This window comes from Streptomyces sp. NPDC052042 (genome assembly GCF_044548345.1).
Classification (GTDB): Bacteria; Actinomycetota; Actinomycetes; order Streptomycetales; family Streptomycetaceae; genus Streptomyces.
In genome coordinates, this window is the sequence record NZ_JBIUBU010000012.1 from 1 (window position 1) to 57,671 (window position 57,671).

General features: G+C 72.5%; 43 protein-coding genes (1 of these 43 running past the window's edge). 17 read left to right on the forward strand and 26 right to left on the reverse strand.

All coding sequences use genetic code 11. From position 1 onward, the window contains the following. Positions 1-241, reverse strand: a 241-nt coding sequence (locus tag ACIHCL_RS20455) for an electron transfer flavoprotein subunit beta/FixA family protein (RefSeq protein ID WP_399863730.1), incomplete at its 3' end; no start/stop codon positions are given. A gap of 564 nt (positions 242-805) precedes the next feature. Then, the gene (locus tag ACIHCL_RS20460) at positions 806-1,126 is read right to left on the reverse strand and encodes a TlpA family protein disulfide reductase (protein WP_399863731.1); all 321 of its coding nucleotides are present in this window, start codon (positions 1,124-1,126) and stop codon (positions 806-808) included. Between the two features lie 213 nt (positions 1,127-1,339). Here ACIHCL_RS20460 and ACIHCL_RS20465 point away from each other — a divergent pair, with 213 nt between their 5' ends. Next, positions 1,340-2,062 (forward strand): lysophospholipid acyltransferase family protein, encoded by a 723-nt coding sequence (locus tag ACIHCL_RS20465; protein ID WP_399863732.1) that lies wholly within the window; start codon positions 1,340-1,342, stop codon positions 2,060-2,062. A 296-nt stretch (positions 2,063-2,358) separates the two neighbouring features. Here the strand turns inward: ACIHCL_RS20465 and ACIHCL_RS20470 are convergent, their stop codons facing one another. The 3 genes from ACIHCL_RS20470 to ACIHCL_RS20480 are packed head-to-tail and all read right to left on the reverse strand — an operon-like array spanning position 2,359 to position 5,608. Beyond that, the gene (locus ACIHCL_RS20470) at positions 2,359-3,438 is read right to left on the reverse strand and encodes a threonine aldolase family protein (protein WP_399863734.1); all 1,080 of its coding nucleotides are present in this window, start codon (positions 3,436-3,438) and stop codon (positions 2,359-2,361) included. Then, on the reverse strand, positions 3,417-4,184 hold the full coding sequence (locus ACIHCL_RS20475) for an SDR family NAD(P)-dependent oxidoreductase (RefSeq protein WP_399863735.1): 768 nt from the start codon (positions 4,182-4,184) through the stop codon (positions 3,417-3,419). The genes ACIHCL_RS20470 and ACIHCL_RS20475 overlap by 22 nt, the downstream gene beginning before the upstream one ends. A gap of 26 nt (positions 4,185-4,210) precedes the next feature. After that, on the reverse strand, positions 4,211-5,608 hold the full coding sequence (locus tag ACIHCL_RS20480; RefSeq protein WP_399863736.1) for a DUF6421 family protein: 1,398 nt from the start codon (positions 5,606-5,608) through the stop codon (positions 4,211-4,213). Positions 5,609-6,004: 396 nt separating this feature from the next. Between ACIHCL_RS20480 and ACIHCL_RS20485 the strand changes: the two genes are divergently transcribed. Continuing rightward, complete coding sequence (locus ACIHCL_RS20485) at positions 6,005-6,688, forward strand: glycerophosphodiester phosphodiesterase (RefSeq protein ID WP_399863737.1); 684 nt, start codon at positions 6,005-6,007, stop codon at positions 6,686-6,688. Here the strand turns inward: ACIHCL_RS20485 and ACIHCL_RS20490 are convergent, their stop codons facing one another. From ACIHCL_RS20490 to ACIHCL_RS20555, 14 genes are all read right to left on the reverse strand, one after another. After that, positions 6,689-7,252 (reverse strand): GNAT family N-acetyltransferase, encoded by a 564-nt coding sequence (locus ACIHCL_RS20490; RefSeq protein ID WP_399863738.1) that lies wholly within the window; start codon positions 7,250-7,252, stop codon positions 6,689-6,691. A gap of 174 nt (positions 7,253-7,426) precedes the next feature. After that, positions 7,427-14,797: a MupA/Atu3671 family FMN-dependent luciferase-like monooxygenase gene (locus tag ACIHCL_RS20495; protein ID WP_399863739.1), complete on the reverse strand. Its 7,371-nt coding sequence runs from the start codon at positions 14,795-14,797 to the stop codon at positions 7,427-7,429. After that, positions 14,794-18,069 (reverse strand): type I polyketide synthase, encoded by a 3,276-nt coding sequence (locus ACIHCL_RS20500; protein WP_399863740.1) that lies wholly within the window; start codon positions 18,067-18,069, stop codon positions 14,794-14,796. Before ACIHCL_RS20500 ends, ACIHCL_RS20495 begins: the two co-directional genes overlap by 4 nt. After that, the gene (locus ACIHCL_RS20505) at positions 18,066-19,337 is read right to left on the reverse strand and encodes an MFS transporter (RefSeq protein ID WP_399863741.1); all 1,272 of its coding nucleotides are present in this window, start codon (positions 19,335-19,337) and stop codon (positions 18,066-18,068) included. The genes ACIHCL_RS20500 and ACIHCL_RS20505 overlap by 4 nt, the downstream gene beginning before the upstream one ends. A gap of 191 nt (positions 19,338-19,528) precedes the next feature. Next, entirely contained in the window at positions 19,529-20,164 is a 636-nt protein-coding gene (locus tag ACIHCL_RS20510) for a class I SAM-dependent methyltransferase (RefSeq protein ID WP_399863742.1), read from the reverse strand. A gap of 85 nt (positions 20,165-20,249) precedes the next feature. Next, the gene (locus ACIHCL_RS20515; RefSeq protein ID WP_399863744.1) at positions 20,250-22,502 is read right to left on the reverse strand and encodes a hypothetical protein; all 2,253 of its coding nucleotides are present in this window, start codon (positions 22,500-22,502) and stop codon (positions 20,250-20,252) included. 72 nt (positions 22,503-22,574) lie between these two features. Beyond that, entirely contained in the window at positions 22,575-23,186 is a 612-nt protein-coding gene (locus ACIHCL_RS20520; protein WP_399863746.1) for a GNAT family N-acetyltransferase, read from the reverse strand. Positions 23,187-23,608: 422 nt separating this feature from the next. Beyond that, the gene (gene hisN / locus ACIHCL_RS20525) at positions 23,609-24,406 is read right to left on the reverse strand and encodes a histidinol-phosphatase (RefSeq protein ID WP_399863747.1); all 798 of its coding nucleotides are present in this window, start codon (positions 24,404-24,406) and stop codon (positions 23,609-23,611) included. A gap of 118 nt (positions 24,407-24,524) precedes the next feature. After that, positions 24,525-25,214 carry a methyltransferase gene (locus ACIHCL_RS20530; RefSeq protein WP_399863748.1) on the reverse strand — a complete coding sequence of 230 codons (690 nt, stop codon included), beginning with the start codon at positions 25,212-25,214 and terminating at the stop codon, positions 24,525-24,527. 57 nt (positions 25,215-25,271) lie between these two features. After that, entirely contained in the window at positions 25,272-26,561 is a 1,290-nt protein-coding gene (locus ACIHCL_RS20535; RefSeq protein ID WP_399863749.1) for a DegT/DnrJ/EryC1/StrS family aminotransferase, read from the reverse strand. A 90-nt stretch (positions 26,562-26,651) separates the two neighbouring features. Beyond that, positions 26,652-27,734, reverse strand: a complete 1,083-nt coding sequence (locus tag ACIHCL_RS20540; RefSeq protein WP_399863750.1) for a Gfo/Idh/MocA family protein — start codon at positions 27,732-27,734, stop codon at positions 26,652-26,654. A gap of 92 nt (positions 27,735-27,826) precedes the next feature. Continuing rightward, positions 27,827-28,297, reverse strand: coding sequence for an NUDIX domain-containing protein (locus ACIHCL_RS20545; RefSeq protein WP_399863751.1), 471 nt, complete (start codon positions 28,295-28,297; stop codon positions 27,827-27,829). Beyond that, on the reverse strand, positions 28,297-29,706 hold the full coding sequence (locus ACIHCL_RS20550; protein WP_399863753.1) for a M28 family peptidase: 1,410 nt from the start codon (positions 29,704-29,706) through the stop codon (positions 28,297-28,299). The genes ACIHCL_RS20545 and ACIHCL_RS20550 overlap by 1 nt, the downstream gene beginning before the upstream one ends. Positions 29,707-30,529: 823 nt before the next feature. Continuing rightward, positions 30,530-31,948, reverse strand: a complete 1,419-nt coding sequence (locus ACIHCL_RS20555) for a PLP-dependent aminotransferase family protein (RefSeq protein WP_399863755.1) — start codon at positions 31,946-31,948, stop codon at positions 30,530-30,532. 104 nt (positions 31,949-32,052) lie between these two features. Between ACIHCL_RS20555 and ACIHCL_RS20560 the strand changes: the two genes are divergently transcribed. The 7 genes from ACIHCL_RS20560 to ACIHCL_RS20590 all read left to right on the forward strand — a co-directional run bounded on the left by ACIHCL_RS20560 (position 32,053) and on the right by ACIHCL_RS20590 (position 37,753). Further along, the gene (locus ACIHCL_RS20560; protein ID WP_399863756.1) at positions 32,053-33,312 is read left to right on the forward strand and encodes a Tm-1-like ATP-binding domain-containing protein; all 1,260 of its coding nucleotides are present in this window, start codon (positions 32,053-32,055) and stop codon (positions 33,310-33,312) included. Positions 33,313-33,455: 143 nt separating this feature from the next. Further along, the gene (locus ACIHCL_RS20565) at positions 33,456-34,280 is read left to right on the forward strand and encodes a phosphoenolpyruvate hydrolase family protein (RefSeq protein ID WP_399863758.1); all 825 of its coding nucleotides are present in this window, start codon (positions 33,456-33,458) and stop codon (positions 34,278-34,280) included. Positions 34,281-34,443: 163 nt separating this feature from the next. Continuing rightward, positions 34,444-35,034 (forward strand): DUF5134 domain-containing protein, encoded by a 591-nt coding sequence (locus tag ACIHCL_RS20570; RefSeq protein ID WP_399863759.1) that lies wholly within the window; start codon positions 34,444-34,446, stop codon positions 35,032-35,034. Between the two features lie 82 nt (positions 35,035-35,116). Continuing rightward, positions 35,117-36,052 (forward strand): M56 family metallopeptidase, encoded by a 936-nt coding sequence (locus tag ACIHCL_RS20575; RefSeq protein ID WP_399863760.1) that lies wholly within the window; start codon positions 35,117-35,119, stop codon positions 36,050-36,052. Positions 36,053-36,084: 32 nt separating this feature from the next. Then, positions 36,085-36,783: a phosphatase PAP2 family protein gene (locus ACIHCL_RS20580; RefSeq protein ID WP_399863761.1), complete on the forward strand. Its 699-nt coding sequence runs from the start codon at positions 36,085-36,087 to the stop codon at positions 36,781-36,783. Between the two features lie 19 nt (positions 36,784-36,802). After that, a complete protein-coding gene (locus ACIHCL_RS20585; RefSeq protein WP_399863762.1) occupies positions 36,803-37,528 on the forward strand; it encodes an HAD family hydrolase in 726 nt (241 codons plus the stop codon). Between the two features lie 45 nt (positions 37,529-37,573). Beyond that, the gene (locus tag ACIHCL_RS20590) at positions 37,574-37,753 is read left to right on the forward strand and encodes a hypothetical protein (RefSeq protein WP_399863763.1); all 180 of its coding nucleotides are present in this window, start codon (positions 37,574-37,576) and stop codon (positions 37,751-37,753) included. A 148-nt stretch (positions 37,754-37,901) separates the two neighbouring features. On the opposite strand, the gene ACIHCL_RS20595 is transcribed toward ACIHCL_RS20590, so the two are convergent. Then, positions 37,902-38,354: a hypothetical protein gene (locus tag ACIHCL_RS20595; RefSeq protein ID WP_399863764.1), complete on the reverse strand. Its 453-nt coding sequence runs from the start codon at positions 38,352-38,354 to the stop codon at positions 37,902-37,904. 144 nt (positions 38,355-38,498) lie between these two features. Here ACIHCL_RS20595 and ACIHCL_RS20600 point away from each other — a divergent pair, with 144 nt between their 5' ends. Continuing rightward, a complete protein-coding gene (locus ACIHCL_RS20600; protein ID WP_399863766.1) occupies positions 38,499-39,014 on the forward strand; it encodes a GNAT family N-acetyltransferase in 516 nt (171 codons plus the stop codon). 233 nt (positions 39,015-39,247) lie between these two features. Further along, a complete protein-coding gene (locus ACIHCL_RS20605) occupies positions 39,248-40,336 on the forward strand; it encodes a WD40/YVTN/BNR-like repeat-containing protein (protein WP_399863767.1) in 1,089 nt (362 codons plus the stop codon). A gap of 99 nt (positions 40,337-40,435) precedes the next feature. Here the strand turns inward: ACIHCL_RS20605 and ACIHCL_RS20610 are convergent, their stop codons facing one another. Beyond that, the gene (locus ACIHCL_RS20610) at positions 40,436-41,113 is read right to left on the reverse strand and encodes a uracil-DNA glycosylase (protein ID WP_399863769.1); all 678 of its coding nucleotides are present in this window, start codon (positions 41,111-41,113) and stop codon (positions 40,436-40,438) included. 297 nt (positions 41,114-41,410) lie between these two features. On the opposite strand from ACIHCL_RS20610, the gene ACIHCL_RS20615 reads away from it, so the two are divergent. Both ACIHCL_RS20615 and ACIHCL_RS20620 read left to right on the forward strand, forming a co-directional pair. Next, entirely contained in the window at positions 41,411-42,592 is a 1,182-nt protein-coding gene (locus tag ACIHCL_RS20615; protein ID WP_399863770.1) for an N-acetylglucosamine kinase, read from the forward strand. 11 nt (positions 42,593-42,603) lie between these two features. Further along, complete coding sequence (locus tag ACIHCL_RS20620) at positions 42,604-43,524, forward strand: sirohydrochlorin chelatase (protein ID WP_399863771.1); 921 nt, start codon at positions 42,604-42,606, stop codon at positions 43,522-43,524. 100 nt (positions 43,525-43,624) lie between these two features. Here ACIHCL_RS20620 and ACIHCL_RS20625 read toward each other — a convergent pair whose 3' ends face one another. The 4 genes from ACIHCL_RS20625 to ACIHCL_RS20640 form a co-directional block, all read right to left on the reverse strand. Continuing rightward, entirely contained in the window at positions 43,625-44,743 is a 1,119-nt protein-coding gene (locus tag ACIHCL_RS20625) for a lactonase family protein (protein WP_399863772.1), read from the reverse strand. A 94-nt stretch (positions 44,744-44,837) separates the two neighbouring features. Then, complete coding sequence (locus ACIHCL_RS20630) at positions 44,838-46,343, reverse strand: FUSC family protein (protein ID WP_399863966.1); 1,506 nt, start codon at positions 46,341-46,343, stop codon at positions 44,838-44,840. 248 nt (positions 46,344-46,591) lie between these two features. Continuing rightward, on the reverse strand, positions 46,592-47,935 hold the full coding sequence (locus ACIHCL_RS20635; RefSeq protein ID WP_399863773.1) for an acyltransferase: 1,344 nt from the start codon (positions 47,933-47,935) through the stop codon (positions 46,592-46,594). Beyond that, complete coding sequence (locus ACIHCL_RS20640; RefSeq protein WP_399863774.1) at positions 47,928-48,917, reverse strand: alpha/beta hydrolase; 990 nt, start codon at positions 48,915-48,917, stop codon at positions 47,928-47,930. Before ACIHCL_RS20640 ends, ACIHCL_RS20635 begins: the two co-directional genes overlap by 8 nt. Before the next feature lie 237 nt (positions 48,918-49,154). On the opposite strand from ACIHCL_RS20640, the gene ACIHCL_RS20645 reads away from it, so the two are divergent. From ACIHCL_RS20645 to ACIHCL_RS20655, 3 genes are all read left to right on the forward strand, one after another. After that, a complete protein-coding gene (locus ACIHCL_RS20645) occupies positions 49,155-49,670 on the forward strand; it encodes an Lrp/AsnC family transcriptional regulator (RefSeq protein WP_399863775.1) in 516 nt (171 codons plus the stop codon). Between the two features lie 416 nt (positions 49,671-50,086). Continuing rightward, positions 50,087-51,268: a serine/threonine-protein kinase gene (locus tag ACIHCL_RS20650; protein ID WP_399863967.1), complete on the forward strand. Its 1,182-nt coding sequence runs from the start codon at positions 50,087-50,089 to the stop codon at positions 51,266-51,268. A gap of 438 nt (positions 51,269-51,706) precedes the next feature. Next, on the forward strand, positions 51,707-55,210 hold the full coding sequence (locus ACIHCL_RS20655; RefSeq protein WP_399863776.1) for a M28 family peptidase: 3,504 nt from the start codon (positions 51,707-51,709) through the stop codon (positions 55,208-55,210). Positions 55,211-55,265: 55 nt separating this feature from the next. Here ACIHCL_RS20655 and ACIHCL_RS20660 read toward each other — a convergent pair whose 3' ends face one another. Next, positions 55,266-56,711 carry a helix-turn-helix domain-containing protein gene (locus ACIHCL_RS20660; RefSeq protein WP_399863777.1) on the reverse strand — a complete coding sequence of 482 codons (1,446 nt, stop codon included), beginning with the start codon at positions 56,709-56,711 and terminating at the stop codon, positions 55,266-55,268. A gap of 585 nt (positions 56,712-57,296) precedes the next feature. Between ACIHCL_RS20660 and ACIHCL_RS20665 the strand changes: the two genes are divergently transcribed. Next, a protein-coding gene (locus tag ACIHCL_RS20665; protein ID WP_399863778.1) for a geranylgeranyl reductase family protein crosses the window boundary here: on the forward strand, positions 57,297-57,671 show its 5' end (the start). It continues 957 nt past the right edge of the window; the window shows 375 of its 1,332 coding nt (coding positions 1-375); it begins with the start codon at positions 57,297-57,299; its stop codon lies off the right edge, out of view.

Genomic DNA, 57,671 nt, shown 5'->3' on the forward strand with positions numbered 1-57,671 from the left:
CACCCATCGACAACGCCTTGCGCAACGCATCCCGGGCATCCTCCGGACCCACCGTCAACACCGTGACCTCGGCCTCATCAGCCTCATCCGCGATCTGCAGCGCCTGCTCCACCGCGTACTCGTCCAACTCCGACAACAGACCGTCCACATCCTCACGATCCACCGTCAAGTCATCCGAGAAACGCCGGTCACCCGTCGCATCCGGCACATACTTCACACAGACAACGATCCTCAAGCTCACGCCGGCTCTCCTACCTGCATCGTCTCTTCCGGGCTGCCTTGTTGCACGCAGCATAGGCGCCTGATGGTGCGGTTTCCGGTCGGAGCGATCCACGCTCCGAAGGAAATATTACTAGCCAGTACAGCCAGCGGGGTGCCGATGAGCAAGCGCTTGGAATGTGATCTGGCCGACGTACGACGGCCATGTGCCGTCAGAGGTCTCCCAGACCCTCGGCGCGTCGGAACGGCCCTGGGGGCAGAGGGGCAGGTGCCCGGCACCGGCCAGGGCTGCGCGATCACGATCCGACGGTCCCCTTCCGGGACCCGGGCCACCGCACGACACACCGGCCACGCCGTACTCCGCCAAGCACCACCACCGCCTCGGTCCGCTGCTCCGATCGGTGGACGGGCCGAAGCGATCGGCGCAGCGGCAGCGAAGGCGGGCGGTCGGCAGGAGGAAGCAGCGGGCGAGATCCACGCGGACCCGGCCGCGGTGAGGGGCCGCCGCGGGCGTGGTGTCAGTCCGACGAAGGATGACGGGCCTGGTCAGGTGTGTTCCGCACCAGAGGGGAGGTGCCACGGTCCGTCATATCGCCCGGCCCAGCGCCGCGACGACATCGACGGTGCGCGGCTGCCCGACGGCCCGGCTGACGATCCGCCCGGCCGCGTCGAGGACCAGCACGGTCGGTGTTCTGCTGATCCCCAGCTCACGTACGAGTGTGAGATGCGCCTCCGCGTCGATCTCGACGTGGGCGACGCCGTCCACCATGCGCGCCACCTCGACGAGGACCCGACGCGTGGCCCGGCAGGGCTGGCAGAACGCGGTGGAGAACTGCACCAGCGTCGCCTTTTCCCCCAATTCCGCGCCGAGTCGGGCCGCGTCCAGCACACTCCCGTCCACCCGCACCCTCCCGTCGTCGCGCCTCTCGGGAGGTCAGCGCCGCCGGGCGCCGGAACATTCCCCACCAGCGGCACGTGACGAGAATCTCGCCGCCCGCGTCCGCGAGGACTGGCCACCGCGTCGCGCATGGGGCACGATCGGCCCGATGCCGCAAACCTACGGCAGCGTAACTCCCGCCGGGAGAACCCTCTCAGGCGCTGAAGAAGGGTCTCCCCAGAGATGGCAGAACTCGTCTATCGACCGGTCATCGGCGCCGCGCGCACATTGTTCAAGGCGCTGGACCTGAAGATCGACACTCGGGGTTCGGAGCACATCCCGAGGACGGGTGGCGCCGTACTGGTCAGCAATCACATCAGTTACCTGGACTTCGTCTTCACCGGTCTCGCCGCGCTGCCGCAGAAGCGCCTGGTCCGCTTCATGGCGAAGGAGTCGGTCTTCCGGCACAAGATCTCCGGGCCTCTGATGCGCGGGATGAAGCACATCCCCGTCGACCGCAAGCAGGGCGAGGATGCCTACGCCCACGCGCTCGCGTCACTGCGCTCCGGTGAGGTCGTCGGTGTGTTCCCCGAGGCCACCATCTCGGAGTCGTTCACGCTGAAGGGTTTCAAGTCGGGGGCCGCCCGGCTGGCCCAGGAGGCCGGCGTTCCGTTGATCCCGACCGCGGTGTGGGGAACGCAGCGGCTGTGGACCAAGGGGCGTCCGCGCAACCTCAAGCGCAACCACGTACCCGTGACGATCCGGGTGGGCGAGGCCGTGGAGGCGCCCGCCGACCAGTACGCGGGAGCGATCACCCGGCGGCTGCGGGAGCGGGTGCAGGAGCTGCTCGAAGCGGCCCAGCGCGCCTACCCGGTGCGCCCGAAGGACGCGGGCGACACCTGGTGGATCCCCGCACATCTCGGGGGCACGGCTCCGACGCCGGCCGAGGTGCGCGCGCGGGGCTGACGCCACCGGCCCTCGGCCGTCGCCGAAACGTCACTCCGGGGTGTGGTCGCGTCGGCGACCGCACCCGGGACGATCCCTGGGACACCGCACCGCCGATGCGTCCGAGGGCGAGGGCAGAGCTCCGCGGGAAGCGTGCGCCACGGCTGCGGACGGTCCTCGGCGGACCGGAGGCCGCCCGTCGCCGCCGGTGCGGCGCCGTATGGAGCAGGCGGGCGCGGGTCCGCGGCCGACCGGAGCCCACCGGCTTTCCGATCGACCGCGTACCTATGCGCAGCGCCCCGCTTCCTGAGCGGGTGTCACCTGGCCATCTCTTCCTTCAGCGCGAGGACGAAGGCGTCGACGTCCTCCTCCGTCGTGTCGAAGGCGCACATCCACCGCACATCCCCGGCGGCCTCGTCCCAGAAGTAGAAGCGGAAGCGCTTCTGCAGCCGCTCGCTCACCTCGTGCGGCAGCCGGGCGAAGACGGCGTTGGCCTGGACGGGATGGAGGATCTCCACTCCGTCCACCCCGCGCACGCCCTCCGCGAGCCGCTGGGCCATGGTGTTGGCGTGCCGGGCGTTGCGCAGCCAGAGGTCCCCGGCGAGCAGCGCCTCCAACTGCACGGAGACGAAACGCATCTTGGAGGCGAGCTGCATCGACAGCTTGCGCAGATGCTTCATGGCCCGGACGGCGTCCGGGTTGAGGACGACCACGGCCTCACCGAACAGCGCCCCATTCTTGGTGCCGCCGAACGAGAGGACGTCGACGCCGACGGTGTTGGTGAACGTACGCATCGGCACGTCCAGCGAGGCCGCGGCGTTGGCTATCCGGGCCCCGTCCAGGTGGACCTTCATTCCGTGGGCGTGGGCGTGGGCGCAGATGGCGCGGATCTCGTCGGGTGTGTAGACCGTGCCCAGCTCGGTGTTCTGGGTGATCGAGACGACCTGCGGCATGGCGCGGTGCTCGTCGTCCCAGCCGTACGCCTGCCGGTCGATGAGCTCGGGCGTGAGCTTGCCGTCCGGGGTGGGGACGGTGAGCAGCTTGAGGCCGCCCACGCGCTCCGGGGCGCCGCCCTCGTCGACGTTGATGTGCGCGGTCTCGGCGCAGATGACGGCGCCCCAGCGGTCGGTCATCGCCTGGAGGGAGACGACGTTGGCGCCCGTTCCGTTGAAGACCGGGAAGGCTTCGGCGGTGGGGCCGAAGTGGCTGTGCATGACACGCTGGAGATGCCCGGTGTACTCGTCCTCGCCGTAGGCGATCTGGTGGCCGCCGTTGGCGAGGGCGAGAGCCGCGAGTACCTCCGGGTGCGCGCCCGCGTAGTTGTCGCTGGCGAAGCCGCGTACCCGCGGGTCGTGATGGCGTCGCGCGTCGGTCCTTACGGTTGCGGGGTCAGCCACAGGCGCTTTCCGTTCACTTCCGGGGCGGGCTGGTCCCAGACGCCGACGATGGCATCGGCCAGGTCCTTGACATCGGTGAAGCCCGCGAATTTCGCATTCGGGCGCTCGGCGCGCATCGCGTCGTGCACCAGTGCCTTCACCACCAGGATCGCAGCCGCCGATCGGGGCCCTTCCTCGCCCCCCTCCTTGCGGAACGCGTCCGCGAGGGCGAGCGTCCACGCCTCCGCAGCCGCCTTCGACGCGGCGTAGGCCGCGTTTCCCGCGGTCGGCCTGCTCGCACCGGCCGCGCTGATCAGCACATAGCGTCCCCGGTCGCTGCGCCGCAGTCCGTCGTGGAAGGCCAGCGAGGTGTGCTGGACCGTGCGGATCAGCAGCTTCTCCAGGAGGTTCCAGTCGGCGAGGTCGGTCTCGGCGAAGCCGGCGCTGCCGCGCCAGCCGCCGACGAGGTGGACCAGGCCGTCGATCCGCCCGAAGTCCTTCTCTGTCTTGTGCGCCCAGTCGCGGGTGGCGGCGAGGTCCAGCAGATCCACCGTGTCACCGGTGACGGTGGCCCCGCCGTGGGCGTAGCTCGCGGCGTCGACCGCCTCGGCCAGGCGGGCCGCGTCCGCGTCGGAGGCCACCACGATCGCACCGGCCTCCGCGAGCCGCAGCAGCGTGGCCCGGCCGGCCGGGCCGGCGGCTCCGGCGACCGCGACCACGGCACCTTCGAGGGCGCCGCCCCCGTTGCCCCTGCCGTTTCCGTTCATGGCCACCGCCTCCTCAGCCCCGGCGCTCACGCGGCTGCCCGATCGGCATCCGCGGCGGTGATCCCCTTGGTCGAGGCGATCACGTTCTTCAGCTTCTTGGAGAGCGCCTCATAGAACATGCTCAGGGGAAACTCGTCCGGAAGCACCTCGTCGACGAGCTTACGCGGCGGCAATGACAGGTCCAGTGCGTCGGGGCCCTTGGCCCAGCGCGAGCCGGGATGCGGGGCGAGGTAGGTGGAGACGAGTTCGTACGCGGCGAACCAGTGCACGAGCTTGGGGCGGTCGATGCCGTCGCGGTAGAGCTTCTCGATCTCGGCGCAGAGCTGGTTGGTGATCTGCGGGGCGCGTTCCCAGTCGATCCGCAGCGTGTTGTCGGTCCAGCGGATCACGTCGTGCCGGTGGAGGTAGGCGAAGAGCAGCTGTCCGCCGAGGCCGTCGTAGTTGCGGACGCGCTCACCGGTGACGGGGAAGCGGAACATCCGGTCGAACAGCACGGCGTACTGCACGTCGCGGCCCTGCGGAACGCCGTCGGCCTCCAGTCGCACGGCCTCCTTGAAGGCGGTGAGGTCGCAGCGCAGCTCCTCCAGCCCGTACATCCAGAACGGCTGCCGCTGCTTGATCATGAAGGGGTCGAAGGGCAGGTCCCCGTGGCTGTGCGTGCGGTCGTGGATCATGTCCCAGAGCACGAAGGCCTGCTCGCAACGCTGCTGGTCCGCGACCATCGCGCGGATGTCGTCGGGCAGCTCCACGCCGAGGATGCCGACGGCGGCCTCGGTGACCCTGCGGAAACGCGCGGCCTCGCGGTCGCAGAAGATCCCGCCCCAGCTGAAGCGTTCGGGGGCCTCGCGCACGGCGACGGTCTCGGGGAAGAGCACCGCGGAGTTGGTGTCGTAGCCCGAGGTGAAGTCCTCGAAGGTGATGCCGCAGAAGAGCGGGTTGTCGTAGCGGGTGGCCTCGAGCTCGGCCAGCCACTCGGGCCAGACCATCCGCAGCACGACCGCTTCGAGGTTGCGGTCCGGGTTTCCGTTCTGGGTGTACATGGCGAAGACGACCAGGTGCTGGACCCCGTCTGCGCGTCCCTCGGCGGGGTGGAAGGCGAGCAGCGAGTCGAGGAAGTCCGGCACGCCGAAGCCGTCGGCGGCCCAGCGGCGCAGGTCGGCGACGAGGGCGCGGTGGTAGGCGGCGTCGTGCGGGAGCAGCGCGGAGAGCTCCTCGACCGCGGAGATCACGCGGTCCAGCGTCGCCTCGGCGGTCGCGCGGGACGGTGCGCCCTCCGCGTCGAAGTCGATGGAGCCGTCCTTCGACTGCCAGGGGCGGATCTCCTCCACGGCGTTCTTCAGGAGGGGCCAGGCGGGGTGCTCGACCACGGGCCGGTCCACAGCTATGCCTCCTGCGACAGGGTCGCGCACAAGAATTTCCGTCATAACACTTCCTCCACAGGAGAACCTCGCGTCAGGCAACCGTATCCATCCACGGTTCCTCCGGACAAGTGGACCTCAGTAAATTATCCTGCCCACCCCCTCCACCACCGCGATTCCTCCTGCACAAGACCAGGGACGGAGCACTTCCGCCGGAAGCGGACACTCCGGCGGCCGTCTCTGCGCTCCGTCGCGCTCACGTACGCGAGCGCGGTCAGGGGCGCGCCCGGTGCGCCCACGCACGGGGAACGCGGTTCTCCGGGACCCGGGCCGCGCTCCCCCGCCCTCGGCCGGCGTCCTCTCCGATCCGGCGGGCCGGACCGCCGGGGCACCGTGACACCGGGGCACCTCGCGGGTAGGAGCCGCGTACGGGGGAAACACCGTCTACGGAAGCGAGTCGCCTTGTCTTTCCTCACCATCGGTCATCGCGGAGTGATGGGCGTCGAGCCCGAGAACACTCTGCGGTCGTTCGTCCACGCGGAGCGGGCCGGGATGGACGCGATCGAACTGGACCTCCATCTGAGCAAGGACGGCGCGCTGGCCGTCATGCATGACGCCGATGTGGACCGCACGACGGACGGCAGCGGCCCGATCGCCGCGAAGACCCTCGCCGAGCTGCGTGAGCTCGATGCCGGACAGGGCGAGCGGGTGCCGGTCTTCGAAGAGGTCCTCGACGCCGTGCGCTCCCCTCTTCAGGCGGAGATCAAGGACACGGCGGCGGCCCGCGCGCTGGCCGAGGTGATGCTGCGGCGCGGCCTCGTCGAACGGGTCGAGGTCTCGTCGTTCCACGACGAGGCGGTCGCCGAGATCGCCCGGCTGGTACCGGGCGTACGGACCGTGCTCATCGCGAGCCACTGGCGCGGTGACGTGGTGGAGCGGGCGAAGGCGACGGGTGCGGCGACGCTGGCGCTGAACATCCGCCGCCTCACCCTGGAGGTGGTCGAGCGGGCGCACGCCGAAGGACTGAAGGTCATCGGCTGGGTGGTGAACACCCAGGACCATCTGCGGCTGGTACGCGCCCTGCGGCTGGACGGCGCCACCACGGACTATCCGGAGATCCGCCGCACCGGCCGTTACACCGCCTGATCAGCACTCCGGCCGGACGAGGTCCTTGACCAGGAGCTCGAACGCGAGGTCGTCGCGCTGCGGTATGCCGAAGCGTTCGTCGCCGTACGGGAACGGACTCAGCCGCCCCGTACGGCGGTAGCCCCGCCGCTCGTACCAGGCGATGAGTTCCTCCCGCACCGAGATGACGGTCATATGCATCTCGGCCACCCCCCAGCCCTCCCGGACGGTGCGCTCGGCCTCGGCGATGACCGCCTTGCCGAGACCGCCGCCCTGGAGGTCCGGGCGGACCGCGAACATCCCGAAGTAGGCGGCGCCGCCGCGGTTCTCGAGCTGGCAGCAGGCGACGAGCTCGCCGCCGCGCTCCACCACGAGCAGGCGGCTGTCGCCGGACTCGACGACCCGGCGGACGCCGTCGGGATCGGTCCGCTGCCCCTTGAGGATGTCCGCCTCGGTGGTCCACCCGGCCCTGCTGGAGTCCCCCCGGTAAGCCGATTCGACCAGCGCCACGAGTGCGGGCACATCGGCGCCGACCGCGTCGCGGAACGTCAGCCGTCCCGGTTCCTGGGCTGGGGCCATGCTCATGACGGCGGATCTCCGTTCCTCGGCTGCGCGCGTGCCGCAGCAGCGTATCCCGGCACCGCGCGGCCCCGGAGCCCGCCGCACGGTCGCGGCAGGTCCCGAGCCGGCCGTCGGCGACGCTGGACCGGGGATCGCCCCTGGCCGAGACCACGGGCGGGAGGCCCGGTCTCCCGCCGTTCAGTCGCCGAGGGCCTGGCGGACCTCCTTCCGCAGAAGCTCGACGTAGTCGCGGGCCCACCCTTCGACCGTCGCGCGGTCCCACAGGTCGGCCGAGTACTCCACGAGGCCCGCGAGTACGTCCCCGGTCGGTACGAGCGCGAGGAGGAGTTCCGTCCGGGCCGCGGCGGGGGCGAGGTCCTCGACGGCCGTGGTCAGCCCGGGCAGTTCGATGTCGGTCCTCAGCGAGCTCTGATAGGCGAAGCCGACGGCCAGCTGGTCCGGCATGGCGATGCCTTTCCGCTCCAGCATCACCGGGGCCATCCGGCGGGCCGGCATGACCTGGTCGATGCACTCCGCCGTGGTGCGGGCGACCTGGTCCGTGAGGGCGGCGAAGGGGCCCGCCCCGCCATCGCGTACCAGGAGCGCGAACCCCGTGACCGTACAGGCGACGAGCGACTCGAACGCACGGCGCTCACGGTTGGCGTAGGAGATGTTGAACAGCACGTCCGGCTGCCCGGATTTCTGCGACAGCATCCGGCCCAGGGCCGCCGCCGTCACCGCGAAGGGGGTCGTGCCCCGCTCCCTGGCCAGTCGCTCCACGGCGCCGCGCACCTCGCCCGGCACGGTGAACGTCACGACCCCGCCCCGCCCGCTCGGGGTCGTCGGCCGCGGCCGGTCCAGCGGCAGGCCGATCCCGAAGGGCACACCGTCCAGCAGGCGCAGCCAGAACCGCAGTTTCCGCTCGTCGGCCCCCGGCTCGGAGTGGTCGCGCTGCCACAACGCGTACGCGACGGGCTGGTACGGCGCGGACGGCAGGGCATGGGGGGAGCCCGTCACGGCCGAGCCGTAGAGCGCGGCCAGTTCCTTCAGGATCAGGCTGACGGACCATCCGTCGCACGCGGAGTGGTGCAGGGCGAACAGCAGCGCCCAGGAGTTCTCGCCGGTGCGCAGCAGACGCAGGGCCAGCGGGATTCCGCCGACGGGGTCGAGCGGCGTCTCGGCGACCTCGGCACCGGCCCGCTCCACGGCGGTTTCCCGCTCCCGGGGTGGCCGGGCGGTGAGGTCCTCGACGGGCAGGTCGACCGGCCGGGGCCGGAGCACCTCCTGGTGCCAGCCGTCGCCACTCTCGACGAGGCGGGTCCGCAGGCCCTCGTGCCGCTCCACGAGCCGGGTCAGAGCGGTGCGCAGCGCCGCCACGTCCAGGGCCCCGGAGAAGGTGATCCGCATGACGACGTTGAAGACCTGCGGGAGAGGATGACGGGCGTGCACCGAGGCGAAGCGGGTCTGCTGCTCGGTGGCGGGCGCCCGGCGTTCGACGGCGACGGTTCCGGCGCCGGTCGCGGACGGTCCGCTTCCCCCTGCCTCGGCGGTCACATGGTCCGTCATGGCCCGCAGCGTCGGCTCCTGGTAGAAGCGCACCATCGGGTACTCGGCGCCGAATTCCTCCCGGGTCCGGTTGACCAGTCGCATCGCGGTGATCGAGTGGCCGCCGAGGCCGAAGAACGAGGCGTCCGCCGCAATGCCGCCCGCGTCGATGGCGAGCTCGGCCGCCCAGAGCTCCCGTACGCGCCACTCGATCTCCGCACGGGGGCTGCGTTCGAGGGGGGCGCCGAGGCCGGTCCGCCTTCCCCCACCGGCCGCACCCGGCTCCCGGTGGGGTGCGGCGGTGACGAGGCCGGGCGGCGGCAGCTCCGAGCGGTCCAGCTTGCCGTTGCCCGTCATGGGCAGCTCGGCAAGGACGCACCAGGCGCGCGGCACGAGGTACTCCGGCAGCACGGCGGACAGTTCGTCAGCCATGAGCTCGGCGAAGGCCAGCCGGTCGTCGGCGGTGTCGCCGACCGGGTCGGCGGGGACGGTGTAGGCGGCGAGATACGCCTCGCCCCGTTCGTCGCGGCGTGCCAGCACGGCCGCCTCCCGCACGCCGTCCAGGCCGTTGAGCACGAGGGAGACTTCCTCGGGTTCCACCCTGAAGCCGCGGATCTTCACCTGGTCGTCGGTCCTTCCGCGAAACTCCAGCCTGCCGTCCGCGGTCCAGCGCACCAGGTCGCCCGTGCGATACAGGCGGGCGTCCGGGCCCCCGTCCGGGTCCGGCAGGAAGCGCTCCCCGGTCGGATCGGGCCGGTGCAGATAGCCCAGCGCCACGCCGGGGCCGCCGACGTACAGCTCCCCCACGGTGCCGACCGGCGCCGGGCTGCCCGACTCGTCGGCCACGCGCAGGCGCACATTGTCGGCCGGCCGGCCGATCGCGATCGCCTCGGCGGCCCCGCCGGAGCCCTCGGCCCGAGGCAACACCGTCTCCGTGGTGCACAGCACGGTGGCCTCGGTCGGCCCGTACACGTTCACCGTCTCGTACGGCGCCTCCGGCCGCGGCCGGGTGCGCAGGACATCGCCGCCCAGCAGCAGATGGCGCAGCGGCGGCTGGTCGCCGGGCCCGAGCCGCAGCACCGCCTCGCCCAGCGCCGTGGGCAGGATGGAGAAGGTGACCCCCTGTCCGGCGTACCACCGGGCCAGGGCGAGCGGATCCCTGCGGACCGTCTCGTCGGCGACCGTGACCGAGGCACCCGCGGTCAGTGCCGGCCAGATCTCCAGGAGGGAGGCGTCGAAACTCTGGCTGCAGACGACGGCGCTGCGGTCGGCCGCGGTGAAGGCGAAGCGCCGGTGGTGCCATCGGCACAGGTCGACGACGCCGCGGTGCGGGACGGCGACGCCCTTGGGGGCACCGGTGCTGCCGGAGGTGTAGATGACGCAGCACAGGGACGCACGGCCGGTGGCGGACGAGGCGAGAGGGGTGCCCCGGGGTACGGCGTCGGGTGTCACGAGGGTCACTGCGCCGGGCAGCGCCAGTGCCGCCGCCTCGGCCTGCGTGGACACCACCGTCCGGGCTCCGGACTCGGCGATCACCTGCTGGGCGCGCGCCCGGCCCAGGGAGGGGTCGAGCGGCACATACCCGCATCCCGCCTTGAGCACCGCGAGCATGGCCACGACCAGGTCGGCGGAGCGCGGCAGCCACAGGGCCACCGTGTCGGTGGCGCCGCCCCGTACCTGCCGCTCCTTCAGGGCCGCGGCCAACCGCTCGGCGTGCGCGTCGAGCTCACCGTAGGTCAGCACCGTGTCGCCGCTGATCACGGCGGTGCGGTCCGGGGCCGTGGCGGCTTGCCGGGCGACCAGTTCGTGGACGCCGGCGTCCGGCAGGGCATGGGACGGGCCGCGCTGCCAGGACTCCGGTACGGGGTCCCCGTCGGCGGCCGTCGCGGCGAGCCGGGACAGCGGGGCCTGCGGTGTGGCGACGGCCGCCGCGAGCAGGTTGCGGAAGGCGGTGAAGAATCCTTCGACGGTCTCCGCGTCGAACAGGTCGGTGTTGTATTCGAGGTGGCAGCGGATGCCCTGCGCCTGGTCGGTGAAGTAGATCGTCAGATCCGTGAGGGCCTTGTCCGGGCCTGCGTCCAGCGGGGTGGCCTCGATGCCGGGCAGTTCGAAGCGGAACGGTTCGGTGCGCTGGAACTCCGCGAGCACCTGGAACACCGGGGTACGGTCCGCCCTCCGTGGCGGGGCGAGTGCGCGCACCACCGTCTCGAACGGCACACCGGCGTGGTCGTACGCGTCGAGCGCGACGGTACGCACCCGGTCCAGCAGGGCGCCGAACGCGGGGTCGCCGGTGAGGTCGAAGCGCAGCGCGAGGGTGTTGACGAAGAACCCGAGCAGGTTCTCGGCCCACTGCGGCCGGTCGGAGACCGGGGTGCCGATGACGATGTCCTCCTGCCCGGTGACCCGGTGCAGCATCGCCGCGTACCCGGCGAGGAGGGTCATGAACAGGGTGCTCCGGTGCAGGCGGCTCAGGTCCCGCAGCCGTCGGGACAGCTCCGGGTCGAGGGTGCGGAAGACCGCCCGGCCGTTGGAGGTCATCGTCGTGGGCCGCGGCCGGTCGGTGGGCAAGTCCAGTACGGGCAGCTCTCCGCCGAGGGTGCGCAGCCAGTGGGCCAGGTCCTCGGCGGTCCCGGGACCGTCCAGGGCGGCCGCCGTCTCTCCGACGTAGTCGGCGTAGCTCCGGGTCAGCCGGGGCAGCGCGGGAGCGGTGCCGTCGCGTTCGGCGCGGTAGAGGGCGGACAGATCGCGGGCCAGGACGGTGGCGGAGGCCGCGTCGACCACGATGTGGTGGAGGGAGAGGACGAGGACGTGCTCCTTGCCGGCGGTCCTGACCAGCCGCGTGACGAACAGCGGTCCGGCCGTCAGATCGAAGCGGCGGGTGCTCTCCGCCGCCAGGACCTCCCGGAGCACGTCCTGCGGACCGCGGGCACCGTCCACGATCTCGAAGTCCGGCTCGGCCGGCGCCCGGATCACCTGCCGCGGCCCGTCCCCGGTCTCCCGGAAGACGGTGCGCAGCCCCTCGTGGCGGGCGACGAGGCCGCGCAGGGCGCCGCGCAGAGCGGGCACGTCGAGCGGGCCGTCAAGGCGGATCGCCTTGACCTCGTTGTAGGCGGTACGGCCCGGGAGCAGCTGCTCGACGAACCAGATCCTCTCCTGTCCCTGCGACAGCGGGGCGTCACCGGGCGTGCCACAGGGCACGGGTTCCGGGGCGGCCAGTGCACAGGCGGCAGCGGCCGGGCCAGCGGTCCCCCGGACTTCCTCCGGCGCCTGCGGGTACCGGCGGCGCAGCTCGGCGATGTGGGGAAGACCCGCGCGCAACTCGTCCGGGGCGACACCGAAGTCGACCAGCGCGACGATCTCGTCGGCGCCGGCGGCGAGCACCTCGTCCACCACGGGACCGACGCTGTCCACCGTGCCGATCAGGGACCGCTGGTCGCAGTAGCGGCCGTAGGCGCGACGGAAGACCGTTTCCAGGTCGTCCTCGCTGAGGGCGGAAAGATCGACGCTGTGCCCGAGGCTGTTGGTGACGCCGCTGAACAGTGACAGGGAGGCACGCATGTAGCGGGACAGCGGTCCGTACGCCTCGGTCCGCGCGGTGTCGTGGTCGGCCGCCAGGTAGGTGTGCAGCAGAACGGCCACCCGGCCGGCGTCCGGATCCAGGCCGTGCCGGGCCCGGGCGCGGCGGTAGCGGGCGATGTTCTCCCGGAGCTGTCCGACGCTCTGCGTCATCAGATTGGTGACGACGCCCAGGTCGTGGCGGGCGGCGAGCTCGTAGGAGGCCGGATTGCCGACCACCGCGGTGTACATGGGCGGGGCGTCCTGCACGGGCCGGGGGAAGAGCCGCACCTCGCCCTCGCCGTCACCGGTGGTCCGCCGCAGCGCGTCACCGCGCCAGAAGGCCCGTAACTGTTCCAGTTGTTCGTACATCACCTCCCTGTGCCGGCCGTAGCGGTCGGGGAAGAAGACGAAGTCGTTGGCGTTCCAGCCGCTGGCGACACCGATGCCGACGCGTCCGCCGGAGAGGTTGTCGACCATCGACCACTCCTCCGCGACACGGATCGGGTCGTGGAGCGGCAGCACGACGGAGCCGGCGTTGAGCCGGACGCGTTCGGTCTCGCGGGACAGCGCGGCGGCGAGCACCGCCGGGTTGGGGAAGAGCCCGCCGAAGGAGTGGAAGTGCCGCTCCGGCAGCCACAGGGCGTGGAGGCCGTTCCGGTCGGCGAAACGGGCGGTCTCCATGAGGAGTTCGTACTTGCCGTGCCGGAACCCGGTGGAGTCCTGCGGGTAGTCGCCGAAGAAGTAGACGCTGAACGCGGGGGTGCGGCGGGCGGCCCCGATCGCGGGTGCCGGGCGGAACCCGGTGGCCGCGGCGGGGTTCCAGGCCGCGGTGTCCGCCGAGGCGGGTGCGGGCGCGGGTGCTGTGGTTGACGTGGTGGGTGCGGTGGCCGGTGCGGCGGGCTTCGGGGACGCGGTCACCGTGGCCGCCGGCCGGCCACCGGGAAAGAAGCCGGCCGACCTCAGCTCGCGCAGCGAACCCCGCACGGCATCCGCGATGAACTCGAGGTCGCCGTCCGTATGAGCGGTGGACAGGAAGAAGTTGCGCCACTCCCAGACGTGGACGCCACGCAGCATCAGGTGGTGGTACAGGAGCTCCATGTCGGCACGGTGATCGAAGCGGAACTGGGAGCCGAAGTGGCTCATCCGCAAGGGGAACTCCTCGGCCTCGAAGAAGCCGTTGAGTGTCGCGGCTAGTTCGGCGGTCCGGGCGTTCAGCCGCTCCTGCAGGCGCGGGCTGTGTTCCTTGAGGTGCGTCAGAACGGCGCGTGCGGCGACCATCGACACCGGGTGCTGGATGTACGTCCCGCCGAAGAAGGTGGTGTCGGCGGGCGGGTAGCTGTCGTCGCCGTACGCCCAGTAGCCGCCGTCGACGCCGTCCATGATGTCGGCGCGGCCCGCTATGGCCCCGATGGGGAAGCCGCCGCCGAGCAACTTGCCGTAGGTGGCGAGGTCCGGTGCGACTCCGTACAGCTCCTGTGCCCCGCGCAGTGCGGGGCGGAAGCCGGTCAGCATCTCGTCGAACATCAGCACGATGCCGTGGCGGTGGGTCAGTTCGCGCAGCTTCCGTACGAACTCGACGGGCTGCAACGAGGGATGCCTGCTCTGCACCGGTTCGACCACGACCGCGGCGATCTCCGCGGCGTGCCGCTCGATCGCGTCGAGGGCCGTGTCGCTGCCGTAGTCGAGCACCAGCAGTTCCGCGACGGCACTGCCCGGGATGCCGCGGGAGACGGGTACGGTCACCCGCTTTGCCCCGGAGCCCGAGGAACGGCCGAGAACGGTGTCGGCATGTCCGTGGTAGGCCCCGGTGAAGGTGACGATCCTGTCGCGGCCCGTGGCGGCACGGGCCAGGCGGATGGCCGCGGAGTTCGCCTCGGTACCGGAGCCGGCGAAGGCCACCCGCTCCATGCCGGTCAGCCCGGCCAGCAACTCGGCGGCCTCGCCGGTCTCCACGCTGCGGGGGCCGAGCTGGACACCGCGTGACAGGTGCTCTCGTACGGCCTCGCTGACGAAGTCCGGCTCGTGGCCGAAGAGCAGCACGCCGAAACCCATGGTGATGTCGACGTACTCGTTGCCGTCGACGTCCTCCAGCCGCGCCCCGCTCGCCCGGCGGCCCGCGATCGGGTACAGCATCTCCTTGGTCGCGCTGCGGAAGCCGACGACGGCACGGCTGTCGGCCAGGACACGGCGGTAGCGCTGGGCGATCCGTCTGGAGGTCGCGGTCCTGGCGGTGTAGCGGCGTACGAGGTCGTCCAGATGCTGCTGCTGGGAGCGCGGGGAGGCGTCCTGGACCATGCCGGAGGTGCGTGCGAGGGCCACCCGGGGACCATGTGTGCGCGGCGGCTCGGCGGGCTGCTCCGCGGAGGGTGCCGCGGCGCCCATCTGCGTGGCGATGCGCCGCGAGAGTTCGGCCATGGCCGCCAGGTCCCGGTCCAGCGCCGCGGAGAGGCCCTCCAGCCCGGTCATTCGGCCGCCTCGCCGTCGAGCCGGTGCGTCGCCGAAGCGTTCTGGAGCGAGAGCAGTTGGGACAGCTGCGACATCATCTGGAGCTGTATCCGGGATATGTCCTGGAGTCTGCGGGCGAGGTCCTCCAACTCCTGGCGGGTGGCGTACCCGGACGTGGGGGCCGGGGCGGGAGCGGCAGGCGAAGGTTCCGGAGCGGACGGGGGCCGCGGGACCACGGGCTCTCGCCCGTGGGAGGGCTGCGGGGCGATGTGCTTCGGTTCCCGGGCCCGCCCCGGTACGGACTCCGGCGGCGCCGGCTCCATGCCGGGCCGCCGGGCGGCGATCAGCTCGGCGAGCCGGCGCGGTGTGCCCGTCTCCTCGAACAGCTCCCGCATCGTCACCTTGACGTGGTGCTCCTGCTCCAGCTCGCGCAGCACGCTGATCATCTGCAAGGAGTCGGCGCCGAGGTCGAAGAAGGGCGTCTCGCCGGAGACCGCCGACGGATCGTGGCTGAGGTGCCGGGCGGTCGACTCGACGATGCTCCGGAGTACCCGCTCGCTCACTGCCTCGTGCTGTGTCATTCCGACTCCCTCTCTCGCTGCTGTCCTGGTCGGCAGGGCCGTGGGCAGCGGCCCTGTCCAGTGGTCCTCGTGCTGGAACCGGTAGCCCGGCAGGGGGATCCTCCTGCCCCGGCAGCCGGCCAGAAACACGCGCCAGTCGACGTCCGCCCCCGCGCAGTGCAGTGCGGCCGCCGCACCCCAGAGCGCGTCGAGCCCGGTGCCGCGCCGCAGGGACGGCACGGGCCGCGCACCCGCCCGCGCCCTCCGCGCCAGGGCGCTGAGGGTGGTGTGCGGTCCGATCTCCAGCAGCACGTCGGCCCGGTGTCCGCCGATGCCGCGCAGCGCCTCGTCGAAGCGGACCGCCTCACGGGTCTGCCGGACGAAGTAGCCGGCGTCCACGGCCCACCCGGGGGAGCGGGTCAGGCCGTCCAGTCCGCTCACGAACGGGATGCGCAGGGGGCAAAAGGCCATCTCGTCCAGGACCGCCCGGAACTCTCCCAGCATGGGCTCCATCAGAGTGGTGTGAAAGGCGCGGTCCACCGGCAGCGGCTCGCCCGGTACACCGCGCTCGGCCAGCAGCGCGCGCAGCCGGTCCACGGCCTCGGCGGACCCGGCGAGCACCTGGGCGCGCTCCCCGTTGGTCACGGACAGCTCCAGGCCGGGCACCTCGGCGGCCAGGGCCAGGGCGGCCTCCCGGCCGAGGGCCACCGCGACCATTCCGCCGGGCGGGCAGAGCCGCTGCATCAGCCGGCCGCGAGCGGCGGTGAGACGGAGACCGTCGTCGAGCGAGAAGGCTCCGGCCGCGTACAGCGCCGCGTACTCCCCGGCGCTGTGCCCGGTCACCGTGACCGGGGCGATGCCCGCGTCGCCCCACAGCCGGACGAGGGCGCACTGCAGCACGAACAGGGCGGGCTGCGCGGTGTCGGTGGGCCACGGCCCGTTCGTCCCCGGGCCGTGGCCGAGCAGGCCGGCACGCAGGGAGCCGCCGGTGAGGTCGCGGTACCGGCGCTCAGCGGTGTCGAGCACCTCGCGTACGACGGGAAAGCGCTCGTACAGGGCCGCGGCCATGCCGGGGTAGTGGCCGGCCTGCCCGGTGAACTGGAACGCCATCCTGGGAGCGCCTTCCCGCGGCGGCGTTCCCGTCGTCACCGCGGCCGGGTCCGTGCCGGTCAGCCATGCGTCGAGGGCGGCGGCCAGGTCGGCCGGGGCAGCGCCCCGGGCGGCGAGCCGGTGCCGGCCGTGAGCGCGGCCGAGGGCGGCGGTGGTGACGAGGTCCGCCTGCGGCGTACCGGGCCGCTCCCGCAGCCGGTCGCGCAGGGCGCGGGCGTTCTCCGTCAGGGCCCCGGCGCTGCTCCCGGAGACCAGGAGCACGCCCGGCGGGGCGGCGGTGCCGGAGCCGGGCAGGGGTTCGGGGGCCTGTTCCAGGACGAGGTGGACGTTGGTGCCGCCGACACCGAGGGACGTCAGCCCCGCGCGGCGCGGGGTGCCGTTCTCGGGCCAGGGAAGGACGGTCCGGGGTATGTAGAACGGGCTGCGGTCCAGGTCGAGGACGGGGTTGGGACGGCTGAAGTTCGCCATCGGCGGGACGACGCCGTGCTTGAGGACCAGGAGGGTCTTGACCAGCCCGGCCAGTCCGGAAGCCACGTCGAGATGGCCGATGTTGGCCTTGACCGAGCCGAGGGCGCAGTAGCCGGTCCGGTCGGTGTCCTCGCGGAACGCGGCGGAGGCGGCGTCGAACTCGATCGGGTCGCCCTTGCAGGTGCCGGTACCGTGGGTCTCCAGGTAGCCGATGGTCTCCGCCCCGACGCCCGCACGCTCCAGGGCCCGGCGGATGGCCGTGCGCTGGCCCCGCGTGCTGGGCGCGGTGAACGCCTTCTTGTCGGCGCCGTCGTTGCAGACGCCCCAGCCGCGGATCACACCGTGGATGGTGTCGCCGTCGGTGGCGGCCCGCTCCAGCCGCTTCAGCACGACGGCCACCACTCCCGTACCACCCACCGTGCCGTCGGCGGCGGCGTCGAAGGCCCGCAGACGGCCCGACCTGGAGAGGATCGAGCCCTTGACATGGCGGTAGCCCAGCACCTGGGGCACGTGGACGGCGGTCGCGCCGGCCAGGGCGATGTCGCAGTCGCCCATGAGCAGTGACTGCGCGGCGAGTTGCACGCCGACCAGGGAGCTGGAACAGGCCGTCTGCACGCTGACGGCCGGGCCGGTGAGACCGAGCCGGTACGCAGCACGGGTGGCCGTGAAATCGGTGTGGTTGCCGATCGTGATCTGCAACCTGGTCGGCCAGTCGTCGACGGCCCGGTCGGGCAGGACGTTGTTGAGCAGGTAGTTCTGCAGGGAGTACAGGTGGAAGCCCGTACTGGCGTAGACGCCCACGCGGCTGCCGTCCCGCTCGACCGGGTATCCGGCGTTCTCCAGGGCATGCTGGGCGCACTCCAGGAACATGCGCTGCTGGGGGTCGGTGAGCTGGGCCTCGCGGGCGCTCATCCCGAAGTGCCGGGCATCGAATCCGGCGATGCCGTCCAGCACACCGGACGCGCCGACGAAGTCCGCCGCCCGGTACTGCTCGGCAGGGACACCGGCGGCGGCCAGCTCTTCCTTCGTGAACCGGGTGACGCGGTCGGTGCCGTCGCGGATGACGCGCCAGAACTCCTCGGGGGTGTCGGCGCCCGGCAGCCGGAAGGCCATGCCGATCACGGCGATACGGGGGTCGGGGTCGTGCCTCGTCATCGGCTGTGCCCCTCCGCCGCCGTCGGTCTGTCCCCACCGACCGGTTCCTCCCCGCTGCGGGTGGCTGCGCCGGCCCGTCTGAGGAGCACTGCGAGCAGGACGGCGCACAGGGCGATGGCCAGGCCGTGGAAGGACGCCACCACCTGCAGCGGCGAGAAGACCTCCAGCAACGCCCCGCTGACGAGCATCCCCAGACCGAAACCGGCGTTCTCGGCCGAGGCGGAGAGCCCGAAGAGGCGGCCGCGCTGCTCATCGGGGGCGGCCTGCAGCCTCGACACGTACACGATCTCGGTGAATCCGTCGGCGGCCCCCGCGACGAGTGCGGCGATGATGGTCGGCACGGCGGGCAGCCCGCTGAACACCACGATGAACCCCGCCGACATCACACAGGCCCCGAGCGCGAAGGCCCGCTCCTCCGGCGTCCGGCCGGTCCTCTTGACCACCTGGCCGAACAGCTGCTGGGCCACGATGTTGCCGATCGCCCACGTCGCCCAGAACTGGCTGATGAACGTGGCCGGATGGCCGGGGTCCAGGCTGTGGGAGTAGAGGGGCAGGGCGACGTTGTGGGAGGAGGAGCCGAGCCCGTCCACCGCCCGCACGGCGATCATCACCATCAGCAGGGGGGCCGTCCGCAGCAGGACGCGGGCGGTCCACCGGGTGGCGGCGGTACCGGAGGACTGCTCGGGGCCGCCGTCGGCGGCCTTCGGAACGGCCGCCCTCGTGCGGATGGGCAGCAGGAACATGACCGTCGCGGAGACCACGAAGGTCGCCGCGTCCAGTCCGAACGCCGCGGAGTAGCCGAGCTGCGCGACGATCACGCCCGACGAGGCGAATCCCAGGATCATGGCGAGCGAGCGGCCGATGACCAGCAGTCCGTTGGCGCGGGCCCGGTGCTCGTCGCCGACGATCGCCGGGACGCTGCTGCGCAGGGCCACTTGGGAGAGCGTCGAGCAGCCGCCGGTGACCACGGCGAGCGCGTAGAGCAGCCCGGGACGCGCCGCATCGGGGGCCAGCAGCAGCGTCAGCAGCGCCGCGGCCTGGCAGAGGTCGGCGCCGACCATCAGCCGTTTGCGGTCGTAGGCCGAGACGAGGCGGCCGCTCACGAAGCCCGACGCGACACTCGTCACCAGGCGTACGGCCATGAAGAGTCCGGCGGCCAACGCGCTGCCCGTGACGTCGTAGACGAAGACGTTCAGCGCCACCATGTTCAGATAGCTGCCGTACGCCGAGACTCCGTTGCCGACGACGAGCAGGTGGAAGTACCCCATACGTGTTTCCTTTGGTCTGCTTCGACGGCGTGGACCGGTGCCCCGCACCTCGGCTCGCGCTCCGGGCCGGGACGCCGCCCGGGGCGATCCGGGCCTCAAGGCGCACCCGGTGGGCGCGCGGCCTTCGTCGCGGCCCGGAGCGGACCGGCTGCGAGGGACGCGAGCCCGTCCTCGCACCGGGCCGCGGTGCGCTACCGCGGCTGGGCCATTCCGATCACGAAGGGCGCCGTCGGGGACGGGTTGCGGCCCTCGGGAAAGCGGAAGCGCCGTAGGTGCTTCACGGTGAATCCGGATCGGGCGATGACGGAGTCGGTGGGGCGGCTGACTCGGCAACCGCCGGAGATATGGGGCCACAGAAGGTCCACCGCGCGTTGGTAGCGGGCGAACCCGGCGGACCGGGCCCGTACGTGTTCGTAGAAGCAGAGCCGCCCGTCGGGCTTGAGCACCCGGCGGATCTCCGACAGGGCCGCGGGCAGATCCCGTACCGAGCACAGCACCAGGGAGCAGACCACGGTGTCGAACGCACGGTCCTCGGCGGGCAGTTGCTCGGCGATCCCGTCGATCACGGTCACCGGTGCGCTCGCTCGCCGCGTGGCTTCCTTCGCCAGGTCGCGCAGGGTTGCCTCCGGCTCGATCGCGGTCACCCCACTGACGGCACCGGGGTAGTGCGGAAAGTTGAGGCCGTGCCCGGCGCCGATCTCCAGCACCCGGCCCCTCGCCGGATCGAGGGCTTCGGCCCGGTGTTCCTGGGCCCCGTTCGCCTCGGCCCAGGCGGCCAGACGGGGATACATCCGGGCGAACCTCGGATGGTTGACCTCGTACTTCACTGCGTCTCCTCGCTGCTCACCGCGCACATGCTCGGGATTCCGCCCCTTCTGCCCCGGCACACCTGGCCAGACGTTTTTGGCCGGATCAGCGCACATACAGGTCCCGGCCCGCGAAGTGGATCCGGCCCAGCCCCACCGCGTAGAAGCGCAGCAGCATCGCGTGCCGCACCAGCGGCCGCCCGGTGGTGACGGTCAGGCGGGTACGGGCGGTGGACCCCGGGGGCACGCTGAGCGTCTCCTCGTCCAGGCGGAATCCGAAACCGTGCGGCTTGCCGTGGGTGATGCGCCCGCCGAGCAGGAACCGGAGCTCTTCCGTACCGCTGTTGGTGATCTCCACGCCGAGTACGGTGTCGCTCTGCTGCCGCAGCTGGTTCTCGCCGGTGACGGCGAGCGACACCGCGGTGTCCTCGGTGTCCTGTACGGCGCCGCAGACCGGGCAGCTCACCAGGTAGCGGCGCATCCGCGGCCGGAGGATGTTGCCGCTGACGTAGTGGTGCACGGCCTCACCGCAGTGCCGGCACGCCTCCTCCGTGCCCTCGGTGCGCTGCACCGTATAGGTGTGCCGGTATGCCTCGACGAAGTGGTACTCGCGGCTTTCCGTGGCGTGCAGGAGCTTGTCCAAGATGCCGCGGTCGAGCATCGCGCACTTCTCCTTGCTGCGCTCGATGGACCTGCTGTAGCGCTCCCACTCGGTCAGCTCGTAGCGGACCGCCTTCGCTCTGCGCGCCATCGTGGGCAGGTTGTTGACCATGTCGGTCAGCACGGCCCGGCCCTTGTCCAGTTTGATGTCGAGGAAGGCCAGGTTCTCGTACCGCTCGAAGGCCCGTACCAGTCGGTCGAGTTCCTCCGCGGGCGGCTGGGCGCGAATGTCGAGGGTGCGCGGTGACTCGTCCGCGAGGAGCGGCCGTTCCCGCACCCCCAGGACGCATACGTCGAGTTCGCCGTCGACCTCCGCGGCGGCGGCATAGAACGGGGTGCGCCCGCCGAAAGGCTCGGACGGCCTGACGTCCAGGACTCCGGCGCGGTGGGCCGCGAGGAGCGCCGGGTCCTTGAGCCGTACCCGGGCATACGCCGGCATGGCGTCGTCGAAGCGGACCTCGGTCCGGTCGCGGTGGTGGGTGACGGCCGGGGCCGCGCCCCTCACCGGCCGTTCGCGGCCCGGTTCCTCGGCATACACCGCCTCCGGGTCGCCGATGACGACCACGGCCGGGGCGTCCACGCCCCACCGGTCTAGGTTCTCGTTGACTGCGCGCACCGCGGCACCGACCGTGAAGCCGTCCTCGACCAGCGCGTGGAAGAGCAGGTTCTCCGCCGGTATGCCGTCCTTGAGCAGCGGGCTGGCGACGAAGCAGCCGGCCCAGCCGTCCAGGAAGCGCCGGGAGATGGTGAACCGGTTGTTCTCGCCCAGCAGTTGGGTGCCGAACTTCATCGTCAGGCAGGCGTTGGCGAACACGAGCTGGGCGGGGATGTACGCCGGGTCGTGGCGGCGGGCCTCGGGATACACGCAGCCGTCCCCCTGGAGGCATGCGGGCAGCGGCCCGAGCACCTGCCGGGCCGCCTCCCGCTCCTGGGGAAGGTCGGTCAGCCCGCACAGGATGTCGTCCGGGGTGACCCGCAGGTAGTCCTCGCTGGCGTGGGCGATGAAGCTCAGCACCCGCCGCAGGACCGTCTCATCGGTGAGGTGCCCGGCGTCCACGGCCTCCGCCGGGTACACCGTGAGCCGCCCCGAGGTCATCGGCTCCTTGCCCTTGAGCAGGCCGGCGAAGAACTCGTCCCGCTCGGCGGGGAGCTCCGGGTACAACAGCGTCTTGAACACCAGTTCGCTGAGCTTGGCCGGGGTCGGACCGCACAGCACCCCGGTGTTCACCGCCGGCGCTTTCAGCCGCAGCCGGTTCAGCAGGGCGAACCCCAGCGTCCGCTCCGGCCCGACGACGGTGAGGTAGCCGCCGGGCGGCAGCGCGAGCGCCGCGTCGACCACCTGCTCGGCGGTGTCGGCCTGGATCATCCGGGCGTTCTTGGCCAGCGCGAAGACCAGCGCGGGGGCCTGGAAGCCGGCGTCGTCGGTGAGGGCGACGACCGTATGGTCGTCGCGTCCGCCGCTGCCGACCGCGGCGGCCCGGGTGCGCGCCACCAGGGCAAGGAGTTCATCCGGCGGTCCGTCCGAGGCGCGCTGCCGCGGCACCTCGGTGACGGACAGCCCCAGGCGGGCCGCGATCCGGCGGGGCCACAGGTGCTGCCCCGCCGGATCGTAGACCGGCAGATGGCGTGCGCCGCGCCCGCGGTGGGTGAGCGCGTACTCCAGATATCCGCCAAGCGTTGTGGCGAGACCGATGGTCACGTTCCAAACCCTTCCGCGTGGTGGGCTCACCGGGCCGCGTCCCGTCGGTCGGTTTCGCCCCGGGTGTCGGGATCAGGCTCCGGGCCGTCCGGACCTGCGTGTCATGGCCCAGGTGTGCGGGCCGCCGCCGGGCAGCGGGTAGTCGGCGGTGACTTCGAAGCCGAGGTGCTCGTAGAAGCGCACATTGCGTTCGTCGGAGGTCTCCAGGAAGGCGGGCACCCCCGCCTCCTCGGCGGCCAGGAGGCCGGGACGGATCACCGCTGCCCCCAGACCCCGCCCCTGCTGCTCGGGGTCGACGCCCACGGAACCGAGGAACCACACCGGTTCGGTGGGCCGGTGGGGCTGCATGGCGGCCTCCGCCTCGGCCGATGCCTGCGCCCGGTCCCCGGCGATCTCGGCGAACCGCGGTCCGATCTCGGCGAACACCTCCCCCGCGTTGGCGGTCTGCGGAGTGGTCCAGACGGCCACCGCCGCACAGTCGTCGGTCACCCAGACCCGGCCGTGGTCCAGGCCGATCCGGGAGACGAACAACTCGTTGAACCGCTCCAGACGCGCGCCGTGGTCGTCGGCCGCGATCGTGTGGCGGGTGAAGGGGTAGTGGGCGAAGGCGCGGCCCAGCGTACGGATGGCCCTCGGCAGGTCCTCGCGGGTGGCGGGGCGGACGGCGGGCTGGTTCGTGTTCATGATCAATCCCGGTTCATCGTTCGTGGTGCGGATATACGTGTGGTGCGGATGATGTGTACGGGGCCGTGGCGGACCCGAACGGGTGCGGGTGGTCGTGCACGGGCGTGCAAGGCGGCCCGCGGAGGCGAGCCGGTTCCGCGGCGTCCGCGGTGCGAGCGCCTCCCGGTGGGGCCGGTACGGCGATCGCGATCACGGTAGCGCCGCAGTCCGAGCCGAGTGTCCTCCTCACGCCGACGTGACGGGAAATCGGCCCTGCACGTGGCTGAGCTGCTCGTTCTTGGCCGGTCGGGTGCGACGACGGCCGTGAGGGACTGATGTACCGTCCCTCACGGGAACCGTCGCACCCGGGCCCGCCCCCGCGCGGACGCCCCGAGCGCAAGGGGAGCGGCACTGGCGCCGGGAGCAGCACTACGGGACAGCCCTTAGACCTGTTGCACGGGTTCTCCGGCGAGCAGGCCGGCCGCTGACGGGTGCAGCCGTGCGTTGGCCGACAGGGCTCCTCTGCCGGTGAGGATGTCCTCGCCCCGCAGGTCGGTGCAGAGCCCGCCGGCCTCCTCGACCACGACCTGTACCGCCGCCACGTCCCAGGGGCTGACGATCGGCTCGGCGGCGATGTCCAACTGGCCCTCCGCCACCATGCAGTGCTGCAGGAAGTCCCCGAAGGCGCGGCTCTCCCAACAGGCGTCCGCCAGCCGCAGGTACGCCTGACGCGAGTGGAACCGGGTCCAGGTGCTCAGATCGGTGGTGGACAGATAGGCGTCCTCCAGCCGGGAGACCGCGGAGACCCCGATGGCCGCCGCGGGCTCGTTGTCCCGCCTCACCCAGGCTCCCTGGCCCTGCGCTGCCCACCACCGCCGCCGCAGCGCGGGTGCGCTGACGACGCCGACGGTCGGGCGGCCGTTCTCGACCAGAGCGATGAGTGTGGCCCACACCGGCACGCCGCGCAGGAAGTTCTTCGTCCCGTCGATGGGATCGACGACCCAGACGCGTGGTCCCTCGGGCGAACCGCCGTGCTCCTCACCGAAGCATCCGTCCTCGGGCCTCAGCTGTCTCAGCGCGGTGCGGATGGCCTCCTCGACGCTGAAATCCGCGTCGGTGACGGGGGTGCGGTCGGGCTTCCGGCTGACGCGCAGGTCGCCGGAGCGAAACCGCGCGCCGGTGATGGCGTCGGCACGGTCCGCCAGGTCGAGGGCGACATCGAGGTCACCCGGGCTCGGCATATCACTGGCCTTTCTGGTCGCTGGTGGGCTGCTCCGGCGGCCCCATGGCCGCCGGAGCACGCAGGACGTGCGGAGAGTGCGCTGGAGGAAGGGAGCCGGGGCCGCCGCCGGGCGTGGGCTACTTCGGTCCCAGTTCCAGCAGGTGGTACTCCATGATGCGGACCACCTCGATCCGGCGGACGCGGTGCACCAATGTCACCCGCATCCCCGCGTCCTCGGCGAACTTGTCGAGCATGTCCCGGTCGCCGAGATCGGCGGTACCGATGAACAGCCGCCCGCCTTCCGCCAAGTGGCGCGGGGCTCCGGCCAGATAGCGGGCCTGCCCCTGGTAGCCGGGGTCGAAGATGGCCTTGTGCAGCTGGTTCTTGATCCCGAAATCGTCCTCCACGTAGGTCCATGGCACGTTCCAGAAGATCGCGTCGAAGCGGTCGTCGGCCTCAAGGGCTCCGAACAGGTCGCTGTGCAGCGCGCGGACGCGGTCCGCCACCCCGTGGCGCGCGGCATTGGCCTCGGTGTTGGCGACCGCCTTGTCGTTGATGTCCAGAGCGGTCACCTGGGCGCACCCGGACAGTGCCGCGGTCACCGCGATCACCCCCGTTCCGCAGCCGACTTCCAGGAACGAACCTCCCTGCGGATACGGCAGGACCGAGGCCATGACCTCCGTCGCGGCGGTGATGGTGCCGGGGAACACTTCGCGGTGCAGATCCCACTCCCGGCCGAGCAGGGTGAACGAGTCGGGCAGGTCCTCGCCTTCCAGCGCCCGGTTGAGCACGGCCTCGGCGGCCTCGGGGGATTCCTTGACGGTCACGGTGTCTCCCACTTCTCGTGTCGGGTGTTCCTCGCGTCGGTGTGTCGGTGATGCTGTTCAGCCGTCGGCCGCGGCGTGCTCCGCGAGGGCCGTCCGGTGCCGGCCGACCTTCTCGAAGGCTCCGATGTACTGGTCGATCAGAGCCTTGCCGGTGGGCCATTCGGTGAAGGTGGGCAGCGACAGGGCCCGCTGCTCCACGAGTTCGGCGGCGGAACCGGGCACCGGCTCGTTCGCGACCTTGGAAGTGCCGGGGAACAACGGGCTCTGGGCCCCCGTGTACAGCGGCAGGGTGGACAGCCGGGGACCGGACGGCGCACCGACCTCCATCCCCTCGGCCCTCAGCGCGTCGATGAGCACCGTGCGGGAGACACCGGGCATCGCCTCCGGCCGGAACAGCGGTTTGTAGCCGTACCAGGCGCCCATGTCCACCTCCTCGGCGACGGGCACGGGCTCGATGTAGTCCACCTCGGCCAGCCGCTCGCCGAAGTAGCCCAGCGCGTTGTGCCGGGCCTGCTTGCGTTCGGGGAAGGCCGCCAGGGAGTGCAGCGCGACGATGGCGTTGAACGGCGACATCCGCAGCTTGAGACCGAACCCGGTCACCCAGTACTGGCGCAGCTCCGCGTCCAGGACCTCGTCCCGGGAACGGTCGCGGTAATGCCCCAACAGTGTCGCGCGGTCGTGCACCGTGTCGTCGTTGGTGACCAGGATGCCGCCCTCACCGGCGAAGACGGCCTTGTTCGCCTGGAGGGAGAAGACCGCCGCGTCGCCGAACGTGCCGCACAGCCGCCCCTTGTACCGGCTGCCGTGGGCGTGCGAGCAGTCCTCCAGCACGCGCAGCCCGTGCTTGTCCGCGATGCGCAGGATGGCATCCATGTCGCAGGGGTGGCCCCACTGGTGGACGACGGTGATCACCTTGGTCCGCTCGGTGATCGCCTGCTCCAGGCTTTCCGGGTCGAGCCCGCGGGTGCGTACGTCGATGTCGGCCAGGACCACTTCACCACGCAGCAGGTGCACCGGGCTGAGTGCCGCGTGGTACGTCAGCGCCGGCCCGACCACCTCGACCCCTTCCCGTACCCCCAGGGCGAAGTAGGCCGCCAGCAGCGCGCTGGTACCGGAATTGAAGGTGACCGCCCAACGGATCCGATGGTCGAGGAACGCGCGGAAGGCGTCCTCCAGTGCGCGGACGGGGCCGCTGCTGCCCTTGATGGAGATGTCGTCGTCGCGCTGTGCGGCGAGCTCGGCCAGTTCACTCCGTTCGGCGCGGGGCGGCCAGACCTCGTGCGGCAGCGGCCAGGAGATGGCCGGGCTGCCGCCCAGCAGAGCAAGGCGTTCACCGGTGGATGTCACGGGTACCTCTTGTCTCGTGGCGGGGTTTACCGTGGGCGAAAGGGGGACGGAACGAGCCGTGCGGGAGCGGGGACGCGGCAAGCGGCCGGGTCAGACGCCCACGGCGCGGCCGGAGGCCGGCCGAACGGCTCGCGCACTCACCTCGGGGACGGCGTCGGGCCGGGTATCGGTCCCGAGGCCGCTCCCGGTTCCGTCGCCGGCCGGCTGCTCGTTGTAGATCCTGTCGAGCAGCTGAACCGCGGCTCGTTGCCGCTGTATGTGGGATGCCCGGTAGTCACGGTTGTCCAGGTTCCGGAAGTAGTGGGTGAACATGGCGTTCACCGTGGTGTTCTTGGGCTGTTCCGAGACCAGGCGGTAGGCGACCTCGCCGTCCGGGGAGTGCAGCGCGGCCTGTCTGGGCGTGACGTTCAGCGCTCCCTCGGTGCCCAGGATCGTCAGCTTCTCGACCCGCTCCAGATTGTGCCGGGAGATCCGCAGCGAACCGGCGAAGTCCCCCTCCGGATAGACGAAATGCACGCTGGCCAGGTCCTCCAGACGGCGCTCGCGCATCTCCTCGTAGCGGTGCAGGAAGGCCGAGCGCACCTCCGCGGGAGCGGGGAACAGCCCGCTCAGCACATCGAGCAGGTGGTAGCCCATGTCGAGCAGCACACCCCCCATGGCCGCATCGGCCGTCGCCCGCCAGCCACTGGTCGGTGAGGACAGGTTGAGGTGGTAGTCGTAGGAGAACCAGTACGGCTTGCCGATCTCGGACAGATGCTCCCGGGCGAACCCGAACACCGGATTGAAACCGCGCTGTACCAGCGTGTAGACGCTGCGGTCGGCGTCCGCGACCCGTTTGGCCAGTTCCCGCGCCTGCGCCTCCGTGACCGCGAACGGCTTCTCCTTGAGGACGTGCTTGCCGGCGCGCAGCAACGCGCAGCAGATGGTGAAGTGTTCGCTGTGCGGCACGGTGACCACGGCCACCTCGAAGTCGGTTGCGCACAGCGCCTGATCGAGACTTTCATAGCGGGCGAAACCCCACTGCTGCGCGATCCGCCCGGCGGAGTCGGACGGGTCGACGCCGCCGACGATGTCGCTGTGCCGCTGAATGATGGGGAGGTATTCCTGACCCTGGTGCCCGGCGAAACCGATTACGAGTGCACGACATCGGGGGCGGGCGTTCGGTAACACCACGTGCTTTCCCTCTCTGGACCAGGTGAGGCTGCCGGTCCCCCGGTGCGCGCGCTGCGCCGCTGCGGACGAGGCGCTGCTCAGGGACGGGGCCGTCACATGCTGTCGCTGATGTCCTTCCGGTGGTGCGCCGGTGTCCGGGCGAGCCAGTCGTGTGCGGCGCGGACCGCGTCCCTGATGAAGGCGCTGCCGCTGCGCCGGACGCTGTCGTCCAGCGGCGGGAGGTCGGCCGGGCCGAACCAGGCGTACCGGGGGTGCTTGTGCCATTCCAGCCGCGGGGCCGTCAGGTCGCCGGCGACCTCGACCACGTAGTCGACCTCGGTGCGGACGACTCCGCCTGCCTCCCAGGTCCCTTCCGCGACCTGGCGCAGCACCCGGTCCAGCCGCCACCCGGTCTCCTCCGCAATCTCGCGCCGGAGCGCCGCCAACGGGCTCTCGTGCGCTTCGACATGGCCGCCGACCACGTCCCAGCAACCGGGGAAGAGCTCGCGGTCGGCGGCGCGCTGTTGCAGGAAGACCCGGTCCTGGGAGTCCACGATCAGGGCGCCAACCACCAGCTCGCTCATCAGGAGTCGTCCGGGCGGGCGTCGGCGAAGTGGTCGAGCGTGCTCAGGAACGCCTCGCCGTGCCGACCGGCGATCTCGGCGTTGAAGTTGGCTGCGGTGTCGCACAGCTTGTGGTAGCAGGGATCGAACGGTGTCCCGGCCGTTCCGCCCCAAAGCTGCGCTTGCTCGGGGGACTTGAGCTCGAAGGAGCCGCCGTTGAGTCCGCCGGCGGGAATGCCGGCCTTCATGAACGGGGCGTAGTCGGAGCGCCCATCCAGCTTCCAGGTCTGCGCGGTCTGGCCGGCCGCGGCGAAGGCCCGGGCGAACCGGTCGGCGATGACGGCCGAGCCCTCGGGCGGGACGAGGCCGCTGTCGGGGTCCGCGTCGACACCGTCCATGACGAACAGCCCGGCGTTGGCCCCGCCGATCATCTCCAGGTTGAGGTAGACGTCGATGCGCTCGCGCTGCGCGGCGGAGAGGGAGTCGACGTAGTGCTGCGAGCCGAGCATGTCGAACTCCTCGGCGCCCCAGAAGGCGTAGACCAGCTGGTTGCGCGGGCGCTCGGCGCGCTCGGCCCGCTGCAGCGCGGTCTCCAGGAGCAGGGCCACGGCGCCCCCGTTGTCATTGATGCCCGCCGTCCCGGGCACCGAGTCCACGTGCGCACCGGAGATCACTTGGTGCTCCGGGTCCCCGGCGGACATGCGCGCGATGAGGTTCTCGGTGGTGCGCGGTTCGGTCAGCGACCGGGCGACCAGGGTGCCGGGGGCATCGTCCTGCCCGGCCCGGACCAGTGCCTCCCCGGTCTGTGACGACACCCCCGCGACGGGAATGCGCGCCGCTTCCGGATCCTTGAGCCAGCCGTACACCGGACCGGGGACGTCGTTGATGACGATCACCGCGGCGGCCCCTGCCCCGGCCGCCGCGCGCTCCTTCGCGTCCGTTCCGCAACCGCCGTTGCGCACCAGGGCGATCCGTCCGGAGACGTCGGCCCCTTCGTAGGCGCTGTCCGCGCACCCCTGCTGTTGTTCTTCCGTCCCCGGCACTGCCGCGAACCGCGCGGTGAGGCCCCGCTCGGACGTCGAGGGGGAGTATGTGGCGAGCACCACCGGCGCCTCCTCGCCCCCGGGCAGCGTCAGCCGCTCCTCCAGGACCCGGGTGTAGAGGAAGCTGAAGGGCCGGCGTTCGATCTGATATCCCGCCTGTTTCAGATGGCCCTCGACATAGTCGAGCGAGGCGGCGTAACCAGGGGTCCCGGAGGCGCGGTTGCCTCCGTTGGCATCGGCGATGCGTTGAAGCGCGTCGACGTGTGCTGCCACGGCGGCGTGGGAGAGCCGGGTGCTCGCACCCGCCGGGGTGGCGACTGCCGACGCGGCAGCCGGCGCGAAAACCACCGAGGCCATCACTGCCACCGGTAGGGTCGCAGCCATCATCGAACGTAAACTCACCTGATTTCCCCCTACTATTCACCGAGCCGACAGCGCACCAGGGTTTCCCCTCCGCTCACAAAACAAAGCGGATCCGCACACTCCGTGCGCGCCGAACACACGTGCGCAAAACAGGTCGACCTATTTTTCCCCGGCTATGTCCCAGGGCACAGGTTTTCGCCAGCAGATGGCCGGAACCAACGTCAAATGTGAATGAAAAATAAGGAATGACATCACGAGCAACGGGCTCGCTTGCGCATGCTCCATGCAATAACAGCGCGTTGTCCTTTGCAACCCCTTGACGTACGGAAACGACATAAGGCGTCTTGTTCAAGCCGCCCGCCAGACAGCCGACGAGCACCCCCGTACAGCCATGGCCAGGCCGTTCACTCGAATCTCCCGCACCGCACACCGAAAAGCTCACGACTGAAACATGCCTGCACGCATTACCATGACGCCGCTCTCGCTCGGCACGGCCATGAATCGAGGGAAGCCCGCAAGCCCCCCTCTTCTCCACCTCCCGCACTCCCCCTTGCCGCTCCGTCCACACATATCCCCCAAGGTTCATGTTTTCGCGAACCACTTCCTTCCAGTGCTACTCGCACTACACAATGACCGCACTTTTCCCTTTGACCGAGTATGCCTGGCAAAAACCCACTGCCTCGCATCTTTGCGGCACATTCGACACCGTTCGCCGACCCACCACGGATGAGCGGGACAGCGCTGGGCACGCGTCATGTCCACGGTTTTCCGGACGAGCGCTCACCACCCCGACGACGGCAGCGCCCCACGAGTGGGCACGGGGCCGGACCGTGCAGCGCGACACGGTTCAGCGCGGGACGCGGCTCCGTCCGGCGCAGTCGACCAGTACGGGCAGGGCCCTCTCCAAGGCCCCGTCGCCGTCCGTGAACGGGAGGCGCAGATGGTGGCGGAAACCGTCCACGGCGGAGAAGGCGGGCCCCGGCACGATCAACACCCCCGCTCGGCGGGCCAGTTGCGCGGTGGCTTCGGCGTCGGTGCCGGGCATCTCCACCCAGAGGGCGGAGCCCCCGGCGGGCCGCTCCCATCGCCACCCGGTCCGCTGTGCGCGCAGAAGCTTCTCGGTCTGCGCGAGGCGTTCCCTCAGCCGGGAGCGGCGTCGGGCGCGGGCCTCGGGCAGCTGTCGCAGCAGCCGCACGGCCAGCATCTGCTCGACCACCGGGCAGGACAGGTCGACGGACCTCTTGATGTCGGCCAGTCGGTGGATGACGGTGGTGGAGGCGCGGATCCAGCCCAGCCGCAGACCGCCCCAGAAGAGCTTGGACAGGGTGCCGATGGTGGCGGCGCCGGCGGTCGGCAGCCGGGCGGCCAGGGAGACGGGTGCCCCGTCGTGGTCCAGGGCCAGTTCGGCGTACGCGTTGTCCTCCACGACGTACAGGCCCTGCTCGGCGAGTACGGCCGCCCAGGCGCGGCGGGTGTGCTCGCCCATGCGGCGTCCGGTGGGGTTGTGGACGGACGGTTGCAGATAGACGAGGCGCGGACGGATGTGCCCGGCCAGCCGCGCCAGAGCGGCGGCGTCCTCGCCGTGGGAGGCGTCCGCCGGCAGCGGGACCAGGCGGGCGCCGCGGGCCCGCAGCGCTTCGAGGGCGCCGCGGTAGGTGGGGTCCTCGACGATCACCGTGTCCCCGGGTTCGACCAGGCCCTGGGTGATCAGCCAGACGGCCTGCTGGGACCCGGCGGTGACCAGGACCTGCTCCGGCGAGGTCGGCAGACCGGCCGCGCAGTGGTAGCGGGCGATCGCCTCGCGCAGCTCGGGCAGACCGTACGGGAGGTAGCCGTCGTCGGCCAGCACGGCGGTGAGGTCGCGGGCGGTCAGGGAACCGACCGCCGCCGCGACCGCCGAAAGCCCGTCCAGCGCGCCGCTGGAAAGGTCGATCCCGCCGTCCCTCGTACCGAAGCTGGCCAGCCGTCCCTCGGTCGCCGGCTCACCCACGCCCCCGGACCCGCGCAGCCGGGAACCGCTGCCCTGCCGGCTCTCCAGCCATCCGCCGGCCTCCAGCAGCCCGTACGCGGCCGTCACCGTGGAACGGCCGACCCCGAGCGCCGCCGCGAGGGCCCGCTGCGAGGGCAGCACGGTGCCGGGAGCGACGTCTCCTCGCTGCGCCAGTTCCCGCAGCGCCTCGGAGAGAAGCTGCGGCAGCGCGCCCTCGCCGCCCTTGGACCACCCGGTCAGCAGGCGCGACAGCCGGGTGGGAGGAATGCGGTCCATGCACACATCATCACCCGGCGCAGGCCAATTGCCGTCAACTGGTCTTTGCCGCCCTCCGGCCCCCGGCACATGATCGGGAGAACGCCGTTGCAAAGGAGCAGAACATGGCGACCGTCGTGCTCGTGGGGACACTGGACACCAAGGGGGCGGAGTACGCGTGGCTGTCGGCGCGGCTTCGCGCGTCGGGATGCGATGTGGTCCTCGTCGACGCGGGTGTGATGCCGCCGCCCCACGGCGCCCCCTCGGGTGATGTCGACGCCGCCGCCGTGGCCCGGCGGGCCGGGCACGACCTGGACGCGCTTCGGGCGGCCGGCAACCGCGGGGCGGCCGTGACGGCCATGGCCGAGGGCGTCGAACTGGTCGTGGGCGACCTCCACCGCGAGGGGCGGCTGCACGCGGTCCTGGCGGTCGCGGGCAGCGGCGGTTCGTTCATCGCCGCCCGTGCCATGCGGGCGCTGCCCCTCGGCGTCCCGAAGCTGCTGGTGTCCACCATGGCGAGCGGGGACGTGTCGCCGTACGTGGGCGACAGCGACATCACCATGATGTACAGCGTGGTCGACGTCGCGGGCATCAATTCGGTGTCGTCGCTCATCCTGGGGAACGCGGTGGCGGCGGTCGCCGGAATGGCCGCCCATCGTGAGCGGAACGTGAACCGGCCGCAGGGACGGCCGCTGATCGGTGCCAGCATGTTCGGCGTGACCACGCCCGCGGTCGACGCGGCCCGGCAGCGGCTGGACGAGCTGGGCTACGAGGTCCTGGTCTTCCACGCCACCGGGGCGGGCGGACGGGCTCTGGAGCGGCTCGCGGCCGGAGGGTTCCTGGCGGGCGTCCTGGACCTGACCGCCACCGAACTCGCGGACGAACTCGTCGGAGGGGTGCTCAGCGCCGGGCCGGACCGGCTGACCGCGGCGGGCCGGGCGGGACTGCCGCAGGTCGTCGCCCCGGGCGCCCTGGACATGGTCAACTTCGGTGGCCGGGAGACGGTTCCGGAGCGCTTCGCCGAACGTCGTCTCCTCGTCCACAACCCCACGGTCACCCTGATGCGCACCACCGCCGACGAGATGGCGGAGCTCGGCACCCTCATGGGCCGGAAGCTGGCCGCCGCACAGGGGCCGACAGCGGTCCTGTGGCCGTCGGGCGGTGTCTCGGCGGTGGACGCGCCCGGCGGGCCGTTCCGGGATCCGGAGGCCGACGCGGCCGGGCTGGCGGCCCTGCGCACGGCGCTGGACGGCAGCGCGGTCGAGCTGCGCGAGATGGACGCGCATCTGAACGACCCGGCCTTCGCCGTGGCCGCCGCCGACCGTCTCCACCGGCTGATCAGCGCCGCCGGCCGCGTCCCGGCGGACACGGACACGGGCGCCTGAACCATCGCGGGCGGGGGCAAGGACCGCACCGTGCGCGGGCGCCCGACCCTGCAAAGAGCGTCCGGACCGTCCGCCCTCCCCCGTCGCACACCCGACGTCATCCGGCAGAACCCCCACACCCCCGAACAAGAAGGAGACCTTGCGTGAACCGCGAACAAGCCCTGGCCCGCCTGACCGCACAGATCAGCGCCGGCAAGCCCGTCATCGGCGCGGGAGCGGGCACCGGTCTGTCCGCCAAGTGCGCGGAGGCCGGCGGCGTCGACCTGCTGATCATCTACAACTCCGGTCGTTACCGGATGGCCGGGCGCGGCTCACTGGCGGGTCTGCTGCCCTACGGCGACGCGAACGCCATCGTCCTGGATATGGCGGGCGAGGTCCTCCCCGTCGTGCGGGACGTCCCCGTGCTCGCCGGGGTGTGCGGCACCGACCCGTTCCGGATCATGGGCAACTTCCTCGACCAGCTGAAGGCCATCGGCTTCACCGGCGTGCAGAACTTCCCCACGGTCGGTCTGTACGACGGGAAGTTCCGCGAGAACCTGGAGGAGACCGGCATGGGCTTCGGCCTGGAGGTCGACATGATCCGCCAGGCCCATGAGCACGATCTGCTCACCGCCCCCTACGTCTTCGACCCCGAGCAGGCCGCCGACATGGCGCGCGCCGGCGCGGACGTCCTGGTGCCCCACGTCGGTCTGACCACCAAGGGGTCCATCGGCGCCGCCACCGCGCTCACCCTCGATCAGGCCGCGACGGCCGTGCAGGAGATGCACGACGCCGCCAAGCGTGTCAATCCGGGCATCATCGTGCTCTGCCACGGCGGCCCCATCGCCGAGCCCGAGGACGCACGCCACATCCTGGAACACACCACGGGAATCGCCGGCTTCTTCGGCGCCTCCTCCATGGAACGGCTCCCCACCGAACGCGCCATCACGGAACAGGCGCGCTCCTTCAAGTCCCTCACGATCGGCTGACCGAGCGGGGAAGAACACGGCCGCCCGAGCCGGGGCGGCATGGCGCGCGGCGGGGAACGCCCCTCCGCGCGCGCCCCGCGTACCTCCGTGCGCCGCGTAGAACGATCCGTGCCCGGGCATCGGCTCAGGGAGACCGGACAGTGCGTCCGGGGGGAGGTGCGCCGTGCATGGACCGGCGATGTCCGGCTGGCTGCTGATGGCGTTGTGCGTGATGACGGGCGCCTACTGCCTGCTGCGTGCGCACGGCGAGACCGGGGAGGGGCGCAGAGCAGCGCGCGCGGAGGCCGTGATGGGGTTCGGCATGGCGGCCATGGCCGTGCCGGCGGCGGTCGTGGCGCCGCCCGCGTGGGGGTGGGCCGTGTACGCGGTGCTGTTCGGCGCGGCCTCATTGCGCGCGTTGTGGTTCTCCCGCCGCGGCGGACACCATCTGCACCACCTGGTCGGGTCCTCGGCGATGGTCTACATGGCGCTGACGATGGCACCGGGCGCCGGGGACGCGGGGGGTCACGGCGGGCACACCGGCCACGGCGTGGCCGCCACGGCCGGGGGCGTGCCCCTGCTGACCGGGCTGCTGCTGGCCTACTACGCGGCCCATGTGCTGTGGTCGGGGGCCCGGTTGATACCGGTGGCCGCGTCACCGGCCGTCGCGGGCGCAGGAGCGGCCGGGGGCGGCTGGGCGGCACGGCCCGAGCTCGCTCTCGCCTGTCGGATGACGATGGGTATCGCCATGTTCGCGATGCTGCTCACCATCTGAGAGGCGCGGGCAAACCGTGGTGTGCGTCACTTGCCGTGCGCGGCCGTACCCGTGGACACCGCGACACTCGTAGGCTGACGCCATGTTGGTCTCCTTCGCACTGCTGCTGCTCGGTGCACTGGCCGCTGTCGTGACCCCGCGCCTGATGGCTCGGGCCCGGTGGCCGGAGCGGGAGCCCGTGGTCGCGCTGTGGGTGTGGCAGTGCGTGGTGGCCGGGGTGCTGCTGTCCTTCGCGCTGTCCATGACGTTCAGTGCGGCCGCCGCCTGGAAGGCGGTGCGCGGGCATGTGTTCGCGCCGGCTCCGCAGGCCGTGGTGGAGGCGTACGCGCTGGGCGGCTACGGCCGGTGGTCCGCGGCCTTGGCCGTACTGCTGGCGCTGGGCGGGGTGTGGACGGCGGCGATGCTCGCTCGCGAGGTGCACCGCGCCCGGGTGCGTCGGCGGCGGCGCAGGACCGAACTGCTGGTGCGTTCCCCGCTGTTGCCCGGGGAGAAGCCCGGCGGCGGGCGACTCGTCGTGCTGGAGGGAGAGCGTCCCGGTGCCTGGTGGCTTCCGGGCTCGGCGCCGCAGTTGGTCATCACCACCGGGGCGCTGAGCCGGTTGAAGGGGCGTCAGCTGGATGCGGTGCTGGCTCATGAGCAGGGGCACGCGAAGGCCCGGCACGACTGGCTGCTGCACTGTTCCGGCGCGCTCGCCACCGGTTTTCCGCAGGTACCGGTCTTCGCGGCTTTCCGCGACGAGATGCACCGCCTGGTGGAACTGGCCGCGGACGACGTGGCGTCCAAGCGGTTCGGGCGGCTGACGATCGCGCTGGCCCTGGTGGAACTCAACGAGGACCGGGGAGTGTTCGGCCCGTCCCCGGCGTCCGACGCCCAGTTGCCGCTGCGTGTGAACCGGCTGCTGACCCCGGTGGAGCGGCTCACCGCGGGCCGTCGACTGCGGCTGACCGCGGCGGCCGCCCTGGTGCCGGTGGTCCCGCTCCTGGTGGCTTTCGCTCCGGGGCTCAGCGCGCTGCGATAGCCGGTGCGGGGGCTTTCCGGGAAGATCGCCTCATGCCGTCCCCGTCCCCCGCTCCACCGGTCCGCGCGCGTCCGCTCGTGACGCCGTTCGGCGCGGCCGCTGCGTGTGCCTTACTCGCCGCGGTCCTGCTGGCGCTGGTCGTCGTGCGCTGGCCGCCCCTGATGGCTGCGGACCTGTCGGTCGCCCGGGCCCTGCACCGCAAGGCGGTCATGGAACCCGGCCTGGTCCGTGTCAACCGCATCCTGACCGACTGGGTGTGGGATCCGTGGACCATGCGCGCCCTGATCGCGGTGGCCGTGGTGGTGCTGTGGTGGCGGGGCGCTCGGGCGCTCGCCGGGTGGGTCGCCGCGACGAGCGTGCTGTCCACCGTCCTCCAGCAGGGACTGAAGGCCGCGGTGGGCCGTCAGCGCCCGCAGTGGCCCCACCCGGTGGACACCGCTCATTACGCGGCGTTTCCGTCCGGTCACGCGATGACCGCGATGGTGAGCTGCGGTCTGCTGCTCTGGCTTTTGCGCCGCCGCGATCCGGGCCGGTCGGTGCGGGGGGCGGCGTGGGCGGCGGCGGTCGTCTCGGTGGCCGGGGTGGGTCTGACCCGGCTCTACCTCGGGGTGCACTGGCTGAGCGATGTACTCGGTGGCTGGCTGCTGGGGGCCGTCCTGGTCGGGTTGTGCGTGGCCGGGTACGAGCGGTACGAACGGCACGGAGGGGCGGCCTTGCCGCGACGTTCCTGAAGCGGCGAGGATCGCGTTCATGCGATTCAAGGCTGTGCTCTTCGACTTCTCCGGAACCCTCTTCCGCATCGAACCGGTCCGGTCCTGGTTGCGTGCCGTCCTCACCGAGCGCGGGGTGCCGATGAACGAGGCCGGGTTCGAGCGGTGCGTGCGGCAGCTGACGGCAGCCGGGGCGCTGCCGGGCGGTCCGCCTCCCCTCCGCGTCCCCGACGGGTTCGCCGAGCTGTGGGCCACCCGTGACGAGAGCGCGGAGCTCCACCGCCGGGCGTACACCGGTCTGGCCCGACAGGTGGCGCTGCCGGACCCGGGACTGTACGACGCGCTGTACGAGCGGCATCGGACGCCCGCCGCCTGGCGGCCTTACCCCGACGCGGCGGAAGTGCTCGGCGCCCTGCGGGACAACGGTGTCCGCGTCGGCGTGGTCAGCAACATCGGCTGGGATTTGCGGCCGGTCTTCCGGGCGCACGGCCTGGATCCCCTGATCGACGCCTATGTGCTGTCGTACGAGCACGGCGTCCAGAAGCCGGACGCACGACTCTTCCACACGGCCTGCACACTTCTGGGGCAGGATCCGGCGGATGTGGTGATGGTCGGTGACGACCGTCACGCGGACGGCGGGGCGGCGGCACTGGGCTGCGACGTGCGGTTCGTGCGCCATCTTCCGGTGGAGGAGCGGCCCGACGGGCTGCTCGGGCTCGGACTCGTGCCGGGCGTTGCCCGAGGAACATGTGAGAGATGTCCCTGACGCACAATGGGTCGGATTTTCACACCGTGGCCTTAGCCTGTATGCATGTCCCGTTCTCCGCGCTCCGCCGATTCCACGCGCACCGCCGCCGTGGTGAACGAAGAGATTCGTGACCTGTGGCAGCGTTCGGGCGGTCGCCTGTCCCCGGAGGACGAGGAGCAGTACCAGCGGCTGCTGGTGGAGTGGGCGGCGGCGACCGGAGGGAGTTCCCGCTCCGCCGCGTGACGGGCCGCCGGGCCCCGGTCGGCCCGCGCCGCCCGGCGATGTCGCGGCGGCAACGCCCCGCGACCGGCTCTCCCGTCCGACAGGGCCGGCCGCACGACCCGTTCCTGCCGGGGACCGGCCGGGTCCGGTTCTCGCACACGCTTCCGCCTCACCGCCCCTGCCTCGCGCCCGCCACCGGGCCGACCGGCCCACCGGCCCGTGCCGCCGGCGCGGGCGCCGGTCGGCCGCGCCGCCGGAGAGCGATGGCGGTGTCCGCGTCGTACCCCTGGGTCCAGCCGCGCCCGGCATCCGACTTCCAGGTGACGTGGACGGTGTCCCCGGCGGCCCTGACGCCCTCCACCGTCATGGCCCGGTCGCCGTCGCGCACGTCCCCGCGGCGCAGCTCACGCGCGCTGACGGTGACGGGGCCCGACTCGGGCGGGGCCTCGGCGCGGTCCGCCGCAAGGACCAGGGCCGCCGCCAGCTCCCGGGCCCGGGCGGGGGTGCAGACCAAGGACAGCTCCCCCGACGGCGCCGCTGCCCGGACCTCGACCGCCGTCCCGGCCGGGGCCACCTCCAGGGTCGCGACGCGCCCCTCACGGTCCTCCACACCACTCGTCATCACTCCGCACTCCTTCCGCACGACCTGCCCGCCCGCCGCTGCCCGCGCGCTTCCCGCGCGGTCTTCGCGCACATCAATCGCGCGGTCTTCGCGCACATCAATTCGGTTGTCGCCCGGACGGGCCTCGGATACCGTCCCACAACCATGGCAACACCCACTCTGAACACCGAACGGCTGCTTCTGGAGCCGTACTCCCCCGCGGACGAGGCGACCTTCGTCGGGCTCTTCCAGGACACCCGGGTGTCCCGGTGGATCGGCGACGGTCCGGGCACGGAGGCCGAGGACCGCGCCCTGTTCCAGCGCATCTTCAGCAAGGTCTACGCCCAGGAGCTCTTCGACGTCTGGGCGGTGCGGCACGAGGGCCGCATGATCGGGCACGCGGAGATCAAACCGTCCCGGGAGGTGTCCGGGCACGAGATCGTCTACGCCCTGGCCCCGGACGCGTGGGGGCGGGGTTTCGGGACCGAGATCGCGCGAGCGCTGATCTCGTACGGGTACGACGCCCTCGGGCTCACCGAGGTGCACGCGACGGTGGCCGCCGAGAACACCGGCTCCCTGGTGCTGCTGGACCGGCTCGGGTTCCGGCACGTGCGGGACGTGACGGAGGACGACGGCAGCACGACCCGGGTCCTGACGCGGCCCGTCGGCGACGCCCCGTAGAAGGCGGCCGACCCGGTCGCGGCAGGAGTCGGGCCGGCCGTTCCGAGGCCGGCACGCGCATGGCTCCGACGCGCCGTCCTCGGCGCCCGCACGGCCCTCGCTCCTCGCAGCGGCACCGTCCGCGCCGGCAAAAAGCGACGACAAGGATCGCCACAACCGCCTGCGCGACTGAGCCGGCAACAGGGTGCAAACTGGCCCATATCCGGCACAACGGCGTCTCGGGAGGTTCGGCGATGACCGACGTACTGCTCACCGTGGGCACCCGCAAGGGACTCTTCATCGGCCGCAGGCGCGGGGGTACGTGGGAGTTCGACGGCCCGCGTTTCCGCGCCCAGGCGATCTGGTCGGTCGCCATCGACACGCGCGGAAGGGCTCCCCGGCTGCTGGTCGGCGGGGACAGCGCGCACTGGGGCCCGTCCGTCTTCCACTCCGACGATCTGGGCCGCACCTGGGGCGAGCCGGAGAAACCGGCCGTGAAGTTCCCCGGGTTCACCGGCGCCTCGTTGGAGCGCGTCTGGCAGTTGCACCCGGCCGGGCCCGAGGCGCCGGACGTGGTGTACGCGGGCACCGAACCGGCCGCGCTCTTCCGCTCCCGGGACCGTGGGGTGTCCTTCGAACTCATCCGTCCCCTGTGGGAGCATCCGACGCGTTCCGCCTGGGTGCCGGGCGGGGGCGGCGAGGGCCTGCACACCGTCCTGACGGACCCCAGGGACGCACGGGCGGTGACGGTCGCGGTGTCGGCGGCCGGCGTCTTCCGCACCAAGGACGGAGGTACGAGCTGGGCACCTTCGAACAAGGGGGTGTCGGCGAGCTTCCTCCCCGACCCGGATCCGGAGTTCGGCCAGTGCGTCCACAAGGTGGCCCGGGACGCGGTCGACCTCGACCGGCTCTACCTCCAGAACCACTGGGGAGTGTTCCGGAGCGACGACTCCGGGGACAGTTGGACGGACATCGGGGGCGCGCTGCCCTCCGATTTCGGCTTCGCCATGGCCGCGCATCCGCACCGGGCGAACACCGCCTACGTCTTCCCGATCAACGCCGACGCCGACCGGGTGCCGGCCGAGCACCGCTGCCGGGTGTTCCGCACCGGGGACGCGGGCGGCAGCTGGGAGCCGCTGTCGAGGGGGCTGCCCGAGGAGGCGCACTACGGCACGGTGCTGCGCGACGCGCTCTGCACGGACGACGCCGACCCGGCCGGGGTGTACTTCGGCAACCGCAACGGCGAGCTGTACGCGAGCGCCGACGACGGGGAGAGCTGGCAGCAGCTCACCTCCCACCTCCCGGACGTGCTCTGTGTCCGGGCCGCGGTGGTCGGCCGGTGACGGACGGGCCCACGGCCCGGCGGCCGTAGAGGTCCGGCCCGCTCGACGCCTCGCGGTCCCGGACACCCGCCGTCGGAGCGCTCCGACGGCGGGCGGTGATCAGGGCAGTTGCCAGTCCACCGGCTGGGCGCCCTGGCGGAGCAGCAGTTCGTTGGTGCGGCTGAAGGGGCGCGAGCCGAAGAAGCCGCGATCCGCCGACATGGGCGAGGGGTGCGCGGACTCGATCGCCGGGAAGTCTCCGAGGAACGGGCGCGTATTGCGGGCGTCGCGCCCCCACAGCACGGACACCAGGGGCTTGCCGCGCGCGGCGAGGGCCCGGATGGCCTGCTCGGTCACTTCCTCCCAGCCCTTGCCGCGGTGCGCGCCCGGCTTGCGGGGTGCCGTGGTGAGCGCCCTGTTCAGCAGCAGCACGCCCTGACGCGTCCAGGGCGTCAGATCGCCGTTGGACGGCCGCGGCAGTCCGAGGTCCGTGTGGAGCTCCCGGAAGATGTTCTCCAGGCTGCCGGGCAGCTGCCGGACTTCCGGGGCCACCGAGAAGCTCAGCCCCATGGCCATCCCCGGCGTGGGGTAGGGGTCCTGACCGACGATCAGAACGCGTACCTCGTCGAAGGGCTGCTGGAACGCGCGCAGGACGTTCGCACCGGCCGGCAGATAGGTGCGGCCCCCCGCGATCTCCGCGCGGAGGAAATCACCCATCTCCGCGATACGTCCGGCCACGGGGGCCAATGCCTCGGCCCAACCGGGCTCGACTACTTCATTCAAGGGTCGTGGTGCCACGAAACATCACTCTACCGGCGTAGCGGGCCCCCTCACCTACCCTTCGGCGGCTCCTCTCCCCCGCTCCCGCGGCCATCGCCTCGCGCCCGTCCGCGCCCCCGCCCCGCACCTCTCAAAGCCCCCCGCCCCGAGTTCCCCGCCCGCGACGGTCTCCCTACGGGGGTTCCGCCTGCGGCGGCCCGGATCGGCCGGGATAGGCTGCCGCCGTCATTCCTCCTCGCACTGGAGCCGGTCCATGAGGTCACACAGGCGTCCGCCGGAGAGCGGTGCTGCGCGCCGCACCCCGGGGAGGCGGCCATGACGGCGCGGACCGGCACGCCTTTCGGCGCTACGGAGCCGACGGGCTCGACCGGGGCGGACGCGCCGGGGCCGTTCGTGCTCGGCGTGGACTCCGGAGGCTCCGGGCTGCGGGTGGCGCTGGGCACCGCCGGCACGGCCCACACCCTGGGCACCGCGGACTGCGGTGCGCCGGTGCGGACCGGACCGGAGGGGATCGACGCGGACCACCTGCTGGATCAACTGCTGCCCGCCGCCCGCCACTTGCTGGAAAGGCACGGCACCGGCCGGGACACCGAGGTCGCCGCGGTCGCGGTCGGCGCCGCCGGAATGGCCACGCTCGGCGGGCAGTTGCGGGCCGAGCTGCCCGCCGCCCTGAAACGCGCGCTCGGCGTGCGGCTGCTGGCCCTCGCCGCCGACGCGGTGACCGCCTACGCCGGTGCGGTGGGGCAGCGTCCCGGCGCGGTCGTGGCGGCGGGCACGGGGCTGATCGCGCTGGGCACGGATCTGACGTCCTGGCACCGGGCCGACGGCTGGGGACATCTGCTGGGCGACAGCGGCGGCGGTGCCTGGATCGGGCGGGCCGGGCTCGACGCCGCGATGCGCGCCCACGACGGCCGCCGCGGGGGTTCCGCCGCGCTGCTGGCCCGGCTGGAGGCGGTGTTCGGACCGGCGCAGGAGCTGCCGGGGCTGCTGTATCCGCGTACCGACCGGCCGGCCGTGCTGGCCTCGTTCGCGCCCGAGGTCGCCTCCTGCGCCGGGCACGACGCGGTCGCGGCGGGCATCCTGCGGGAGGCCGCCGGGCACATCGCGGCGGCGGCCGCGGCGGTGTGCCCGAAGTCCGGCAGCGGCGGCCGGCCCTGTGAAGTCGCCCTGACGGGCGGCCTGTTCCGGATGGGCGACCCGCTGCTCGTACCGCTGCGCGAGGAACTGTCCCGACAGGTCCCGCAGGCCCGGGCGGTCCCCGGATCGGGTGATCCGCTCACCGGCGCCCTGTCCATCGCACGGGCGTTGGCCGACGGCGATCTGCGACTGCCCCCTCATCCGACGCTGTTGTGCGTGCACGGCGACGGCCTGCGCGATGACCTCGGGCAGGTGGCGACAGAGCGGGACAGTCAGCCGTTAAGCCTCTCATCGGATAAAAGCGGACAGATGGCGCCCGACTGGGCCCTCCCCGAACGGGAGGGCCCTCGAAACCAGTAGCATGCGGCGCCATGAGCACCCCCACTGGGCCCGCTTCCGGCCTGCCCGTACGAATGCCGCGACCTCGCCAGTCCGGACGGCACCGCCGCCCGGAGCCGGTGATCGCGCCCGAGGGCGCCGCGGCGCTCGTTCTCGCCGTTCCCGGTGCCCCTTCCCCGGCCACGCGCAGTCTGGCCGAGGAAGTGATCAGCATCGCCCGTTCCGAGCTGCCCGGTCTGAACGCCCGGATCGGCTACCTCGACGGCGACGACGAGTTCCCCTCGCTCTCGTCCGTCCTCGCCCACAACGCCGCCGAGCGCGTCGCGCGCGTCGAGCAGGCGCGGGCCGCCGGCCGCGAGGTCGCCGACCCCCAGGGCCCGTCGGCCGTCGTGGTACCGCTGCTCGCGGGGCCGGACAGCGCGCTGATCCGGCAGATACGGCAGGCCGTGATGGACAGCGGTACGCAGGTGGAACTGACGGACGTGCTCGGCCCCCACCCGCTGCTCGCCGAGGCGCTCCACGTGCGCCTGTCCGAGGCCGGTCTGGCCCGCGCCGACCGTGCGCGGCTCTTCACCGTGGCGACGGCGGCCGACGGCATCGTACTGACCACGGTGGGCGGCGAGGAGGCCGTGCAGGCGGCCGGCATCACCGGCATGCTGCTCGCCGCCCGGCTGGCGGTCCCGGTGATGGCCGCGGCGCTCGACGTGGAGGGGTCCGTCGCGTCGGTGGCCGAGCAGCTGACGGGTGCGGGTTCGGCGCAGCTCGCGCTGGCTCCGTACCTCATCGGGCCCGAGGTGCCCGAGGGCCTGCTCGACATCGCCGCGAAGGAGGCGGGCTGCGCGGCGGCCGAGCCGCTCGGCGCCTACCCGGCGATCGGCAAACTGGTGCTGTCGATGTACATGGCCGCGCTCGGCATCACGCCGGCCGTGCCGCAGGGCACCCCGGCACGCTGAAACGGGGCTCCGGCCCGGCGCGCTCGCCGTTCGTTCCGGTCGGCCGGGCCCGATTCCTCCGGGCCCGGCCGGCCGTCGTGCAGTCCGGGGGCCGCGGTCGTCAGGCGAAGACCACGCACGACGCGGCGGGGACGTCCAGCGCACCGGCACGGCGCGGAACGCCAGTCGTCGGGTCGACGGCGAACCACGTGACGTCCCCGGACCGCTCGTTGGCCGCGTACAGCCATCGCCCGGTGGGGTCGAGCGCGAGGTCGCGCGGCCAGCGCCCGCCGCAGTCCACGGTCGTCACCGGTGTCGCCTCCTCGCCGGTCGGGTCGAGGGCGAGGACGGAGATGCTGTCGTGGCCGCGGTTCGCGGTCCACAGGAACCGGCCGTCGTGCGAGACGACCACCTCCGACGGATAGGTCACCAGGTCCTCGTCGCCCCCCGCGCCCTCGGGCAGCACGGCCGTTTCGGCGACCGGTTCCAGCACCCCCGCGACGGCGTCCCACCGGCACACGGTGACGGTCGGTTCGAGTTCGTTCAGGACATAGGCGTGGCCGCCGCGGGGGTGGAAGGCGAGATGGCGCGGGCCCGTGCCCGGGCGCAGGGCCGTTTCGCCGTGCAGGCGCAACGCGCCGCTCGCAGGATCGAGCGCGCAGACCCGCACGGAGTCGGTCCCGAGGTCCACGCTGAGCACCCATTCGCCCGAGGGGTCGGGCAGCACCTGGTGGGCGTGCGGGGCGCGCTGGCGGTCGACGTCCGGTCCGCTGCCCTCGTGGCGGAGCACGGAGCCGACGGGTCCGACGGAACCGTCCGGGTCCACCGACAGGGCGGTGACGCTGCCGGAACCGTAGTTGGCGGTGAGGAGGCGGCCGGCCGCGAGGGACAGATGGGTCGGGCCCTCGCCGTCCACGGGCCGCAGCCCGCCGATCGGCCGCGGCACGTCGCCGGTGATGTCGAGGGCGGCCGCCGCGCCCGGTTCGGTCTCGCTGACCGCGTAGAGCACCCCGCCGCCCGGCCCCGGCCCGTGGCCGACGGCCAGGTACGAGGGGTCGGGGACGGCGTCCGTCGTGCCGAGGACGTTCAGCTCCCCGGTCCCGGGGTCCACGGCGGCGGCGGTGATCCCCCGCCCGCCCGCCGAGGTGAACGATCCGATGAAGGCCCGTCGCGCGCCGTCGCCCGTCACACCGCTTGTCACCGCACTGCCCCTCTCCTCCGTCCGACCGCGGTCGCGCATACCGCCGCGGCCCTCCCGGGGCGACGGTAGCAGTCGGCCGGGCAAGGTCTGGACCAGGCCCTCGCCGGGTGGTACGGCCCGGGGCAGTGCCACGTCACGCGCCGATCAACGGCGCCCCGGGCGCGCTGCGCAGCGGCGCGGCGAGTCCGGCCAGGGCCCGCTCCAGGCCGTGCAGATGGGCGAGGGCGGGCTCGGCTGCGGTGACGTGCGGCGGAAGGCCGGGGACGTCCGCCCGCCGTGCCGGGTCCGGGGCGGTCAGTGCCTCGACGGACGCCTCGACGCGCCAGCACGCGGCGGCGAGCCGCGCGTCGTGGGACGCCTCCGGGTCGGCAGCGACGGAGGCGAGTCCGCGTACCTCCCGGGCGCAGGCGTCCAGGAGCGCGAGCACCTGCCGGGCCCTGGCCTTGCGGGCGCGCAGCGGGCTCAGCGGGTGCACCAGCGGTGCCAGTGACATACGGACCCGGCCGAGGAGCGCCTCCAGTTCGGCGACGCGGGGCGCGGGGTCGGCGGTCGGCGAGCCCGCCAGTCGGGCGGCGGCCTCCGCGGTGCAGGCGTGCACACTGCGCAGGGCCCGCTGGATCCATGCGTCGGTCGTGGCGTGCGTGGTGACCGGCAGCACCAGGAGCACCGCGAGGGCGGCACCGAGCGCTCCTGCGGCGGTCTCCGTGACCCGCAGCAGGAGCAGGTCCGGGCCGAGCACGCCGAGCAGTCCGTACAGTGCCCCGGCCATCACCGTCACGGACAGCATCATCCAGGTGTACGAGACGGCGGCGGTGTAGAAGATCCCGAAGACCCCGAGCGCGACGACGACGGCGCTCGGCACGGCGGCCCCGTGCAGCGGCACGACGACGGCCAGTCCGAGGGGCACGCCGATCAGTGTGCCGAGGACCCTGCGGAAGCCGCGGACCAGTGTCTCGCCGCGCGAGGTGGTGTTGACGAACACCCACCAGGCGGCTCCGACGGCCCAGTACCAGCGCTGCTCGGAGAGGAGTTGGCCCGCCGCGAGCGCGACGGCGCCGCCCGCCGTGGCCTGGACCGCCTGCCGCGTGGTCACCCGGGCCAGTCCCCTGCCGGGCAGCGGGGCGGGTGCGGCGGCGGCCGGCAGCCTTCGCTCGTAGCACCACAGTCCGAAGCGGACGGCCGAGGAGGCGAGCAGGGAGAGGGCGATGGCGGAGTACAGCTCGGGTAGTTGCCTCGGCAGTGTGTGGAGGAACTGCGTGGTGAAGAAGGCCATGAACGCGAAGACGCCCAGCGAGTGGCCGCGCGGACCCCATCGCCGCGCGTACACCCCGAGGCCCATGACGGCGAGGAACGCCGCGTCCCGTGCGACCGGGTGGTCGTGGAGGACGGCGGCCAGCGCGAGGACGGGGAAGCCTGCGACGGGCAGCAGCGCGGTGGTGACGGCCTGGCCGCGGACGGTGGTGTCCAGCACGGTGAACAGCGCGAGCAGCGCGGCGAGTCCGCCCGTGATCGCCGCGACGAGCGAATGTCCCGCCAGGCCGCAGAGGCTGACGGCCAGTCCGATGCCGAGGACGGCCCTGAGCGCGCCGCGCAGCCGCAGTCGGCCCGGGTCCGGGGAAACGAACATCCTCTTCAGCACATGGCTCCCGTTGCGTGCACCGGTTCCGCGCACCGGCATGAAAAAGGCGCCGCGGGGAATCCGCAGCGCCATCGACGGGTCCATCACAGCACTCCTGAGGACTCTGGCTCAACTGACGCCGGATTCACTGAGCCATTGGTTCAGCGAATCGATGCTGAACCGCGCCAGAGGTGGGCCAACGGTCGCAGGGGCGATGGAGCCGGCCCGCCCGGAGCGGCGGGACCGGCTCCCACGGGGCACGGCCGCCGTCACCGGAGGTGCGGGGCGGACTCCGCGGGGCGATCCGGGTCCACCGGCCCGTCGGAGGGCCGTGCCGGGAGCACCGCCGTCGCCTCGTCGGCTGTTCGACGCCCGGGGGCAGCGGTCGCCGCCGCACCGTGCCCCCCGTTCCGACGCGCCCCTCGGCGACGCGCACCCGGGACCGGCCGGTCGGGGACGGGCCACGCCGCCGCCCGGGCGGGACCGTCTTCCCGTACGAGCGCGTTCCTCCCGCGGGAGCGCCCCGTCTCGAAGCCGTGGAACGCCGCCCGGCAGATCAGCAGGACCGCGGCGAACGCGGGCAGCCAGGCCGGACGGGCGAGCACCCAGCCGGGGGTGTCGGGCGGGGTGTGCAGGCCGGGCAGGGGTCCGGCCGGCAGCAGACCGGTCGCGGTGACCACGATCATCGCGGTCTGGTGCCACAGGAATATCGTCATCGCGGACAGGTTCGTCAGCGCCACCGCCGCCCAGAGCGCCGGGCGGCGCAGCACCCTGCGCAGCGGCGCGAGGAGCAGCAGCGCCGCCCCGCACTGGGCGAGACCGAAGGTGACCGCGGCCAGGTTCGGCGGATCGAGGTTGGAGACCTCCTCGCCGGGCACGCCGACCATGGTGGCCGGGTAGCCGGCCCACAGGACGAGCCCGACGGCCGCGGCGGCTCCGCCCAGCAGCAGCGTCCATCCGGTCCTGCGGCCGCGCAGTTCGCCCCGGGCCCATGCCGTGCCCAGGCAGTACGGGACCAGCCAGCCCGCCACCACGTTGACCGAGGCGAACGGACCTGGGGTGTCCAGGCCGAACCGGTGGAGGTCGGTGATCAGCACGACGGCGAACGGCCAGAGCGGGTGCAGTCGCGTCACCAGCGGGGTCGCCGCCGTCAGCAGGGCGAAGACCGCCACGAACCAGAGCGGGGACCACACGAGCCGGCAGAGCGTGAGCACGGTGTCCTGGTCGGCGCCGAGGGCGAGCATCGCGCCCGCCGCCACGGCCCATACGAGCAGCACGGCCGCCACCGGCCGCAGCAGCCGGGTCAGCCGCCCGCGGAGCCACCGCCCGTGGCTCTGACCGCGGGCGCGGGCGGCGGCGTGGCTCCGCGCGCCGACCAGCCCGCCGACCACGAAGAAGACGGCAAGCGTCTGGAACACCCAGGAGAGCGGGGCGAGTTCCGGCATGGAGTGCAGGGGGCTCGCGCTGTACAGGGTGCCGCTGTCGGCGACCAGCGCGGTCACCAGCCAGTGGCCGAGGACCACGCCGAGGATGGCGAGGGCGCGCAGCGCGTCGACGGCGCGATCGCGGCCGGCGGGGGTGGCGGCTTCGATCCGCCGGACGAGGTCACGCATGGCGTTCCCCTGGGCGCGCCATGGCGGGGGACGCGGCCGGGGCCGTCCCTGCCACGATCCCGGCGATGCTCTTCAGCGGTACGGAACCGGGTTTCAGGTAGTCGCTGTGCCCGCCATCGCCGGCCGCGAAGATCCGGGCGCCGAACGCGGGCGAGACCGGGTCGGTGCCGAAACCGATGTCCGTGAACGGGAGCCGGAGCCTCAGGTGCGGCACGCCGCCGATCCAGTCGTCGCCGCCCCGGCCCGCCCAGACGGTGGCCGTGGTGCGCAGGTCGGCGGCCGTTCGATAGCCGGTGCCGGGGCTTCCGTACAGGACGATGTCCTCGACCGGCAGTCCGTGCGCGGACCTGGCGCAGACGACGGAACCGTAGGAGTGGCAGACGAGAGTGGTCCTGACCCCGGGTCCCAGCGCGCGCAGCTCGCCCACGAAGTCCCGTAGCGCGGGCGCCGCTTCGGCGGCCCGGCCGGGGGTCAGCGCGGCCGGGCCCACCGTCGCGGGGGTCCGGTAGCCGAGCCAGGCGACGACGGCCGATCCGTCGCCCAGCTCCCCCTGGAGGGCCGCTCCGCCGTCGCGCAGCCGCGCGTAGTGGTCGAGGCCGATGCCCGCGCCGGGGACGAGCACGGCGATCCGCTGCGCGTGTGCCAGGTCACCGAAGACCTCGGCGCCGCGGCCGCCGTCCCGGCCGTCGAAGAAGAGGAAGCGGCGTCCGGGTTCCGCCATGGTGTGCAGCGCGGCGGCCCGGCCGCGATCGCCGTGGCCGGCGGCGGTGCGCTCGGCCGCCCGGATGTCGGCGCGGGTCGCGGCATAGCGCTCGGCGAGCGCCTCGGGAACGGCACTGCGCAACGGGCCCCGGACGGCCGGGGCGGGTGCGGGGACGTCCGCGGGCCCGGCGGCTCCGGCCACGGGCACCGCGACCGAGGCGGTCACCAGTGCGGCGAGCAGGCCGCGGCGCAGGCGGGAGACGCGCGGAGGGGAGGGCATGACGGTGTTTTCCTTCCGTACCCGACGGCCGGGGGGCCATCGGGTACCGAAGCTAGGGACGCGGACCCGTGGTCGGCGTCGCACCGGGGGGTGAAGCTTTTCCCTGGCTCCGTGGGGTTACGGGTATGAGGGGGGGGCGCAGTTCGCCCGGCCCGGTCCGATCTGTCCGGCAAGGGCGTTGACGGGCCATTGGTACAGTCGCAGCCGGATCGTCCCGACAGGAGGAGGCCGCGGACCATGGCGGTGGACGCCCTCGACACCCGCATCCTGCGGCTGCTCATCGAGCAGCCGCGGACCAGTGTCCGTGAGTACGCGCGCATCCTGTCCGTCGCCCGGGGCACCCTCCAGGCCCGGATCGACCGACTGGAGCGGGCTGGCGTGATCACCGGAACGGGACCGGCCCTCTCCCCCGCGGCACTGGGTCACCCGGTGCTGGCCTTCGTCCATCTGGAGGTCACTCAGGGGCATCTGGACGAGGTCGGCGAGGCCCTGGCCGCGGTGCCGGAGATCGTCGAGGCGTTCTCGACCACCGGCGGCGGGGACCTGCTGGCCAGGGTGGTGGCTCGTGACAACGGGCATCTGGAAGACGTGATCCAGCGGCTGATCCGGCTGCCCGGCGTGGTGCGGACGCGTACGGACGTGGCCCTGCGGGAGCGGGTGCCGCACCGGTTGCTGCCGCTGGTGGAATCGGTGGGCCGTGCTGCCGCGGCGGGCCCGTCCGCCGCGGCCGGCCGGGCGTCCGGGAGGCGCTGACACCGCGCCGGAAGAGCGGGGGACCTGCCGGCGTCCCGGCCGGTACGCCTCGCCTTCTCGGGACCGGCCGGACGCCGCTCCGGGGACCGTTCCGGCGCCCGGCCGGAACACGCGGCGCGCGCCGCGACGGCACCGGGGCCACCCGCGTGCACGCGGCCCGTCGCGCCCCAACACCCGCTGAAATCCGGTGAAAACCCGACGAAACCCATGGTTCCGTGCGGAGCGTACGCGCAGGTGCGGGGCGTGCCACCGCGGTCCGGCGGACGGATATCCTGATCACGCCGCGCGCCCCCCACCTCGCCCCGATCCCGGTCGGGGCGCGCCGTGGCAGTCGAAGCGGCCCACAATTCGAGAATGGTGCACAGGTGCTGGTAGCTGGTCGGTACCGCTTGACGTCCCCCATCGGCCGTGGCGGCATGGGTGAGGTGTGGCGTGCCGAAGACGAAGTGCTCGGCCGCGCGGTGGCCGTGAAGCTGCTGCTGGGCGATCACGCGGACGAGTCCGCGACCGCCCGGTTCCGGCTGGAGGCGCAGACGGCCGCCCGGCTGAGCCACCCCCATCTCGTGGCCGTGTTCGACTTCGGGGCCTGGGAGGGGCGCTTCTTCCTCGTGATGGAACTCGTCGAGGGGCGGAGCCTGGGCGGTCTGCTCGCGGCCGGGGAACACCTCGGCACCGAGCAGGTGGCCCGGATCTCGGGCCAGGCGGCCGCGGGGCTGGCCGCGGCCCACCGGCAGGGCATCGTGCACCGCGACATCAAGCCCGGAAACCTGATGCTGGACGCCGAAGGCTCCGTCAAGATCGGGGACTTCGGCATCGCCCAGTTCGTCGACGACCCGTCGGCCGCGCTGACCACCACGGGGCAGATCGTCGGCACCAGCCTCTATCTCGCCCCCGAGCGGGCCCTGGGCCGGACCGCCGAAGCGGCGTCCGACATGTACTCCCTCGGCTGCGTGATCTACCAACTGCTGCTGGGCGAACCGCCGTTCCGCTCGGACACGGCGACCGCCACGCTCTATCAGCATGTCGACGCGGCGCCCGTACCGCTCAGACAGCGGGGCGTCGACGTGTCCCCCGCCTTCGACTCCTATCTGCTGGGGCTGCTCGCCAAGCAGCCCGAGGAGCGGCCCACCGCCCAGCAGGTCGCCGACTGGTTCCACAGCGACGCCTGGCGAGGGCAGCCGGAGCCCATGCCGATGTACGCCCCGCCGCCGACCCCGGCACCGGTCGGCCTCCCGTACGCCCCGGCGCCGGCCCCGGCCTTCGACCCCGCCCCGGTGACCGGCGGCGCACCGGATGCCGTGGGTCCGACGACGTACCGCCTGCCCCAGTCCGGGGGGCGCCGCCGGGCGGCTCCGCCCGTGCCCGCCCAGCGGCTCTCCGGCGCCCGGGCGGCGATCCGGCGCCGGCCCAGGGTGGCCAGTGCCGTCGCCGGTACGGTCGCCTTCATCGCGGCCGTCTACCTCGGCATGAACCTGTTCTCCCCCGACTCCGGCACGGCGGACACGCCGGAGAGCGGTCCCCCCGCGAACACCGGGCCCGAGAACCCGGCTCCGCCGGCCGACGGCGGCGGGGACGACGAGGGCGACGAGCAGGACTGAGCGTCCAAGGCCGTCGGCGACGCCGAGGACCACCGCGTCCGGCCCGGCCCCGGGCGCTCGTCGCCCACCCGGCCCGGTGGCACCGGCCGCGCGGCGGCGCGTGTCGGGAGCGAGCGACGGGACACACCGCGCTGCGGGGCGAGGACGCCGCGGGGGTGGGCCGACCGCGTCGGCGGCCGGACCGCGCAGATGATGCCCCCGCCCTCCGGCTCGGACCGAACTCCCGGCGCCCCTCGGCGCGTTGGGAGCCCCCGCTCAGCGGCTTGACCAAACTTGCCAAGTCTCCCGACGATCTCCGCACTTCATTGACGCGACCATGACGACATGTGAGTGTTCGGTCGCTCGATCACGGACGACGGCGACGCGAGCGGCCGAACCGGATGCGTCATCGCGCGCCGCTGCCCGTGATCGGGGCCCCCACGGACTCGAGGAGCCTCGATGAAACGCAGACCGTTGACGGCCGGGACCACCCTGGCCGTGCTCGCCGGAATGCTGGTCGTCACCGGCGGCCAGTCGGCCTCCGCCGAACCGTCCCCGCCCGCGCCCACCGCCCGGGCCGCGCTCCAGGCCGCGGTGTCGGCGGCCGACCGGGCCGCCGCCAGCGGTCTCGACACGCTGGCCAAGGGGCCGGACGAGCGGTACGAGCGCCAGATGGTGACCCCCTGGGTCAAGGGCATGTACTCCGTCGCGTACCAGCGCACCTACCGCGGCCTGCCGGTCGTCGGCGGGGACGCCGTCGTCATGGCCGACTCCGAGGGCCGGGTGCGCGGCACGCAGTCGGCGCTGCCCGAGCGGATCAACGTACCGACCACCCCGACCGTCTCGGCCGCCACCGCCGAGAAGGTCTCCCGCAAGCGGCTCACCGCCGTGGACCGGGTGGACTCGCACCGCCTGGTGGTACGTGCCGCGGGCAGGTCATCGCGCCTGGCCTGGGAAACGGTGCTCACCGGGCGCACCGCGAAGGCGCCGAGCCGCCTCCACGTCTTCGTCGACGCGGGCACCGGCAAGGTGCTCGACAGCTACGACGACGTCAAGGCCGGCACCGGCAACAGCCAGTGGAACGGCCCCAACCCGCTCACCATCGACACCACCGCGTCGGGCGGAAGCTACTCGCTGCGCGACCCGAACCGGACCGGTCTGAGCTGCGCCGACCACGGCACCGGCGGTGTCTTCACCAAGTCGACCGACTCCTGGGGCACCGGCAACGCCTCCAGCAAGGAGACCGGCTGCGTCGACGTCATGTGGGCGGCGCAGCACGAGTGGGACATGCTGCGGGACTGGCTCGGCCGCAACGGACACGACGGCAACGGCCGCAGCTGGCCGGTCAGGGTCGGCCTGAACGCCGTCAACGCCTACTGGGACGGCTCGTCGGTCTCCATCGGTCACAACAACGCCAACCAGTGGATCGGCGCGATGGACGTCGTGGGCCACGAGTTCGGCCACGGCATCGACCAGTACACGCCCGGCGGCGCCAACAACGAGTCGGGGCTGGGCGAGGCCACCGGCGACATCATGGGCGCCCTGACCGAGGCGTACGCCAACGAGCCGGCGCCCTACGACGACCCGGACTACACGGTCGGCGAGAAGATCAATCTGGTCGGCAACGGTCCGATCCGGGTCATGTACAACCCGTCGCAGACCGGCGACCCGAACTGCTACAGCTCCTCGATACCCAACACCGAGGAGCACAAGGCGGCCGGTCCGCTCAACCATTGGTTCTACCTGCTGGCCGAGGGTTCCAGCCCGGGCGGCGGCAAACCCGCCAGCCCCACGTGCAACGGCTCCTCGGTCACCGGGGTCGGCATCCAGAGCGCGGGCAAGGTCTTCTACGGCGGCATGCTGCTGAAGACGAGCGGGATGACCTACAAGCGCTACCGCACGGCCACCCTCACCGCCGCGAAGAACCTCGACGCGAGCTGTGTGCTGTTCGACCGTGCCAAGGCGGCGTGGGACGCGGTCAGCGTGCCCGCGCCGAGCGGCGACCCGACTTGCGCGTCCAACGGCGGCAACGACTTCACGCTGTCCCTGGACCCCTCGTCCGGCTCGGTGAAGCCGGGCGGTTCGGTGACGGCCGCGGTACGGACCGCTGTCAGCTCGGGCAACGCGCAGACGGTGCAGCTGTCGGCGAGCGGGCTTCCGGGCGGGGTCACCGCCTCCTTCAGCCCGTCCTCGGTGCAGTCCGGGGCGTCCTCCACGGTGACCGTGAACGCGTCGGCGTCCGCCGCGCCGGGCACGTACACGTTCACGGTGAAGGGTGATGGCGCCCAGAGCCACACCGCGCAGTACACCCTCACGGTGAACAACGGCGGCGCCCCGGGCGGCGGCGCACCCGACATCAGCGTCGCCGCCGTGCAGGCGCACCTCACGCAGCTGAACACCATCGCCGCCCAGAACGGCGGCAACCGCCGGGCGGGCAGCGCCGGTCACACCGCGTCGGTGGCCTATGTGAAGGGCAAGCTGGAGGCGGCCGGTTACACCGTCACCGAGCAGACCTGCACCAGTTGCACGTACCGGGGCAACAACCTGATCGCCGACTGGCCGGGCGGCCCGTCCGACCAGACCGTCATGTTCGGCGCCCACCTGGACGGCATCTCGGCCGGCCCCGGCATCAACGACAACGGTTCGGGTTCCGCCGCCCTGCTGGAGAACGCGCTGGCGCTGGCCGAGGCCAACCCGACGATGACCAAGCACGTCCGCTTCGCCTGGTGGAACGGCGAGGAACAGGGGCTGCAGGGTTCGAAGTACTACGTCGGGCAGCTCACCACCGCCCAGCGCGCCGCCATCAAGGCGTACTACAACTTCGACATGGTCGCCTCGACCAACGGCGGCTACTTCATCAACAACCTCAACTCCGCCGCCTCGGCCCCGATGAAGGAGTACTGGGACTCGCTGAACCTCGCCCCGGAGGAGAACGTCGAGGGCCGGGGCCGGTCCGACGACTATCCGTTCCAGCAGGGCGGCATCCCCACCTCGGGCTACGCGACCGGCGCGAGCGCCACCAAGACCTCGGCGCAGGCCGCCAAGTGGGGCGGCACGGCGGGACGTTCCTACGACCCCTGCTACCACCAGTCCTGCGACACCACCGCCAACGTCGACGCGACCGCGCTCGACCGCAGCGCCGACGGAATCGCGTACACGGTGTGGAAGACCTCCGTCGGCGCCACCGCGCCCGCCGACGACTTCTCCGTCGCGGTGCAGCCGGTCTCCGGCAGCGTCCAGCCGGGCGGATCGGTCGCCGCGACCGTCTCGACCACGACCACCGGCGGCGCCGCCCAGACGGTGGGGCTGACCGCCTCGGGGGCTCCGAGCGGGGTCACCGTCTCGTTCGATCCGGCCTCCGTGCGATCGGGTTCGTCCTCGAAGATGACCGTCTCGGCCGGGTCCCAGACCGCGCCCGGGACCTACACCCTCACCGTGACCGGTACCGGCACGGCCACCCACACCACCACCTACTCGCTGGTCGTCGGCAGTGGCAGCGGCAACTGCCAGACGACCCAGGCCGTCGCCAACGGCGGCTTCGAGGGCGGTGTCACGCCGTGGAGCCAGACGGACGGAGTGATCAACAACCGTACCTCGGAGAGGCCCGCGCGCAGCGGCTCGTACATGGCCTGGCTCGGCGGCTGGGGCTCCACCCACACCGACACCCTCGCCCAGTCGCTGACGGTGCCGTCCGGCTGCTCGACGTACCAACTCTCGTTCCATCTGCGCATCGACACCGCCGAGTCGGCGGGCTCCCCTGCCTACGACACGCTCACCGTCAAGCTGGGCACCAGGACGCTCGCCACGTACTCCAACAGGGACGCCACGAACTCCTACGTCCAGAGGACCTTCGACGTCGGCGCGTTCGCCGGCCAGACGGTCACCCTCGGCTTCACCAGCAGTGAGGACGCCTATCTGCAGACCAGTTTCGTCATCGACGACGTGACACTGAACGCGAGCTGACGAGGCCCGCGCACCACACCGGGCGGGGCGCGGGGACGCGCCCCGCCCTCGCCGTTCAGCGGACGACGGCCGCCAGCCTCCGAGCGAACTCGTCGTTCTCCGGGCCGCCGTCCCTCCCGGCTTCCAACCGGTCGAGCAGACCGCGCAGTTCCCGGCCGATCAGCGCCGACGCCGCGGCCTCGGCGGTGTCCAGCACGGGGCGGGCGATGGCGAGCGCCGTCTGTGGGTCGTGGGCGCAGGCGTGGGCATCGGCCAACCGCACCAGGAGCAGGGCCCGCGCCGACCGCATGCCCGACGGGAGCAGGCTCAGGGCGTCGCGGCCGGCCTCGACGGCACGCAGCGCCAGCCGCCGGTCCCCGGTCGCGGCGGCGAGGTCCCGCAGCGCGCCGGCGGCGCCGCTCTCCACCCGCAGGCGCACGGAGGCGACGGACAGCCAGGGCGCCTCCCCCTCGTCCCGCTCCCCGATCCGCTCCAGACACCGGCGGGACCGGTTGATATGACGGATCGTCTGCCGTGGATCGGCGCGCATGGCATGCCCGCGAGCCAGGTAGAGATCGCTCATCGCGGCGGCCCAGTCCCGGCCGGCGGCGGCCTGGCGGATGGCGCCCCCGTAGGAGAGCGCGGAGGACGCGTCGCCCTCCAGCCGTGCCAGGGTGCTCATGTCGCTGAGCGCGGCCACCTCCGTTCCGACGTGACCGGCCAGGTCCGCCCAGACCAGCGACCGGTCCAGCCAGGCCATCGCCGTCGCGTTGCGCCCCCGCAGCAGCCGCAGGCACCCGGCGGACTGGGCGTATTCGGCGGCCAGCGGGGCCAGTTGACGCTGGTACGGCGCGTCGGGCAGCGCCATCCAGCGGAGCATGGCGTGCAGGGTGCGTTCGACCACGGCGGTCGCCCCGGACCAGGCCCGTTCCTCGTCGGCGCGCAGGCAGACGGCGAGCAGGGCCGTCAGGGCGTGCACGGTGTCGGTGTCCAGCGGCGGGTACGCGGCGGCGGCCGGGCCCGGGTCGCAGAAGGCCGAGCACAGTGCGACGGTGTCGGCGAGCCCGGGCACGGCGCAGCCGTCACGGCCGTGCACCGGGCACACCAGCCCGTAGGCGGGCAGCCGCGCGGGCAGCACGGTGTCCGGGGGCAGCATCGACGGCAGGTCGCCACCCGCCGGTTCGCCGGGCAGCGGCCGCGTGCGCGCGCCGGTCGCCGCCCGGCGCGCCAAGGCGCCGTCCTCGGGGGCGGTCCCCGGCCCCTCCGCCGCCGCGGCCTCGCAGGCACCGAGGAGATCTCCGCCCGCCGTCAGCAGATCGTCCAGTCTGCGCGCGAGCGGCAGCGGTGTCTTCCGGGTGCCGTGCTCCAGTTTGCTGATGGCGGTGTGGTCGTATCCGACGCGGGCGCCGACCTGGGCCTGGGTGAGTCCGGCCCTCCTGCGCCACCGGCGCAACCGGATTCCGAACGCCCTCCACGCCTCGGCGGTACGGGCATCCGGGAAGGAGCCCGGGTGCTCGGTCACCCGGTGCCCCGCGGAGCCGTGCGCGACGCTCCTCCCGTGCCATGCTCATGACTCATGGCGGGAGAATAGCGAGCCCGTGCGCGTGCTGTCCCCGGTGCGTCCGGGGGACGGGTCCTTCCCGACCGCCGTCCGGCTCCCCGGCCCTCGTACGCAACCCCCTTGACCGCTCCGCCGGTTGAACGGTCCGCGCGGCCGGCCGGTCCGGGTCGGCCGATCCGGGCGGGACCGCATGAAGGAGCGGCCCAATGGGCATACGACCGGTAATCCAAGTGGAGGTGGTGGCCGTGGGCCGCATCAGGATCGTCCGACGTCCGCAGTCGCCGTCGAGGCCGCGCCCCCTCGATCTCCGTACCCCGTCCGGCCGCCCATTGCCGTACTGAGCGCGACCGCGGTGGCTCCGGACACGGCATGGGCGTGATCACCACGCGCATCATCCGTTCGACGGCGCGGCCCAGTGCTGCGAACGGAAGAGTGCCGGGCGCCACGCCTGGTTCCGCCCCGGCTTTCCCTGCTCGAAGATGAGACCCTCGGCCGCCGCCCCCGGTACGGCACCGGTGGCGCGGAAACAGGAGGAAGAGGGGTCTTATGCGCGAAACGACACCGGACAGCTCTGCGTCGGGCAAGGCATCCGTTCCCGGGCCCGACGAGGAGGCCCAGGTCATCGTGGTCGGGGCGGGGCCCGCGGGCTCGGCCGCGGCCTTCCATCTCGCCCGGGCGGGGATCGACGTCCTGCTCCTGGAGAAGTCCCGCTTTCCCCGGGAGAAGGTGTGCGGGGACGGCCTGACGCCGCGCGCGGTGCACCAGCTCATCCGGATGGGCGTCGACATCAAAGCCCCGGGATGGACGCGTTCACGGGGAATGCGCTGGGTCGCCGGGGACCACCGGGTGCACATCGACTGGCCGGCGCTCGGGCGCTACCCGGACTTCGGACTGACCCGCAGCCGGCACGACTTCGACGAC

Excerpts from the sequence above, each read along its gene's own strand:
- ACIHCL_RS20465 (WP_399863732.1), top strand. The coding sequence starts at position 1,340 with ATGGCAGAACTCGTCTATCGACCGGTCATCGGCGCCGCGCGCACATTG.
- ACIHCL_RS20475 (WP_399863735.1), bottom strand. The coding sequence starts at position 4,184 with ATGAACGGAAACGGCAGGGGCAACGGGGGCGGCGCCCTCGAAGGTGCC.
- ACIHCL_RS20480 (WP_399863736.1), bottom strand. The coding sequence starts at position 5,608 with ATGACGGAAATTCTTGTGCGCGACCCTGTCGCAGGAGGCATAGCTGTG.
- ACIHCL_RS20490 (WP_399863738.1), bottom strand. The coding sequence starts at position 7,252 with ATGAGCATGGCCCCAGCCCAGGAACCGGGACGGCTGACGTTCCGCGAC.
- ACIHCL_RS20495 (WP_399863739.1), bottom strand. The coding sequence starts at position 14,797 with ATGACCGGGCTGGAGGGCCTCTCCGCGGCGCTGGACCGGGACCTGGCG.
- ACIHCL_RS20500 (WP_399863740.1), bottom strand. The coding sequence starts at position 18,069 with ATGACGAGGCACGACCCCGACCCCCGTATCGCCGTGATCGGCATGGCC.
- ACIHCL_RS20505 (WP_399863741.1), bottom strand. The coding sequence starts at position 19,337 with ATGGGGTACTTCCACCTGCTCGTCGTCGGCAACGGAGTCTCGGCGTAC.
- ACIHCL_RS20520 (WP_399863746.1), bottom strand. The coding sequence starts at position 23,186 with ATGAACACGAACCAGCCCGCCGTCCGCCCCGCCACCCGCGAGGACCTG.
- hisN (WP_399863747.1), bottom strand. The coding sequence starts at position 24,406 with ATGCCGAGCCCGGGTGACCTCGATGTCGCCCTCGACCTGGCGGACCGT.
- ACIHCL_RS20545 (WP_399863751.1), bottom strand. The coding sequence starts at position 28,297 with ATGAGCGAGCTGGTGGTTGGCGCCCTGATCGTGGACTCCCAGGACCGG.
- ACIHCL_RS20550 (WP_399863753.1), bottom strand. The coding sequence starts at position 29,706 with ATGATGGCTGCGACCCTACCGGTGGCAGTGATGGCCTCGGTGGTTTTC.
- ACIHCL_RS20555 (WP_399863755.1), bottom strand. The coding sequence starts at position 31,948 with ATGGACCGCATTCCTCCCACCCGGCTGTCGCGCCTGCTGACCGGGTGG.
- ACIHCL_RS20560 (WP_399863756.1), top strand. The coding sequence starts at position 32,053 with ATGGCGACCGTCGTGCTCGTGGGGACACTGGACACCAAGGGGGCGGAG.
- ACIHCL_RS20575 (WP_399863760.1), top strand. The coding sequence starts at position 35,117 with ATGTTGGTCTCCTTCGCACTGCTGCTGCTCGGTGCACTGGCCGCTGTC.
- ACIHCL_RS20580 (WP_399863761.1), top strand. The coding sequence starts at position 36,085 with ATGCCGTCCCCGTCCCCCGCTCCACCGGTCCGCGCGCGTCCGCTCGTG.
- ACIHCL_RS20585 (WP_399863762.1), top strand. The coding sequence starts at position 36,803 with ATGCGATTCAAGGCTGTGCTCTTCGACTTCTCCGGAACCCTCTTCCGC.
- ACIHCL_RS20590 (WP_399863763.1), top strand. The coding sequence starts at position 37,574 with ATGTCCCGTTCTCCGCGCTCCGCCGATTCCACGCGCACCGCCGCCGTG.
- ACIHCL_RS20595 (WP_399863764.1), bottom strand. The coding sequence starts at position 38,354 with ATGACGAGTGGTGTGGAGGACCGTGAGGGGCGCGTCGCGACCCTGGAG.
- ACIHCL_RS20600 (WP_399863766.1), top strand. The coding sequence starts at position 38,499 with ATGGCAACACCCACTCTGAACACCGAACGGCTGCTTCTGGAGCCGTAC.
- ACIHCL_RS20605 (WP_399863767.1), top strand. The coding sequence starts at position 39,248 with ATGACCGACGTACTGCTCACCGTGGGCACCCGCAAGGGACTCTTCATC.
- ACIHCL_RS20615 (WP_399863770.1), top strand. The coding sequence starts at position 41,411 with ATGACGGCGCGGACCGGCACGCCTTTCGGCGCTACGGAGCCGACGGGC.
- ACIHCL_RS20620 (WP_399863771.1), top strand. The coding sequence starts at position 42,604 with ATGAGCACCCCCACTGGGCCCGCTTCCGGCCTGCCCGTACGAATGCCG.
- ACIHCL_RS20625 (WP_399863772.1), bottom strand. The coding sequence starts at position 44,743 with ATGCGCGACCGCGGTCGGACGGAGGAGAGGGGCAGTGCGGTGACAAGC.
- ACIHCL_RS20635 (WP_399863773.1), bottom strand. The coding sequence starts at position 47,935 with ATGCGTGACCTCGTCCGGCGGATCGAAGCCGCCACCCCCGCCGGCCGC.
- ACIHCL_RS20640 (WP_399863774.1), bottom strand. The coding sequence starts at position 48,917 with ATGCCCTCCCCTCCGCGCGTCTCCCGCCTGCGCCGCGGCCTGCTCGCC.
- ACIHCL_RS20645 (WP_399863775.1), top strand. The coding sequence starts at position 49,155 with ATGGCGGTGGACGCCCTCGACACCCGCATCCTGCGGCTGCTCATCGAG.
- ACIHCL_RS20650 (WP_399863967.1), top strand. The coding sequence starts at position 50,087 with ATGGGTGAGGTGTGGCGTGCCGAAGACGAAGTGCTCGGCCGCGCGGTG.
- ACIHCL_RS20655 (WP_399863776.1), top strand. The coding sequence starts at position 51,707 with ATGAAACGCAGACCGTTGACGGCCGGGACCACCCTGGCCGTGCTCGCC.